Annotated in this window: 47 protein-coding genes, 1 tRNA gene, 1 CRISPR repeat array and 1 riboswitch; of the genes, 29 read left to right on the forward strand and 19 right to left on the reverse strand. The window is 60.2% G+C overall.

What is annotated here, in order from left to right; translation table 11 throughout:
* Positions 1 to 198: 198 nt before the first annotated feature.
* A tRNA-Leu gene (locus tag WMO66_RS11435) sits at positions 199 to 285 on the reverse strand.
* A gap of 318 nt (positions 286 to 603) precedes the next feature.
* Between WMO66_RS11435 and cas3 the strand changes: the two genes are divergently transcribed.
* Genes cas3 through cas2 form a run of 7 tightly spaced genes read left to right on the forward strand, consistent with a single transcriptional unit; the run spans position 604 to position 8,321 of the window.
* The gene (gene cas3, locus WMO66_RS11440; RefSeq protein WP_349136550.1) at positions 604 to 2,967 is read left to right on the forward strand and encodes a CRISPR-associated helicase Cas3'; all 2,364 of its coding nucleotides are present in this window, start codon (positions 604 to 606) and stop codon (positions 2,965 to 2,967) included.
* A gap of 5 nt (positions 2,968 to 2,972) precedes the next feature.
* Entirely contained in the window at positions 2,973 to 3,707 is a 735-nt protein-coding gene (gene cas5c, locus WMO66_RS11445) for a type I-C CRISPR-associated protein Cas5c (protein ID WP_349136551.1), read from the forward strand.
* Positions 3,707 to 5,497, forward strand: coding sequence for a type I-C CRISPR-associated protein Cas8c/Csd1 (gene cas8c / locus WMO66_RS11450; protein WP_349136552.1), 1,791 nt, complete (start codon positions 3,707 to 3,709; stop codon positions 5,495 to 5,497). The genes cas5c and cas8c overlap by 1 nt, the downstream gene beginning before the upstream one ends.
* Positions 5,498 to 5,500: 3 nt before the next feature.
* The gene (cas7c, locus tag WMO66_RS11455; RefSeq protein WP_349136553.1) at positions 5,501 to 6,346 is read left to right on the forward strand and encodes a type I-C CRISPR-associated protein Cas7/Csd2; all 846 of its coding nucleotides are present in this window, start codon (positions 5,501 to 5,503) and stop codon (positions 6,344 to 6,346) included.
* Positions 6,336 to 6,998: a CRISPR-associated protein Cas4 gene (gene cas4 / locus WMO66_RS11460; RefSeq protein WP_349136554.1), complete on the forward strand. Its 663-nt coding sequence runs from the start codon at positions 6,336 to 6,338 to the stop codon at positions 6,996 to 6,998. The genes cas7c and cas4 overlap by 11 nt, the downstream gene beginning before the upstream one ends.
* Entirely contained in the window at positions 6,995 to 8,026 is a 1,032-nt protein-coding gene (gene cas1c / locus WMO66_RS11465; RefSeq protein WP_349136555.1) for a type I-C CRISPR-associated endonuclease Cas1c, read from the forward strand. Before cas4 ends, cas1c begins: the two co-directional genes overlap by 4 nt.
* A gap of 4 nt (positions 8,027 to 8,030) precedes the next feature.
* A complete protein-coding gene (cas2, locus tag WMO66_RS11470; protein ID WP_349136556.1) occupies positions 8,031 to 8,321 on the forward strand; it encodes a CRISPR-associated endonuclease Cas2 in 291 nt (96 codons plus the stop codon).
* 174 nt (positions 8,322 to 8,495) lie between these two features.
* Positions 8,496 to 10,520: a CRISPR direct-repeat array (repeat unit 33 nt; unit sequence GTCCCGCCCCGCAAGGGGCGGGTGGATTGAAAT).
* Positions 10,521 to 10,682: 162 nt separating this feature from the next.
* Here the strand turns inward: cas2 and WMO66_RS11475 are convergent.
* Complete coding sequence (locus WMO66_RS11475) at positions 10,683 to 10,877, reverse strand: alpha/beta-type small acid-soluble spore protein (RefSeq protein WP_349136557.1); 195 nt, start codon at positions 10,875 to 10,877, stop codon at positions 10,683 to 10,685.
* Between the two features lie 301 nt (positions 10,878 to 11,178).
* On the opposite strand from WMO66_RS11475, the gene WMO66_RS11480 reads away from it, so the two are divergent.
* From WMO66_RS11480 to rhaD, 4 genes are read left to right on the forward strand one after another with little or no spacing between them, the layout of a single operon-like run.
* Positions 11,179 to 13,743 carry a family 78 glycoside hydrolase catalytic domain gene (locus tag WMO66_RS11480; protein ID WP_349136558.1) on the forward strand — a complete coding sequence of 855 codons (2,565 nt, stop codon included), beginning with the start codon at positions 11,179 to 11,181 and terminating at the stop codon, positions 13,741 to 13,743.
* Positions 13,734 to 15,014: a rhamnulokinase gene (locus WMO66_RS11485; protein WP_349136559.1), complete on the forward strand. Its 1,281-nt coding sequence runs from the start codon at positions 13,734 to 13,736 to the stop codon at positions 15,012 to 15,014. Before WMO66_RS11480 ends, WMO66_RS11485 begins: the two co-directional genes overlap by 10 nt.
* Positions 15,011 to 16,261, forward strand: a complete 1,251-nt coding sequence (locus WMO66_RS11490; RefSeq protein WP_349136560.1) for an L-rhamnose isomerase — start codon at positions 15,011 to 15,013, stop codon at positions 16,259 to 16,261. The genes WMO66_RS11485 and WMO66_RS11490 overlap by 4 nt, the downstream gene beginning before the upstream one ends.
* Positions 16,258 to 17,067 carry a rhamnulose-1-phosphate aldolase gene (gene rhaD, locus WMO66_RS11495; protein ID WP_349136561.1) on the forward strand — a complete coding sequence of 270 codons (810 nt, stop codon included), beginning with the start codon at positions 16,258 to 16,260 and terminating at the stop codon, positions 17,065 to 17,067. Before WMO66_RS11490 ends, rhaD begins: the two co-directional genes overlap by 4 nt.
* Before the next feature lie 530 nt (positions 17,068 to 17,597).
* Here the strand turns inward: rhaD and WMO66_RS11500 are convergent.
* From WMO66_RS11500 to WMO66_RS11515, 4 genes are all read right to left on the reverse strand, one after another.
* Positions 17,598 to 17,975: a DUF4304 domain-containing protein gene (locus WMO66_RS11500; RefSeq protein ID WP_349136562.1), complete on the reverse strand. Its 378-nt coding sequence runs from the start codon at positions 17,973 to 17,975 to the stop codon at positions 17,598 to 17,600.
* Between the two features lie 16 nt (positions 17,976 to 17,991).
* Positions 17,992 to 18,741 carry a polymorphic toxin-type HINT domain-containing protein gene (locus tag WMO66_RS11505; protein WP_349136563.1) on the reverse strand — a complete coding sequence of 250 codons (750 nt, stop codon included), beginning with the start codon at positions 18,739 to 18,741 and terminating at the stop codon, positions 17,992 to 17,994.
* A gap of 44 nt (positions 18,742 to 18,785) precedes the next feature.
* Complete coding sequence (locus WMO66_RS11510) at positions 18,786 to 19,022, reverse strand: hypothetical protein (RefSeq protein WP_349136564.1); 237 nt, start codon at positions 19,020 to 19,022, stop codon at positions 18,786 to 18,788.
* A gap of 782 nt (positions 19,023 to 19,804) precedes the next feature.
* Entirely contained in the window at positions 19,805 to 20,881 is a 1,077-nt protein-coding gene (locus WMO66_RS11515; RefSeq protein ID WP_349136565.1) for an RHS repeat-associated core domain-containing protein, read from the reverse strand.
* A gap of 20 nt (positions 20,882 to 20,901) precedes the next feature.
* On the opposite strand from WMO66_RS11515, the gene WMO66_RS11520 reads away from it, so the two are divergent.
* The 6 genes from WMO66_RS11520 to rnc are packed head-to-tail and all read left to right on the forward strand — an operon-like array spanning position 20,902 to position 28,316.
* Positions 20,902 to 21,648: a TrmH family RNA methyltransferase gene (locus WMO66_RS11520; RefSeq protein ID WP_349136566.1), complete on the forward strand. Its 747-nt coding sequence runs from the start codon at positions 20,902 to 20,904 to the stop codon at positions 21,646 to 21,648.
* A 30-nt stretch (positions 21,649 to 21,678) separates the two neighbouring features.
* Complete coding sequence (gene dprA / locus WMO66_RS11525) at positions 21,679 to 22,944, forward strand: DNA-processing protein DprA (protein ID WP_349136567.1); 1,266 nt, start codon at positions 21,679 to 21,681, stop codon at positions 22,942 to 22,944.
* Between the two features lie 22 nt (positions 22,945 to 22,966).
* Complete coding sequence (topA, locus tag WMO66_RS11530) at positions 22,967 to 25,300, forward strand: type I DNA topoisomerase (protein ID WP_349136568.1); 2,334 nt, start codon at positions 22,967 to 22,969, stop codon at positions 25,298 to 25,300.
* On the forward strand, positions 25,297 to 26,595 hold the full coding sequence (gene trmFO / locus WMO66_RS11535) for a methylenetetrahydrofolate--tRNA-(uracil(54)-C(5))-methyltransferase (FADH(2)-oxidizing) TrmFO (RefSeq protein WP_349136569.1): 1,299 nt from the start codon (positions 25,297 to 25,299) through the stop codon (positions 26,593 to 26,595). The genes topA and trmFO overlap by 4 nt, the downstream gene beginning before the upstream one ends.
* Before the next feature lie 10 nt (positions 26,596 to 26,605).
* Complete coding sequence (gene plsX, locus WMO66_RS11540; RefSeq protein WP_349136570.1) at positions 26,606 to 27,643, forward strand: phosphate acyltransferase PlsX; 1,038 nt, start codon at positions 26,606 to 26,608, stop codon at positions 27,641 to 27,643.
* The gene (gene rnc, locus WMO66_RS11545; protein WP_349136571.1) at positions 27,633 to 28,316 is read left to right on the forward strand and encodes a ribonuclease III; all 684 of its coding nucleotides are present in this window, start codon (positions 27,633 to 27,635) and stop codon (positions 28,314 to 28,316) included. The genes plsX and rnc overlap by 11 nt, the downstream gene beginning before the upstream one ends.
* Before the next feature lie 44 nt (positions 28,317 to 28,360).
* On the opposite strand, the gene WMO66_RS11550 is transcribed toward rnc, so the two are convergent.
* The 8 genes from WMO66_RS11550 to glnA form a co-directional block, all read right to left on the reverse strand.
* Positions 28,361 to 29,242 (reverse strand): ABC transporter permease, encoded by an 882-nt coding sequence (locus WMO66_RS11550; protein WP_349136572.1) that lies wholly within the window; start codon positions 29,240 to 29,242, stop codon positions 28,361 to 28,363.
* Positions 29,239 to 30,234, reverse strand: coding sequence for an ABC transporter permease (locus WMO66_RS11555; protein WP_349136574.1), 996 nt, complete (start codon positions 30,232 to 30,234; stop codon positions 29,239 to 29,241). The genes WMO66_RS11550 and WMO66_RS11555 overlap by 4 nt, the downstream gene beginning before the upstream one ends.
* The gene (locus tag WMO66_RS11560) at positions 30,231 to 31,130 is read right to left on the reverse strand and encodes an ATP-binding cassette domain-containing protein (protein WP_349136575.1); all 900 of its coding nucleotides are present in this window, start codon (positions 31,128 to 31,130) and stop codon (positions 30,231 to 30,233) included. Before WMO66_RS11560 ends, WMO66_RS11555 begins: the two co-directional genes overlap by 4 nt.
* Positions 31,123 to 32,136: an ABC transporter ATP-binding protein gene (locus tag WMO66_RS11565; protein ID WP_349136576.1), complete on the reverse strand. Its 1,014-nt coding sequence runs from the start codon at positions 32,134 to 32,136 to the stop codon at positions 31,123 to 31,125. Before WMO66_RS11565 ends, WMO66_RS11560 begins: the two co-directional genes overlap by 8 nt.
* Positions 32,137 to 32,205: 69 nt before the next feature.
* Positions 32,206 to 33,750 (reverse strand): ABC transporter substrate-binding protein, encoded by a 1,545-nt coding sequence (locus WMO66_RS11570; RefSeq protein WP_349136577.1) that lies wholly within the window; start codon positions 33,748 to 33,750, stop codon positions 32,206 to 32,208.
* Between the two features lie 197 nt (positions 33,751 to 33,947).
* The gene (locus WMO66_RS11575) at positions 33,948 to 35,192 is read right to left on the reverse strand and encodes an MFS transporter (RefSeq protein WP_349136578.1); all 1,245 of its coding nucleotides are present in this window, start codon (positions 35,190 to 35,192) and stop codon (positions 33,948 to 33,950) included.
* A 106-nt stretch (positions 35,193 to 35,298) separates the two neighbouring features.
* A complete protein-coding gene (locus WMO66_RS11580; protein WP_349136579.1) occupies positions 35,299 to 36,414 on the reverse strand; it encodes a helix-turn-helix domain-containing protein in 1,116 nt (371 codons plus the stop codon).
* Positions 36,415 to 36,648: 234 nt separating this feature from the next.
* A complete protein-coding gene (gene glnA / locus WMO66_RS11585) occupies positions 36,649 to 38,076 on the reverse strand; it encodes a type I glutamate--ammonia ligase (RefSeq protein WP_349136580.1) in 1,428 nt (475 codons plus the stop codon).
* Between the two features lie 486 nt (positions 38,077 to 38,562).
* Between glnA and cysE the strand changes: the two genes are divergently transcribed.
* The 5 genes from cysE to tsaD are packed head-to-tail and all read left to right on the forward strand — an operon-like array spanning position 38,563 to position 44,672.
* Entirely contained in the window at positions 38,563 to 39,189 is a 627-nt protein-coding gene (cysE, locus tag WMO66_RS11590; RefSeq protein ID WP_349136581.1) for a serine O-acetyltransferase, read from the forward strand.
* Positions 39,176 to 40,585, forward strand: coding sequence for a cysteine--tRNA ligase (cysS, locus tag WMO66_RS11595; protein WP_349136582.1), 1,410 nt, complete (start codon positions 39,176 to 39,178; stop codon positions 40,583 to 40,585). The genes cysE and cysS overlap by 14 nt, the downstream gene beginning before the upstream one ends.
* Positions 40,586 to 40,601: 16 nt before the next feature.
* Entirely contained in the window at positions 40,602 to 43,220 is a 2,619-nt protein-coding gene (polA, locus tag WMO66_RS11600) for a DNA polymerase I (protein ID WP_349136583.1), read from the forward strand.
* On the forward strand, positions 43,217 to 43,675 hold the full coding sequence (rimI, locus tag WMO66_RS11605) for a ribosomal protein S18-alanine N-acetyltransferase (RefSeq protein WP_349136584.1): 459 nt from the start codon (positions 43,217 to 43,219) through the stop codon (positions 43,673 to 43,675). The genes polA and rimI overlap by 4 nt, the downstream gene beginning before the upstream one ends.
* Positions 43,656 to 44,672 carry a tRNA (adenosine(37)-N6)-threonylcarbamoyltransferase complex transferase subunit TsaD gene (gene tsaD, locus WMO66_RS11610; RefSeq protein WP_349136585.1) on the forward strand — a complete coding sequence of 339 codons (1,017 nt, stop codon included), beginning with the start codon at positions 43,656 to 43,658 and terminating at the stop codon, positions 44,670 to 44,672. The genes rimI and tsaD overlap by 20 nt, the downstream gene beginning before the upstream one ends.
* A 313-nt stretch (positions 44,673 to 44,985) precedes the next feature.
* On the opposite strand, the gene WMO66_RS11615 is transcribed toward tsaD, so the two are convergent.
* The 3 genes from WMO66_RS11615 to WMO66_RS11625 are packed head-to-tail and all read right to left on the reverse strand — an operon-like array spanning position 44,986 to position 47,320.
* A complete protein-coding gene (locus WMO66_RS11615) occupies positions 44,986 to 45,546 on the reverse strand; it encodes a DUF5662 family protein (protein WP_349136586.1) in 561 nt (186 codons plus the stop codon).
* Between the two features lie 15 nt (positions 45,547 to 45,561).
* The gene (locus WMO66_RS11620) at positions 45,562 to 45,912 is read right to left on the reverse strand and encodes a sigma-70 family RNA polymerase sigma factor (RefSeq protein ID WP_349136587.1); all 351 of its coding nucleotides are present in this window, start codon (positions 45,910 to 45,912) and stop codon (positions 45,562 to 45,564) included.
* A 7-nt stretch (positions 45,913 to 45,919) separates the two neighbouring features.
* A complete protein-coding gene (locus tag WMO66_RS11625; protein ID WP_435387800.1) occupies positions 45,920 to 47,320 on the reverse strand; it encodes a recombinase family protein in 1,401 nt (466 codons plus the stop codon).
* A 237-nt stretch (positions 47,321 to 47,557) separates the two neighbouring features.
* A riboswitch (glycine riboswitch) is annotated at positions 47,558 to 47,641 on the forward strand.
* A 388-nt stretch (positions 47,642 to 48,029) separates the two neighbouring features.
* On the opposite strand from WMO66_RS11625, the gene gcvT reads away from it, so the two are divergent.
* The 7 genes from gcvT (at position 48,030) to WMO66_RS11660 (ending at position 56,443) form a co-directional block, all read left to right on the forward strand.
* Positions 48,030 to 50,678 carry a glycine cleavage system aminomethyltransferase GcvT gene (gene gcvT / locus WMO66_RS11630; protein ID WP_349136589.1) on the forward strand — a complete coding sequence of 883 codons (2,649 nt, stop codon included), beginning with the start codon at positions 48,030 to 48,032 and terminating at the stop codon, positions 50,676 to 50,678.
* 81 nt (positions 50,679 to 50,759) lie between these two features.
* Entirely contained in the window at positions 50,760 to 51,137 is a 378-nt protein-coding gene (gcvH, locus tag WMO66_RS11635) for a glycine cleavage system protein GcvH (protein WP_349136590.1), read from the forward strand.
* A gap of 1 nt (position 51,138) precedes the next feature.
* Positions 51,139 to 52,458: an aminomethyl-transferring glycine dehydrogenase subunit GcvPA gene (gene gcvPA, locus WMO66_RS11640; RefSeq protein ID WP_349136591.1), complete on the forward strand. Its 1,320-nt coding sequence runs from the start codon at positions 51,139 to 51,141 to the stop codon at positions 52,456 to 52,458.
* On the forward strand, positions 52,455 to 53,858 hold the full coding sequence (gcvPB, locus tag WMO66_RS11645) for an aminomethyl-transferring glycine dehydrogenase subunit GcvPB (protein ID WP_349136592.1): 1,404 nt from the start codon (positions 52,455 to 52,457) through the stop codon (positions 53,856 to 53,858). The genes gcvPA and gcvPB overlap by 4 nt, the downstream gene beginning before the upstream one ends.
* On the forward strand, positions 53,855 to 54,841 hold the full coding sequence (gene lplA / locus WMO66_RS11650) for a lipoate--protein ligase (RefSeq protein WP_349136593.1): 987 nt from the start codon (positions 53,855 to 53,857) through the stop codon (positions 54,839 to 54,841). The genes gcvPB and lplA overlap by 4 nt, the downstream gene beginning before the upstream one ends.
* 11 nt (positions 54,842 to 54,852) lie before the next feature.
* Complete coding sequence (lpdA, locus tag WMO66_RS11655; protein WP_349136594.1) at positions 54,853 to 56,223, forward strand: dihydrolipoyl dehydrogenase; 1,371 nt, start codon at positions 54,853 to 54,855, stop codon at positions 56,221 to 56,223.
* A 40-nt stretch (positions 56,224 to 56,263) separates the two neighbouring features.
* A complete protein-coding gene (locus WMO66_RS11660; protein ID WP_349136595.1) occupies positions 56,264 to 56,443 on the forward strand; it encodes a hypothetical protein in 180 nt (59 codons plus the stop codon).
* A gap of 97 nt (positions 56,444 to 56,540) precedes the next feature.
* Here WMO66_RS11660 and WMO66_RS11665 read toward each other — a convergent pair whose 3' ends face one another.
* A complete protein-coding gene (locus WMO66_RS11665) occupies positions 56,541 to 57,011 on the reverse strand; it encodes a sigma-70 family RNA polymerase sigma factor (RefSeq protein WP_435387801.1) in 471 nt (156 codons plus the stop codon).
* A gap of 107 nt (positions 57,012 to 57,118) precedes the next feature.
* Positions 57,119 to 57,460: a 50S ribosomal protein L19 gene (gene rplS / locus WMO66_RS11670; protein ID WP_349136596.1), complete on the reverse strand. Its 342-nt coding sequence runs from the start codon at positions 57,458 to 57,460 to the stop codon at positions 57,119 to 57,121.
* Positions 57,461 to 57,671 lie beyond the last annotated feature (211 nt).

A 57,671-nucleotide genomic window follows, 5' to 3' on the forward strand; every position in this document is an offset into this window, starting at 1 on the left:
GCAGCGTGCGTCAGCACGATGCGAGTGTGCGTAGCACACGGGATTCCTGATTAAATGTTTTAATCAGGAATCAGTATGAAATGCCATAACCCGTAAATAGCCAAAGCCCGCTGCAGGGTTCCCTGCAGCGGGTTCATTTTTGGCAGCTAGAAAAAGGCGCGCCGCTGATACCTCGGTATCCGACCGGCGTGCCTTTTTTGGTGCCGCTGACCGGGGTCGAACCGGTACGCTTTTTAGGGCGAGGGATTTTAAGTCCCTTGTGTCTGCCTATTCCACCACAGCGGCATATCTGCATTCTGAAACAAAGATATTTTATCATTTTGAGCCGCTCCCGTCAAGCCCCGCGTGCCGCCGGGGGAAAATTACGCGAAACAGCGGCAGAGGCTGGTGGGACTTCGTCAAACTGCCGAACAAATGTACAGAAAAACGTCATATGATTGTTGAATTATGCCGAAATATGAGATATAATGAAGGAAAGATTAGTGGGCTTTGCGGATATTTGAAAAAAGAGAGAAAAATGTTGAATTTTTTGGGCAGAGTCCAATTTATTGGACAGCGGATGATGTATGATGAGAGCAGATAAGCGAAAGGCAGGTGAGGGGCATGGAATTCTATGCGCACAAGCGCGAGATGCCGGACGGAGCGATCGTCACGCAGACGGTGCGGGAGCATTTGGTAGGAACGGCGCAGCGGGCCGCGCAGTGCCTGCGGCAGGTCGGCCTGGAGCATGCGGGCTATCTGGCAGGGCTGCTCCACGATTTAGGTAAATACACAGAGGCTTTCCAGCAGTATCTGGACGAGGGAGACAGCACGAAGCGCGGCAGCGTGATCCACACGTTTCAGGGCTGCCGTTACCTGATGGAGCAATACCATCGCGGGGACATCCAAACCATTTCCTGTGCAGAGCTGCTTGCCTTTGCAGTCGGTGCGCACCACGGATTATTCGACTGCGTGGACCAAATGCGGCGCATCGGCCTGCAATATCGCGCCGAAAAGCAGGACATCTCCTATGAGGAAGCGGTCGCTGCCTTCCGGCAGGAAATACCGACTGAGGAGATCGAAACACTTTTTGCAGCGGCTTCGGAGGAGATCAACGAAGTCATTGGTCGCATGGACAGGACCTATGATAACGATCGCGAGTACGCTTTTGAAACAGGCCTGCTCGCAAGGCTGCTCCTGTCCGCAGTGATCGAGGGAGACCGCTGCGACACGGCGGCCTTCCAGATCGATGCACATCCGCGAGTTTGGCCGGAGGATATGGCTCCAATCTGGAAAGATCGATTGGAATATCTGGAAGAAAAGCTGCAGGGATTCCCATGCGGCACGCCGGTGGAAAAAGCCCGGCATGCGATCTCAGATCAGTGCCGTGTGTTCGCCGAAAACAAGCCGGGGATCTATCGGCTGAATGTCCCGACGGGCGGCGGCAAGACGCTCAGCTCCCTGCGGTATGCGCTGGCGCATGCAATGTATTTCCGGAAAAGCCGGTTGATCTTCACTTCTCCGCTGCTGTCGATCCTGGAACAGAATGCAGCCGTCATCCATCAGTATGTCGGCGACGACAGCCTGATCCTGGAGCATCATTCCAACGTTGTGCAGACAGAGCCTGCGCAGGGCGAGCTGGACGAGCGGGAGCTTCTGGTGCAAAGCTGGAATGCGCCGATCATCATCACGACACTGGTCCAACTGCTGAACACACTGTTCGATGGAAGAACGACGGCGATCCGTCGCTTTCAGGCTCTCTGCAGCAGTGTGATCGTTATTGATGAGGTGCAGACCGTGCCCGTCAAGATGCTGACCCTGTTTAACCTTGCGATCCGGTTTCTGAGCGAGCAGTGCGGCGCAACGATCGTGCTGTGCTCAGCAACGCAGCCAGAGCTGAAGGACGCTGCCCACCCGCTGCCGGTACAGCCGCAGGAGATCGTGCCGTGGGATGCAGAACTCTGGGCAGCCTTCCGCCGGACGGAGCTGCACGGCTTGCCGGACCGTCGTCTGGAGGAGCTCCCGGAGCTGATCCGTGAGAAAATGGAGGAGACCGAAAGCCTGCTTGTCGTGTGCAACAAGAAAAACGAGGCGGCCTATCTGCTGGAAGAGACGCGCTCGCCGGACTATCGCAGCTTCCACCTGTCGGCCGGAATGTGTATGCAGCACCGTCGGGTGGTGCTGGTGTCCCTGCAGAAAGCGCTTGCGCAGCGCGAAAGGGTCCTTTGCGTTGCCACGCAGGTGATCGAGGCGGGTGTAGACATCTCCTTCGATGCCGTTCTGCGCCTGACGGCTGGTATGGACAGCATCGTGCAGGCGGCCGGACGGTGCAATCGCGGCGGCGCATCGAGTGCGCCGCGCCCGGTGTATGCCGTGAACTGCGCCGATGAAACGCTGGGGCATCTGCGGGATATCCAACGGGGCAAGACCGCAACGCTTGAATTGCTGGAGGCGTTCCGCACGGAACCGGAGCGCTTTGCAGGCGACCTGTTTTCCGCTGACGCGATCCGCTATTACTATCGAGCTTTGTATCGCGACATGGCGGAGGAAGCGCAGGACTATCCGGTTGACCAGCTGGGAACGACACTCTTTGACCTGATGGGGAGCAATGAAAAATATGCCGATGAGGACTGTACCGATGTCGAGGGCTTCGTCCTGTGGCAGGCACTGAAAACCGCAGGGCAGGAATTCTCCGTATTTGACGAGAACACGACGGATGTGATCGTCCCGTATGGCAGGGGAAAGCAGCTCATCACAGAACTGTGCTCCGAACGGTGCAGAGTGGACCCGGCATATCGTGCCGCGCTGCTGAAAGAGGCAAACGGCTTCACGGTGAGCCTGTATTCCCATCAGAAAAAACGGCTGGAACAGGAAAACGCGCTGTTTCCCGCCTGCGGCGGCTGTGTCTGGGTTCTGGCGGACGGCTTTTATGATGATACGGTCGGACTCATTCGCGACCAGAAAAAACAGGGATTTATGGAGGTGTAAGCAGCTTGAAAAACACAAGGTACGACAACATCGTGGAGTTTCAGGTAACGGGGGACTATGCCCTGTTCTCGGACCCCATCCTGCGTGTCGGCGGAGAAAAGTGCAGCTATCAGGTGCCGACCTATGAGGCGCTCAAGGGCATCCTGCAGTCTGTCTATTGGAAGCCGACGATCATCTGGGTCATCGATGCCGTGCGCGTGATGCATCCTATCCAGATGGAGACAAAGGGAATCCGCCCGATCAAGTATTCGGGAGGAAATGATCTCAGCTACTATACTTATCTGAAAGACTGCTGCTATCAGGTCCGCGCCCATTTTGAATGGAACGAGAACCGGCCGGAGCTGGCGGCGGACCGCAATGAGAACAAGCACCATGAGATCGCAAAGAAGATGATCCGCAAAGGAGGACGCCGGGACATCTTCTTGGGAACGCGGGAATGTCAGGGCTATGTGGAGCCGTGCGTCTTCGGCGAGGGGACGGGCGCTTATGATGAAACGCCGGAGCTTGCCTTTGGCCTGATGTACCATGGCATCACTTATGCCGATGAGGCCTATTCCGAGGAGACCAGCGGGAAAATGACCGTCCGCTTCTGGAATCCGGTGATGAAGCGCGGCGTGATCACGTTCCTGCCGCCGGAGCAGTGCCCGCAGTATAAAACGATCGGTCCAATGAATATCAAGCCCTTCGGGGAGAAACTGAACAATTTCTCCGGCCTGCAGGAATTTGAGGAGGGAACATAATGGGACTGCTGCAGCGAGCTATCGAGACGTATGATGCCAATACTGCCCTGATCGGCGTGTACCGGGACGGGCATGAGCCGCTTGCGCCGATCGGCCACATTCTGACAAGCGCAAACATTGAGATCACATTGAATGCACAGGGAGAGTTCCTTTCTGCGCGAAAGGTTAATAATAAGGAGGAACCCAAAATTCTGATCCCGGTGACGGAGGAATCCAGCGGCCGCACCAGTGGACTTGCGGCGCATCCCCTCTGTGATCAGCTGAAGTATGTTGCCAACACGAACAAAGAGGCACACGAGCTTTATCTTACTGCACTGCGAAAATGGGAAAGATCTGCATATGCGCATCCGTTTCTCACCGCGATTTCCACGTATGTTAGGAACGGCTCGGTTCTTAAGGACCTTACGAAATGCGGTGTCCTTGCTTTGGAAAAAGGCGGAGGCTATGATGAAAAACAGATGATCTGCTGGCGCGTATTGGGCATTCCCACAGAGGAACCTGCCTGCTGGAAGAACCGGAATCTCTTCTCTGCGTTCGAATCCTATTATTGCAGCCAGCTGGCAACGCGGGATATGGCTTTGTGTATGCTGGAAGGAAAAACAGAACCCATAGCTTTGCAGCATCCCAAGGGCATCATCCCGGTGAATGGGAATGCAAAGCTGATCTCGGCCAATGATTCAAGTGGCTTTACCTATCGGGGACGCTTTTTGGATGATGGCCAGGCAGCTACGGTCGGCTATATCGCTTCGCAGAAAGCGCACAATGCGCTGCGCTGGCTGGCGTCCGAACAGGGGGTTCGGGAGTTTTCCGGAAAACGGATATTCCTCTGCTGGAACCCTGCCGGAAAAACGCTCCCAAGACCGATGCGGCGGATGCGGGACGCAGATGCTGCGCCGCTCCGGAAGCCGAGCGATTATCAAGAACAGTTAAAAAGTACGCTGCTGAGCTTCCGAAAGGATCACCAGCTGCAGGACACGGACTGCGCCGTTCTGGTAAGCTTTGATGCTGCGACGACCGGCCGCCTTGCGGTAACCTATTACAACGAGATCACGCTCAAGACCTTTCTGGAGCGGATACACGATTGGGATGCGCATTGCTGCTGGTTAGCAGGGAATTACGGAATACAGGCTCCTAATTTGCTTCAACTCGTGGATTGTGCTTTTGGTACCCAGCGAAATAACTTTTTGGAAACAGACGATCGCATCCAGCGTCAGCACCTGCAGCGACTGCTGAACTGCAAAATGAACGGTGGGATCTTCCCACTGGATATTCTGAAAGCATTGACGCAGCGGGCGTCTTCCCCGCTGGCCTATGATGTTTTGAACTGGAGAAAAATCGTGCATGCAGCCTGTGCTGTTCTCCAGAAATATCGGTATGACACAAAACAGGGAGGTAATGAAATGGCTTGGGAACTGGACACAAATAACCGCAGCTTCCAATATGGCAGGCTGCTGGCTGTGATGGAACGTGCGGAGATGGACTACTACACAAAGACAAACGAAAACAGGCAGACAAATGCCATCAAATTTATGAGTGAGTTCCGAAGACGGCCGTTCACCGTGTTTGAGCGGGTCAACCGTCAGCTGGAGCGCGCGTATCTCGATCGCATCGATGCATGGCAGGTCAGACGCTATAAACAGCTTGTGGGGGAAATTATCAACATTCTGCGTGGATTCCCGGAGAACGAGCTGAACCGGCAGCTGGAGGATCTGTATCTCATGGGCTATGAGCTGCAGCGAAATGCCTTTTTCACCAAAAACGACACAACAAATCATACAGAGGAGGAATAAAACATGGCAGCACTGAAGAATAAGATCGATTTTGTGGCACTGATCTCGGTAACGAACGCAAACGGAAACGGAGACCCACTGAACGGCAACCGTCCCCGGACGGATTATAACGGCATGGGTGAGATCTCGGACGTGTGCATTAAGCGGAAGCTCCGGAACCGGATGCAGGACATGGGCAATGCGATTTTCGTACAGTCTGAGGACCGCTGCGACGACGGCTTCAAAAGCCTGAGTGATCGCGCGACGGCTGCGACCAAGGGGATCAAGGAGAAAGAGACCTATGCACAGACTGCGTGCGAAAAGTGGATGGATGTACGGAGCTTCGGACAGGTTTTCGCATTCAAGAGCAATGACAAGAGCGGTGTCTCCGTCGGCGTCCGCGGACCTGTTTCGATTCATCAGGCAGTCAGCATCTCTCCGGTCGAGATCGAAGAGATGCAGATCACCAAGAGCGTCAACGGCGAAACGGGCGAGAAGCGCTCGTCGGATACCATGGGTACGAAGCATTTTGTCAGATTTGGATTCTATGAGATCAAGGGCGCGATCAACGTGCAGTTGGCGGAAAAGACCGGCTTCTCGCAGGAGGATGCAGCTGTTGTGAAGGAATGCCTCCGCACGCTCTTCGCGAACGATGCCTCCGCCGCGCGGCCGGAGGGCTCCATGGAGGTCGTAAAGCTCTTCTGGTGGGAACATAACTGCAAGGAGGGACAGTATTCGTCCGCAAAGGTGCATCGAAGCGTCCATGTCACGCCCAAGAATCCGGAAGGGATCCCGACATGTGTGGACGACTATGAGATCACGCTCGATGAGCTGCCCGGCCTTGTTCCGGAGATCATAGATGGCGTATAACGAGGACGAGTATCTCCAGCTTTCCGGGATCCAGCATTTCCGGTTCTGCCGCAGACAGTGGGCTTTGATCCATATCGAAAATCTGTGGGCGGAGAATGTCAGGACCGTGGACGGGGAGCTTATGCACGAACGGGCGCACGACTCCGGCCTGCGGGAAAAGCGCGCCGGCGTGATCGTGACGCGCGATCTGGCGATCTCGTCTCCGACGCTGGGCGCCTCCGGGGCATGCGATGTCGTGGAGTTCCGAAAGTCGGCTGACGGGATCCCGCTTCCGGGTGAGGAGGGCCGCTTCCGGCCCTATCCGGTCGAGTACAAGCACGGCTCGCCGCGGGAAGACCTGGCCAATGAGCTGCAGCTCTGCGGGCAGGCGATGTGTCTGGAAGAAATGCTTTGCTGCGATATCCAAAAGGGCGCGCTGTATTTCGGCGAAATGCGGCACCGGATCGAGGTAGAGTTCACGCCGGAGCTGCGCCGGGAGGTGGTGGATACCATGAAGGAAATGCACAGCCTCTACCGGCGCGGCCATACGCCGAAGGTGAAGCCGACGAAGTCCTGCAATGCCTGTTCCCTGAAAGACCTGTGCCTGCCGAGAATGTCGCGCTGCGGTTCCGTGAAAAGCTACCTGCAGAGGCATATGGAGGAAGTGCCATGAGACGATTGCTCAACACTCTGTTTGTCACCTCGGAGGATGCCTATCTGACACTCGACGGCGAAAATATCGTTGTCCGCCGGGAAAAGGAGGAGGCAGGGCGGTTTCCTCTGCACAATCTGGAAGAGATCGTCAGCTTCTCCTATGCCGGGGCTTCGCCCGCTCTGATGGGGGCCTGTACCAAACGCAATATCGGCCTGAGCTTCTGCACGCCGAGCGGCAGATTTCTGGCGCGGACGGCGGGCGTGGAAACCGGGAATGTGCTGCTGCGCAGAGAGCAGTACCGGATAGCGGATGATCCGGCCGCCAGCTGCCAGATCGCAAAGCTCATGATCTGGGGTAAGCTGTATAACGGCCGGTGGAGCATTGAGCGGACCAAGCGCGACCATAAGCTGCGCATCGATGCGGAGCGGTTCGAAAATGCCTCTGCAGCGATCCGCGATATCCTGCCGCAGGTCATGGAGGCGGGTTCACTCGATTCTCTGCGTGGTCTGGAGGGCGCGGCTGCGTCGGTTTACTTTGAGGTATTCGACGATATGATCCTGCGCAGCAAGGAGACGTTCTATTATCGCGGCCGAAACCGGCGGCCGCCGCTGGACAATGTCAATGCAATGCTCTCCTTTTCCTACAGTCTGCTGGCCGGAAGCTGCGCTTCCGCGCTGGAGAGCGTCGGTCTGGATGCCTATGTCGGCTTTCTGCACCGGGATCGTCCCGGCAGAACATCGCTTGCGCTGGACCTTATGGAGGAGCTGCGGCCGTGCATGGCGGACCGGTTCGTGCTGACGCTCATCAACAATCAGGTCATGCGGGCGGAGGATTTTGAAACGGCAGAGAACGGCGCAGTGCTTATGACGGATATGGGCCGCCGAAAAATCCTGAAAAGCTGGCAGGAGCGCAAGCAGGAGACGATAACGCATCCCTATCTGGGAGAAAAGCTCCCGTGGGGACTGGTTCCCTACATGCAGGCCCTGCTGCTGGCGCGGTATCTGCGCCGCGATCTGGATGCCTATCCGCCGTTTCTCTGGAAGTGAGCCTATGCTGGTTCTGATCTCTTATGATGTGAACACACAGGATGCGGCAGGAAGGAGGCGGCTCCGCCTGATTGCAAAGCAATGCGTGAACTATGGGCAGCGCGTCCAGAATTCCGTGTTCGAGTGCATATTGGATGCTGCGCAGTGCAGGCAGCTTCAGCATAAGCTCTGTTCCCTGATGGACAAGGAGAAGGACAGCCTGCGGTTTTATTATCTGGGCAATCGCTATGAAGCCAAGGTGGAACACTTCGGCATCAATGCCGGCTATCAGCCGGAGGGGGTCCTGATGGTATAAGCGTGCGAACGGGGAGCGAGCAGCGATTCTTCGGAAGGTTCGCACCGAAATTTGTGCACGTTTGGCAGAAAAAATGGCCGCATCAAAGCCAGAAAACCGCTCAATACGGCCAGGGTAAATGCACTTTTTGTGCAATATGCGATGTTTTGCACAGTTTTTTTGTGCAAGATCGCTGTCCCGCCCCGCAAGGGGCGGGTGGATTGAAATCGCCGATTTTTCCCGATAATTCAACATTTTCACGTCCCGCCCCGCAAGGGGCGGGTGGATTGAAATGCGGGGGGGGCGGGCGGCCGCCGTCTCTCGCATGTCCCGCCCCGCAAGGGGCGGGTGGATTGAAATAAGTATTTCGTCACGTTGACTTTTGACAGTACAAGTCCCGCCCCGCAAGGGGCGGGTGGATTGAAATAGGCGTCCTATAATAGCCGGGCTCATAATACCGGTCCCGCCCCGCAAGGGGCGGGTGGATTGAAATAATTCCGGCGGCGTTGATTATGTGGACAGCGGGTCCCGCCCCGCAAGGGGCGGGTGGATTGAAATCTATGGCTTTGTCTGTTATGACGTTTGTGCTTGGGTCCCGCCCCGCAAGGGGCGGGTGGATTGAAATTAGTAAGCAATGTAGTTTTGCCGGAACCTTTTTTGGTCCCGCCCCGCAAGGGGCGGGTGGATTGAAATTTGTAAAGGATGATAGAAGAATGGAGGGTAATACGTCCCGCCCCGCAAGGGGCGGGTGGATTGAAATGATGCTGCTGTTGATTATGTGGATAGCGGCACTGGTCCCGCCCCGCAAGGGGCGGGTGGATTGAAATGGCTGCCTCAAAACGTTGGCACGCACAGTGCGCGTCCCGCCCCGCAAGGGGCGGGTGGATTGAAATGGGTGCTTACAGCCCGCCACGCGCACCGTCCCGGTCCCGCCCCGCAAGGGGCGGGTGGATTGAAATACAGAACAGCAACAAAATCAGCGTTTTGTTGCGGTCCCGCCCCGCAAGGGGCGGGTGGATTGAAATCCCGGCCGGTTGTGCTATCATACTTGTGCGAGGCGTCCCGCCCCGCAAGGGGCGGGTGGATTGAAATGACGCTCCACCGCTTGGACATCCTGTCGATTATGGTCCCGCCCCGCAAGGGGCGGGTGGATTGAAATTGGTCCCAGATAGCAGTCGCGACAGTGGTAAGGGGTCCCGCCCCGCAAGGGGCGGGTGGATTGAAATCCGTGCTCGGTTTTTTGTCCGGGTAGATAATGGGTCCCGCCCCGCAAGGGGCGGGTGGATTGAAATCTGTTCGTCGGCGGCGCAATCGGCATTTTCGGCGTCCCGCCCCGCAAGGGGCGGGTGGATTGAAATGACTCTGTGCATTTACAGGGGGACGTATGATGAGTCCCGCCCCGCAAGGGGCGGGTGGATTGAAATCGTTTGCCGCAGAACGTGGGCACGCACAGTGCGCGTCCCGCCCCGCAAGGGGCGGGTGGATTGAAATGTGTAAAGGATGATAGAAGAAATGGAGGGTAATAGTCCCGCCCCGCAAGGGGCGGGTGGATTGAAATTGGTTCCGGCTGCGGAATCTCCGAAGGGTACTGGTCCCGCCCCGCAAGGGGCGGGTGGATTGAAATTTGGCCCTCTGCTCGGCCACGGCCGCCCGCAGCGTCCCGCCCCGCAAGGGGCGGGTGGATTGAAATTGCGCCTGTGCGTACCCGTTTTTGCACCAGACAGTCCCGCCCCGCAAGGGGCGGGTGGATTGAAATGGTCGCCTCGATATGTGTATCTGATGGTGTGAAGTCCCGCCCCGCAAGGGGCGGGTGGATTGAAATGGTTACCGCAAAACGTTGGCACGCACAGTGCGCGGTCCTGCCCCGCAAGGGGCGGGTGGATTGAAATGTGATAGCGCTGCATCAGCAGCTCGTCCGCCATGTCCCGCCCCGCAAGGGGCGGGTGGATTGAAATTGCCTTACTCGGTTATAATCAAGGTGGCCGGGGTGTCCCGCCCCGCAAGGGGCGGGTGGATTGAAATTGTATTTAATCTGCCATCTCAAAATCTGCGCCCGTCCCGCCCCGCAAGGGGCGGGTGGATTGAAATAAGCTGATCGAAAAGATTTACATGGACTGCGAGGTCCCGCCCCGCAAGGGGCGGGTGGATTGAAATCGACGCTATGCTTAGTCAGTTCCGATATTTCTTGTCCCGCCCCGCAAGGGGCGGGTGGATTGAAATTGGGCCAGTTCGGCCTCCCAGTCCCGCAGGACTGTCCCGCCCCGCGTGGGGCGGGATCACTATCTTTTGGCAGGTTTTTTCCTGCAATGTACGGCACAGAATATCGGAGACGGCGCATTATGAGATTTGGACCGCGGCAGGGATCTGCCGCGGTCCGGAGTCTTACTTCATGCTGCGCTCGTAGGCCTCGATCATTTTCTTGACCATCTGGCCGCCGACGGAGCCGGCCTCACGGGAGGTCAGGTGACCGTTGTAGCCCTGCTTCAGGTTGACGCCGACTTCGTTGGCGGCTTCCATCTTGAACTTGTCCATGGCCTCGCGAGCTTCCGGGATATTGATCTGGTTCGTATTTTTCATTGCGTACATCTCCTTGAAATGTGATTTTGGGTACCGCAGTCATAGCATTGCCCGAAAAAGATCGAATATGCCGGAAGTCTGTCAGGGAATTTCCGGCCGTTCTTCTGAAAATTGGGCGGCGGAAAATGCTGTCAAAAGCAATTGACAAATTCCGGACGGCTCTCTATAATGAATTAAAGTGATGAACAAAGACGCGGCTTGCGCAGCGTTTGCCGCGGCGGGCTGATACTCTGTTTCAGAGCACAAGGATACCGGCAAGACCGGCAGCGATTTCTGCTCGCTGAAAACAGGAGAGTGAATCATGAAAGCAGTACGATTAAAAACGGAATATCTGCAGGACCCTTTGGGCATTGATATTCCGCATCCGCGGCTGTTCTGGACTTGTGAGGACGGGATCACGCAGAGCGCATTCCAGATCCTTGCAGCGACGGATGGCCGTACGGTATGGGACAGCGGGAAGGTGCCCTCCGGCTCCATGCACGCGGATTATCCAAACGCGCTTGCTTCCCGGCAGCGCGTCAGCTGGCGCGTGCGGCTCTGGGATGAGAACGACGATCCCGGCGCGTGGTCGAGCGAGGCCTTTTTCGAAATGGGGCTTCTGAATGCTTCGGACTGGAGCGCCCTGTGGATCGCGGGGGACTATCCCGTCCGTAAAAAGCAGCGCTACCCGGTGGATTGCTTCCGCAAGGTGTTTTCCGCGGGACAGGTTCAAAAGGCCCGGCTGTATCTTACGGCTTGCGGCCTGTATGAGGCGCGGCTCAACGGCCGGCGCGTCGGGGACGCGCTGCTGACGCCCGGCTCCACGGACTACCGCAAGCGCATCCAGTATCAGGTCTACGATGTGACGGACCTGCTGCGGGGCGGCGAAAACGCCATGACCGTCGAGCTGGCGGACGGCTGGTACCGCGGCTCCAACGGCGGCGCAGGGCAGACGAACACCTTCGGCACGCAGACAAAGCTGCTGGCGCAGCTGGAGCTGACGCTGGCGGACGGAACGACGCAGACCGTCTGCAGCGACGGGAGCTGGGCGTGGAGCAATGACGGCCCCATCCGCTTTGCCGACCTCAAGGACGGCGAGATCGTGGATGCAAATCGCGAGCCGTCCTATTCCGGCAGTGTCCGCGTCGTGGAGGAGCATGCGCCGCTGACGGCATCCGACAACGTACCGGTCCTCGAGCGCGAGCGCTTTGCCCCGGTCGAACGGATCACAACGCCGTCCGGCAAGACTGTCCTCAAATATGCGCAGAATCTTTCGGGCTATGTGTCCTTCCGTGTGACGGCACACAAGGGCCAGCGAGTCCACATCACGATGGGCGAAACGCTCGATGACAGCGGCGAACTGACGCTCCGGAACATCCAGTGCATTACCAAAGGAAGACCCTCACCGCTGCAGGAGCTGGATTACACCTGCAGGGAGGGCGTGAACGAATACACGCCGAAATTCTATTACGGCGGCTTCCAGTATGCGCAGGTCGACACGGACGTCGAATTCCGGACAGAGGACTTTACGGCTGTTGCTGTGTACAGCGCCTTTGAGGAAACTTCAAAATTCGAGTGCTCCAATCGCCTGATCAACCAATTTTACCACAACACTCTGTGGTCCCTGAAGAGCAACTCCACCGACGTGCCGACGGACTGCCCGACGCGTGAGCGCATGGGCTGGACGGGCGACAGTCAGGTCTTCTTCAACACGGCGTCCTATCTCACGGACTATGCGGCCTTTGCCCGCAAGCATGTGCGCGACATTTTTGACCGCCAGTGGCGCAGCGGCCGCCTGCCGCAGATCGCGCCGTTTGCAAACGAGTCGCCGAGCATCAACAAAATGAACGGCTCCGTCGGCTGGGCGTGCGCAGGTGTCTATATCCCGTACTATTTCTATCAGAAATACGGCGACGACCGCCTGCTGCGTGCGTATTACGACAACATGCTGCGCTATGCGGACTTTATGATCCGCCGCGCGGGGAAATGGGGCGGGATCTTCGCCAAGCCCATGCATCTTTCCCACAAAAATCGAAAGTATGCTGTTAACTGCGGCAAGTCCTACGGCGAGTGGGCCGAGCCGAATGACGTCATGGCCTTCCACGGGATCGACTTTTTCATTCCGCACCCGGAGGAATCCACGGCCTATACATATTTTACGCTCAAGCGTGTGCTGGAGATCGCCTCGATCCTCGGCAAGCCGGAAACGCCGCAGCTGGCGCGCATCCGGGAATACAGCGAGGGCGCGAAACGCGCCTATCAGGAACTCGTTACGAAGGACGGCTACTCGCTGGATACCGACCGGCAGGCCAAGCTCGTCCGGCCCTTGTATATGGGGCTGCTGACGCCGGAGCAGGAGGCCTTTGCCAGAAAGCGCCTCATTGCCGCGCTGGACCACTATGGCTGGCGTCTCGGGACCGGCTTCCTCTCCACGCCGATGATCCTGGACGTTCTGGCGGGGCTGGATATCAGCTATGCCTACCGTCTGCTGGAAAACGAGGAAATGCCCGGCTGGCTCTTTATGCCGAAGTCCGGCGCAACGACGATCTGGGAGGCCTGGGAGGGCAACCAGAAGGACAAATGGATCGCCTCGCTGAACCACTATTCCAAAGGCGCGGTCTGCGAGTGGCTGATGAACACGATGTGCGGCATCCGGATCACCGGAGAAAACCATGTTACAATTGCACCGAAGCCCGGCGGGGACATCACCTTCGCACGGGCTAGTTATTGGAGCATTTGTGGAAACGTTACGACAAGCTGGGAGCGGACGGAGAACGGCTATCGGCTGACCGTTGGCATCCCTGCGAACACAACGGCGGAGATCCTCCTGCCGGACGGAACGGGCCGGACCGTCGGAGCCGGACAGCATCGGTATGAATGGAAATGAAACGATATTATCTTGCCATCGACATCGGCGCGTCCTCCGGGCGGCACATTGTGGGCTGGCGGGAGGACGGCGAAATCAAAGCAAAAGAGGTCTACCGCTTCCCCAACGGCGTACAGGAGCAGAACGGCCATCTCGTCTGGGACGTGGATGCGCTGCTTTCCCATGTGAAGGCGGGCATCGCGGCGGCGAAGACCGAGTTCCCGGAGATCGTCAGCCTGTCTGTCGATACCTGGGCCGTGGACTATGTGCTGCTGCGCGGCGAGGAAGAAGTCCGTCCCGTCTATGCCTACCGCGACAGCCGCACGGAGGCGGCCATTCCCAAGGTTCACGAAATTCTGCCGTTTGCGGAGCTGTACGCCAAAACCGGCTGCCAGTTCCAGCCGTTCAACAGCATCTACCAGCTCTATGCCGATCAGCTGGCGGGGCGGCTGGAGGGCGTGACGGACTTTCTCATGATCCCCGAATACCTCCTCTGGAAGCTCTGCGGCGTGAAGTCCAGGGAGTACACCAACGCCACTACCACCGGCATGGTAAACGCCGAAACGGGCAAATTTGACCCGGAGATTATTTCTGCGCTCGGTCTGCCGCCCATCTTCCCCAAACTCCAAAAGCCGGGGACGGTGCTGGGCGAGTATGAGGGGATAAAGTGCGTCCTCTGTGCCACCCACGACACAGCCTCAGCGGTGGAGGGTATCCCCATGGAGGAAAACGCGCCCTATATTTCCAGCGGCACATGGTCGCTCTTGGGCGTCAAAACGCCGAAGCCCATTACAAATACCGCCAGCCGTGCCGCCAATTACTCCAACGAGGGCGGCGTGGGCTATAACCGCTATCAGAAGAACATCATGGGCATGTGGCTGGTCAACGAGCTGCAAAAGGAGCTTTGCAGCGGGCTGGGCTTTGCGGAGATCGTGAACGCCGCAAAGGAGAGCCGCTGCGATGCCCTCATCGACGCCAACGCCCCGGAATTTCTGGCTCCCAAGAGTATGAAGGCCGCCTTTGATGTGGCGACCGGCGGAAAGCTCATCAGCATCGGCGACTATTTCCGCTGTGCCTATCGCAGCCTTGCGGAGAGCTATGCCAAAGCTCTTGCAGAACTGGAAGCCAACACAGGAAAGCAATACGACAGGCTCTACATCGTGGGCGGCGGCGCGAAAAATGAGTTTCTCAACCATCTCACCGCCAAGGCCACGGGCAAGCAGGTCATCGCTCTGCCCATCGAGGCCACGGCTCTCGGCAATCTGAAAATTCAAATGGAGGCAGACCTATGAGCTATACGGAAGCAAAAGAAAAATACGCCGCCCTCGGTGTGGATACCGAAGCGGCGCTTACAAAGCTGAAAACCGTGCCGCTGTCTCTGCACTGCTGGCAGGGGGACGATGTACGCGGTTTCGACACCGACCCCACCAAGCCCCTTACCGGCGGCATCCAGACCACCGGCAGCTATCCCGGCCGCGCGAGGACCCCGCAGGAGCCGATGGCGGATATCGAGGAGGTGCTGAAGCTGTGCCCCGGCACGAAGAAGCTGAATCTCCACGCCAGCTATGCTATTTTTGCCGAGGGCGAGTGGGTCGACCGCGATAAGCTGGAGCCGAAGCATTTTGCACCGTGGGTGGACTTCTGCAAAAAGCACGGCCTCGGCGCGGACTTCAACCCGACGTTCTTCTCCCACCCTAAGTGTGATCCGCTGACGCTCAGTTCCCCCAACGAGGAAACCCGCCGCTTCTGGATCGAGCACGGCAGGGCCTGCGTGCGCATCTCGCAGTATCTGGCGGAGGCGCTGGGGCAGGTCTGTACCATGAACATCTGGACGGGCGACGGCTTCAAGGACATTCCCACTGACCGCCTCGGGCCGCGCATGCGCTATAAGGAATCCATCGACGAAATTCTCTCGGAGCCATTTGACTTTACCAAGGTCAAGCCCTGCGTGGAGAGCAAGGTGTTCGGCATCGGCGTGGAGAGCTACACCGTGGGCAGTGCAGAGTTCGCCCTGAGCTACGCCGCCATGAACAGGGATAAGTGCATCCCCCTGATGGACAACGGCCACTATCACCCCACCGAGGTGGTCAGCGACAAAATCCCGGCACTGCTGACCTTCTTCCCGGAGATCGCCCTGCACATCACCCGCCCGGTGCGCTGGGACAGCGATCATGTGGTGCTGTTCGATGATGAAACGAAGGAGCTCTGCAAGGAGATCGTCCGCTGCGGCGGCTTGGACGGCCGGGTGTATCTGGCGCTGGATTACTTCGATGCCTCTGTCAACCGCATCGCCGCGTGGGTCACGGGCTTCCGCAATGTGCAGAAGGCCCTGCTGAACGCCCTGCTGACGCCGGATATGACGGCTGAACAGAACGCGGGTAATTTTACCGATCTGCTCGTTCGGCAGGAGGAACTGAAGACCATGCCCTTCGGCGAGGTCTGGGCAGAGTATTGCCGCCGCTGCGGCGTGCCGGAGGACGGCGCGTGGCTGCCGCTGGTGTGGGCGTATGAAAAGAACATTCTGGAGGCGAGAGCATGAAAAATATTCTGACAGCCCCGTGGATGGTGGAGATGATCCGCACCGTGACGAATATGTACGACCACGGCTGGGACGAGCGCAACGGCGGAAATGTGAGCCTGCTGCTGGAGGAATCGCAGGTCAACGATTATGTGGACGGCGCGGTTCTGCGGGAGATTCCCACGGGCTTTTCCTGTCCAGAGCTGGACGGCAAGTACTTCCTCGTCACCGGCACGGGCAAGTATTTCAAGAATGTCCAGTATGCGCCGGAGATCAATCTCGGCCTCGTGCGTCTGACGGACGGCGGCGAGACGGCGCAGCTTCTGTGGGGCTTTGCGGACGGCGGGAAATTCACGTCCGAATTTCCGGCACACATGATGAGCCATGCCGCACGGCTGAAAATCGACCTGCAGAACCGCGTGGTCATGCACTGCCATCCGGCAAACCTGCTTGCCATGACCTATGTCCACATGCTCGATGAAAAGCAGTTTACCCGCACGCTCTGGCAGATGTGCACGGAGTGCATCGTCGTCTTTCCGGACGGCGTGAATGTGCTGCCGTGGATGCTCTGCGGCACGAACGAGATCGGTGAGGCCACCGCTGAGAAGATGCGCACCGCCCGGCTTGTTGTCTGGGCGCAGCATGGCATCTACGGCGCGGGAAAAGACCTCGACGAGACGTTCGGCCTCATCGAGACCGCCGAAAAGGCGGCAGAGATTTACATGAAGATCGCCCATCTGCCACTGGTAAATACCATTACCGATGACCAGATGCACCAGTTAGAGGCCCACTTCGGCGTGAAGGCAAGAGAGGGCTATCTGTCTTAATTTCAAATTCAAAGATGTGTAACAGAACAGGAAAATGCGCCACCTAAAAGGAAAATCAATGCCCCCCTCAAATTGAGAACTGCCCCCTCCGAACCGAAGTTGCACCCCTTTACACGGTTTCTATCAAAATTAGAGTCATTTGCCATAAGTCCACCGTAATTTTGATAGAATTACGGTGGACTTTTTCTATGCCCAAAAACCGTTTGAAATCAGGCATTTCGGCTGTTTCAGCGCATAAGTGAACCCCGCTGCAGAGCAATTCTGCGGCGGGGTTTTGTGCGTTTTACGGTTTTTGTGGTGACTTTGGCCAAAGTAAGCGTTAAATTTATGGGTATTCGTTGAATTTTAGGGTGTTCGTTAAATCATTGCCTTTTTCGCTAAAATGTACCCCATAAAGTGGACACTCTAATTGTGCGAAACCCAAGGGCTGGGGAATTAAAAAGTTTGAATACCAAACTATAGACAATTTCCTCGCTGCCCACGAAAATGTGCGTCAACTTGGTCGTCTCGTTGATATAGGTTTCAACGGCTCAAAACCAATACTGATTTGCGACTTTCGTTGCATGATGATCTTGTAGGAATTTTTCAAGCTCAGCCAAACAATTAATGTCTCGAAAAGTATTAGAAACGCATTTCAAAGCTTCACTTGGTAATACATTTCTCTCCCCTGAATTGCCTTCACAGCGGTGACAAGAAAGCCAGTGTAAAAGTGTCGGGGTAGTACAATTTTCTTTGTGCTCCGCAACACCAATTTCGAAGTAGTAGTCATTTCTATCCCACTGTGATCCTTGCACGTTAATACAGTAAATTATATCATTATTTCTTTTATACCAGTATTGGCCAACCTTTCGAAATCCCTCTTTCTTAAGCGGACTCCGTATTGCCTCTATAAATTCATTCTTTGTCATAATTAACACCTCATCGTTAATCGTAAAGGACAAGCACACCAGCCCAATCTTCTGCTCCGAGAATATTTAAATACCTATCCAACTGGGCCAACCCTCGACGAACAGCGCGAGGATTATTAGGCTTCAGTTCATATACAATACGATTTACATAGTCTATCCCATCAACACGTGCACCGTTTCCGATGACCTTCTCTTTTATAACGCCAGAGCCATAATCCCACTCTTTGTGCATTTGACGGCCTCGCCTTGCAGCCGCTGTTTCGCCTCCACATTTGTTATGCACCAGCACCCCATTATCGGATACATAATAGGTATGATAGTCCTCGACTTGGAAATTATAAACTTTGACCGGGCTTTCGAGCAGCTCGTGCTGGATTTTTTCGACGACGACATACTCACCGTTGACAAGGACGAGAATGTCGCCCGCGCGGAGGTGCGCTGCATCCGTCCAGCCCTTGACCGGACAATAGAACGGGTGCGTCGGCGTGGCAACAATTTCCTTGTCGCCCACGAAAATGTGCGTCAGCTCGGTCGTCTCGTTGATATAGGTTTCGACGACCGGCTTGAGCGCAACGTCTCCGGTTTCTTCATCCCACGCCCAAACAAGATCTCCCGCTTTGATTTTCTCAATTGCAACATACCCTGTTGCTGTAGCAACCAGCGTTCCGGCGACAAAGCATGAGCCATATCTTAGATGGTTCGCATAGCCGCTCAGGCCGCCTTGTATTGCACCGGTGATTGCGCCGGTAAGAGCGCCGTCTCCCATGCCCTCCAGTGCAGCCTGCCCGGCGCCTTTCCAGCTTCCGGTTATTATTTAGATAATAATTCTGCTTTAATAAAGTGGGTTGAGAGTAACAAAATCAGCATCACCACCGCCCAAATCCAAGTGCGCTCGAATCCATTAGAAATACCAAACGAAGACAGTAATTGTTTATATTTGACAGGCCCAATGATTTCATATACAACACCAAGCACCCCGCAGAGCAGCGTACCGCAAAACGACAAAATGTGCACGATTTGGACACCTGTTTTGATTACGTCTTTCATTTGAGTTGATATCCCCTTGATTTTGCTCTTTCCACTTTTTATTCGGTAGCTGACAGCACACTTGCCACCAAGTGAGGAAGTTCCAAAAGATTTTGAGCTATTAGTTGTGAATGCAAGCAAAGCATGGCTGCAAGGCATTATACCGCACACTGCATCTTTTGTAAAATGATAAGGCAGCGATTGTGTCGCAGATGCCTTGCAGCCGGCCAATGTTAAATAAATATTGTTTAATTTTCTGCTAGGCAGATAGGAAAGAGTTGGAGTCAATAATACCTAGGGCAGCCATTTTTGAAAGAAACTCTTGCTTTTTAACAGGATATACATTTGGAGCATCTTTCATTATTGACTCCTCATAAAAGTTAATAAATGTAAATGAATACGGATGGAATACAATGCAGTACATAAGAGGCGAAATATGCTTCGGTTTTTTAAACCTGCGTGGAGAAAGTATTACGGTGCCCTTATACTGTAGGCGCAGGCCCAGCTGATTTTGATATGATTCGTAATATATTGACATGGAATCCCAGGGATAAAATTTGATTTTGTGAAATAATGAGATAGTTACACCGCTTGGACCTATTGCAATTTTACGAAAAACAGCAATATACCACCTTATGCAGAAGATGGATCCTATAATCCAAACAAGCAGCCCCATGCAGACTGCGCTGGTTAGGCCATTGTTCTCAGAAACAAAAAGTCCCCCGATGAGTGATAACAGTATATAGGAAAATATAATAAAAACTATATTCCCTTTGTCGGATTTTATTATCATGTATTCACCGTCAGTACAAGCACATGGTATACCCTGTACGTTTGTTTCCGCGTTTTTGCGTGTTACGAGAACGAGTCGTACTGGTTGTTTGTGTGCCTGATGCTTTCCTTTCTCCAGCCTTCACAGATACGGCCTTGTTTGTTGTTGCAGCTATGCAATTATACCCTGTTCCGAATACTAAGTCTGCACTTGCAGTTGCTGCAATGCGTAAAGCAGACTCAGTCCCGAGATTTGCCAAATTTCCAATGCTTGCCGTGGTTGCAGTAGCGGATACTGCGAAGCATAGCGCAGCCTCACCAGCAGTAGCTCCATTTTTAACCGCCGTATATGCAGAGTATGCGCCCGAAATTCCACCTGCAATAAAAGGCCCAGCGCCCGGAATTGCATTTACTGCTCCTATTGCAGCCGATACAAGTGCATCGGTAAGAGTATATTCTTGGCCTGTTGCTTTGGCTGCAATATATGTTGTAGCAACATTAACAGCTGCACTTACCACAGCGCTGACCAGTGTTAATAGGCCAAACTCCCCGGTATGATCGGCTTGAATAACTGGGCTATTATTGCAATATGCAAACATATTATAGCCAATAATTCCTTGGCCTGTGCTGGAGTAGCTGTCGGCGTTGATGAACCGATGTGTTACCGGGTCGTAATATCTGCTTTGGAGGTAATAGAACCCTGTCTCGGTGTCGTAGTAGTACCCACGGTAGCGCAGAGGGTTGATTTCTGCCTTGGAGCCGGAGCTTGAAAGGATTTTGCCCCATGCGTCATAGGCATAGGAAGCCACAGACGTGCCGCCGCCATCGACCAACTTGACCACATCGCCTTGCAGGTTCAAGACATAATAGGTGGTAAAGCTGCTGCCGTTGTTGGTGGAATAATTCAGGGCGAACGGCAGCCCCTGATTATCATAGATGAAATCCATAATCGTTGCGCTGCTGCCGCTGCCGATCGTCTCCCGGAATATCGTATCTGTAAGCATTATAGCATATTTCGCATTTTGACGCAACTGGCCGCACGATGCGGCGGGAAAACATGCATTGATTTCCGAAAAGTGATGTGCTATACTATTTAATATAGAAATCAAACCAGAGGAGGGTCTCCCGAATGGAGCGTATCACAAGCAGTCACAATCCGCTCGTGCAGCACATGCGGAAGCTGCAGACCTCGCGCGCCTATCGCGAGAGCTGCGGCGAATTCGTGGCGGACGGCTGGAAGCTTCTGGAGGAGGCGCTCAAGTGGTATCCCGAGGTGACGGCCGTTCTGACGAGCGAGCCGGAGCGCTGCCCGGCACTCCCATCGTCGGCACGTCTGGTCGAGGTCCCTGCGTCATTGATGCAGAGCGTTTCGAGTATGCGCACGCCGCAGGGCGTTTTATTCTCCCTGCGCCTGCCGCAGGAGGGCGCGCTCCGGGTGCAGCCCGGCATGCTCCTGCTCGACCGCATCCAGGACCCCGGAAACCTCGGCACGATCCTGCGCACGGCCGACGCCTTCGACCTGCCGGTCCTGCTGACGAACGGCTGCGCCGATCCGTTTTCCGAAAAGACGGTGCGCGCCTCCATGGGCGCGGTGTTCCGCCGTCCGCCGCAGAGCGCACCGATGGAGGACGTGCTCAGAGCCTGTCATGCCGCTGGGATCCCCATTGCGGCGACGGCGCTGTCCGACACGGCGTGCGATCTGCGCGAGGTCGATCTGATGCGCCATCTTGTCGTCATCGGCAGCGAGGGGCAGGGCATTTGCCCGGAGCTGCTCGCCGCCTCGGACCGGCAGATCATCATTCCCATGCAGCCGCGCTGCGAGTCGCTCAATGCGGCCGTCGCGGCGGCGATCGTGCTGTGGCAGATGCGGCCGTAGCGCGGGAGAACACGGAAGGAGGGCGCGCAGATGCAGAAGCACTGGGTTTGGCTTGCAACGCGAAGCGGCATCGGGGTCCGGGGCCGCGCGGAGCTGCTGCGCCGGTTCGGCACGGCAGAGCGCATTTATGCCATGGACCGGGACGCGCTGCAGGCAGAGGAAGGCCTGCGGCGGAGCTGGCTCGAGCCGCTGCTCGACAAAACGCTGGACGGCGCGGAGCGCATTCTGGCGCAGTGCGACCGTTTTGACATCCGCCTTCTGACCTATGCGGAGCCTGCCTATCCCGAGCGGCTGCGCAACATTGCAGACCCGCCTGCGCTTTTGTATTATCAGGGCCGTCTGCCGGATTTTGACCACGAGGCCGCGATCGCCGTTGTCGGCTCACGCCGGTGCAGCGCTTATGGCCTGCTGCACGCCAAGCAGTTCTCCCGCCTGATCGCCGCAAGCGGCGGGCTTGTGATGTCCGGCGGTGCGCGCGGCATCGATACCATGGCGCTGCAGAGCGCGATGGACCTGCCGGAGCCGGTCGTCTGTGTGCTGGCCTGCGGGCTCGACATCGCCTATCCGCCGGAAAACGGCCAGCTGTTCGCGCAGATCGCGTCGAGAGGCTGCCTCCTGAGCGAATACCCGCCGGGGACGAGCCCGATGCGCGGCAATTTCCCGGTGCGCAACCGTATTCTGAGCGGCCTTTCCGTTGGCGTTCTCGTGGTCGAGGCCTCGGCGCAGAGCGGTGCGCTCATCACGGCGCGGCTGGCGCTGGAGCAGGGCAGGGACGTATTTGCCATTCCCGGCAATCTCGGCGTCGCCTCGTGCGAGGGGACGAATCGCCTGCTGCGCGAGGGTGCGCTCATGCCCGAAAACGGCTGGGAGCTGCTGCAGGAATACACGCACCTGTTTCCGGGCAAGCTGGCGGACGGTCGCCGCCGCGAGGTGATGGAGCAGCGCTTTGGGTCGCATTACGCAGCGGCCGTCCCTGCGCAGCCCCTGCCGGAGAGACCGGCAAAACCGGCCCGCCCGGCAGCGCCTTCACCGGAAAAGTCCCCAGCCCTCGACAAAAAAGACATTGACAATCCGCCTGCAAGGCCTTATAGTGACAGAAAGAAAGCACCGCCCGCCCTGTCCGGCGACGAAGCGGCGGTCTATGCCGCCCTGACGCCGGAGCCGATCCTTGCGGATCTTCTCACGGAGCATACGGGCCTTCCGCCGCAGCGCCTGCTTGCGGCCATGACCATGCTCCAGATCAAGGGGCTGGCCAAAAAGCTTCCCGGCAACCGCTATCAGCGCGCCGGAGGATAATGGATATATGGAGGTTCCCTTCATGACAAAGGGATCGAATCTGGTGATCGTCGAGTCACCGTCTAAAGCAAAGACCATTGGAAAATATCTCGGCCCGGATTATCGCGTCGAGGCCTGTATGGGCCACCTGCGCGACCTGCCCAAGAGCAAGATGGGCGTCGATCTGGAGCACGATTTTGAACCGGACTATCAGCCACTGGCCAGCAAGGCCGCGATCATCTCTGAGCTGCGCAGCGCATCCAAGGCTGCAAAGCACATCTATCTTGCAACTGACCCTGACCGCGAGGGAGAGGCGATCTCATGGCATCTGAAGGAGCTGCTGGAGCTGCCGGACGACAAGACGGAGCGCGTGACGTTCAACGAGATCACGAAAAACGTCGTAACGCGCAGCATTCAGGAGCCGCGCAGCATCGATTATAATCTGGTGGACGCCCAGCAGGCCCGCCGGATCCTTGACCGTATCGTCGGCTACCAGCTCAGCCCGCTGCTGTGGAAGAAGATCCGCCGCGGCCTGTCCGCCGGGCGCGTGCAGTCTGTTGCCACGCGTCTTGTCGTGGAGCGCGAGCAGGAGATCGAGGCCTTCGTGCCGAAGGAATACTGGACGATCGACGTGCTGCTGCGCTGCCTGAACAAGCCGGGCAGCTTCACGGCGCACTATTACGGCGAGGAAAAGAAGCGCGAGCTGCACAGCGAGGCCGAGGCCGACGAGGTCCTGCGCGACATCGCCGGGCAGGAATTCACCATTGCGGGCATCAAGCGCACGGAAAAGCGCCGCTCGCCGACGCCGCCGTTCATCACCTCCACGCTGCAGCAGGAGGCCTCCCGCAAGCTCAATATGACGCCGCGCCGCACGATGGCCGTTGCGCAGCAGCTCTATGAGGGCGTCGACATCAGCGGCGAGGGCACCGTCGGCCTCATCACCTATATGCGTACCGACTCCCTGCGCCTGTCCGAGGAGGCGCTGGCCGCCGCGCGTGATTTTATCACCGATCGCTATGGCCCGGCCTACTATCCCGGCCAGCCCCGCCATTTCCGCAAGAAGGAGGGCGCGCAGGACGCGCATGAGGCCATTCGCCCCAGCAACGTCCGGCTCGACCCCGAGAGCATTCAGGCAGACCTGACGCGTGAGCAGTACCGGCTGTACAAGCTGATCTGGAGCCGCTTTGTCGCCTGCCAGATGTCCGACGCGCGCTATGACGCCGTGCAGATCGACGCACGCTGTGCGGGCCATGCCTTCCGCGCCAGCGACCAGATCCTGAAATTCTCCGGCTTTACCGCCGTGTATGAAGAGGGCCGCGACGACGAGGCCGAGGAGCGCTCCTCCTCGCTGCCCGATCTCGACGGCTCCGAGCGCCTGACTGCCGACAAGCAGGAAAAGGCCCAGCATTTCACCCAGCCGCCCGCGCGCTACACCGAGGCGACGCTTGTCAAGGCGATGGAGGAGCGCGGCGTGGGCCGCCCGTCGACCTATGCGTCGATCGTCGCGACGATCCAGGACCGCGAGTACGTCATCAAGAAGGACAAGCGCCTCTGGCCGACACCGCTCGGCCGCGTTGTGACCGAGCTGATGATCGAGCGCTTCCGCGACATCATCGATGTCGAGTTCACGGCGAATATGGAGCACCAGCTCGATGAGGTCGAGGCCGGAAAGGTCGGCTGGAAGACCGTCCTGCGCGATTTCTATCAGGATTTCCACCGCGAGATGGAGGATGCCGAGAAAGCTCTCGACGGTGTGCGCATCAAGGTGCCAGATGAAGAGACCGATGAGGTCTGCGAGCTGTGCGGGCGCAAAATGGTCATCAAGAGCGGCCGCTTTGGCCGGTTTTTGGCTTGCCCCGGCTTCCCGGAGTGCAAGAATACCAAGCCGCTCGTTGAGCGTATGCCGGGCCGCTGCCCGCGCTGCGGCAGTGGGATGCTCAAGCGCAAGTCAAAAAAGGGCTATGTCTACTACGCCTGCGAGCGCGGCGCGGAGTGCGGCTTTATGACGTGGGACGTGCCCACGGCGCAGGATTGCCCGAGCTGCGGGCAGACGATGTTCAAGAAATCCGGCCGCGGCCAGATGAAGCCGTTCTGCATCAACGAAAAGTGCCCGGACTTCCTGCCGGAGGACAAGCGCGGTTATAAGCGCCGCATGCCGAAGGCCACGACGGACACCGTTGAGAATGCCGAGGAGATTGCCCCGGCCGCGGAGGAAGCGGAAAAGAAGCCTGCCAAAACGGCCAAAACGACGAAGACCGGGAAGACGGCCAAGGCCGCCAAGGCCGCCAAGGCCGCAAAAACTGCGAAGACCACGAAAAAAGCGGCGGAGAAAAAGCCTGCCGCACGCAAAAAGACAAAAACGGAGAGCGAAGCATGACCGAAGTACGCGTGATCGGCGCGGGACTTGCGGGCAGTGAGGCCGCATGGCAGCTTGCCGAGCGCGGCTTTGCCGTCCGCCTGTCCGAGATGAAGCCGGTAAAAATGACCCCTGCGCACCACTGCGCAGATTTTGCGGAGCTTGTCTGCTCCAACTCCCTGCGCGGCGACCGGCTGGAAAATGCCGTCGGCCTGCTCAAGGAGGAGCTGCGGCGGCTCGGGAGCCTCATCCTGCAGTGCGCCGACGCCACACGCGTCGAGGCGGGCGGCTGCCTTGCCGTCGACCGCTACGGCTTTTCCGGTATGGTGACAGAGCGCATCCGCAGCCACCCGAATATCACGGTCATCTCCGAGGAGGTGACCGAGGTCCCGGCGGGGCCGGTCATCATCGCGACGGGCCCCCTGACGTCCGACGCCATGAGCGAGGCCATCGGCCGCTATTTCGGCCAGACGGATTATCTGCATTTCTTTGACGCGGCTGCGCCGCTCGTCACGCTGGAGTCCATCGATATGACGAAGGCGTGGTACGCCTCCCGCTATGACCGCGGGAGCGCGGATTACATCAACTGCGCCATGACGCGCGAGGAATATCAGGCCTTCGTCCGGGAGCTGGCCGCCGCCGAGGAAGCGGAGGTGCACGGCTTTGAGGACAAAAACGTCTTTGAGGGCTGCATGCCGGTCGAGGTCATGGCCCGCCGTGGCGAGGACACGCTGCGCTACGGCCCCCTGAAGCCCGTCGGCCTGCGGGACCCGGCAACGGGCCGCGAGCCCTATGCTGTCGTTCAGCTCCGGCGCGACAATGCGGCTGGAAACATCTACAATCTCGTCGGGTTCCAGACGCACCTGCGCTTCCCGGAGCAGAAGCGCGTGTTCTCCATGATCCCGGCGCTGCACGATGCGGAATTCGTCCGCTACGGCGTGATGCACCGCAACACGTTTCTGAATTCACCGAAGCTGCTCGACGCGTGCTACGCAGACCGGCGCGACCCCATGGTCGCCTTTGCCGGGCAGATGACGGGCGTGGAGGGCTATGTCGAATCGTGCGCCTCCGGCTATCTTGCCGCCGTCAGCATGGCGGCGCGGCTGGAGGAAAGGCCCGTGCCGGACTTCGGCACCGTGACGGCCATCGGCGCGCTGGCGCACTATGTCAGCGACAGCACCGTGGCATCGTTCCAGCCGATGAATGTGAATTTCGGCATCATCGCCCCGCTCGAGCAGCGGGTGCGTGGAAAAGCAAACAAGAATCTGGCCATTGCCAACCGGTCGCTTGCGCACCTGGAGGCCATGGAGAAATGAGGGAACAGGCATGAAAATCATTCTGGATGCAATGGGAGGCGACAATGCCCCGGATGCCGTGGTGCGCGGCGCACTGGAGGCGGCCAAGGAGTTCGGCGTGCAGATCGTTCTGGTCGGCCGCGGCGCGGATATCCTTGCCAGCATGAAGGCACAGGGCTGGGATACGCTCCCGGACGGCGTGGAGCTTGCCAATGCCGAGGATGTGGTGGACATGCACTGCGATCCCGCCGCGGTCGTGAAGCAGCATCCGAACTCTTCGCTCGTGCTGGGCGCAAGAATGCTGGCGCAGGGCGGCGGTGATGCGTTCATCTCGGCCGGCAATACCGGCGCGCTGCTCACGGCGGCTACGCTGCTCGTCAAGCGCATCCGCGGTATCCGCCGCGCGGCGTTCTCGCCGGTCCTTCCGACGAAGGACGGCCACGCCATTCTCATCGATGCGGGCGCGAATGCCGAGTGCACGCCGGAATTCCTGCTGCAGTTCGGCTGCATGGGCTCGTTCTACGCGCAGAAGGCGCTCGGCATCGAGTCGCCGCGCGTGGGCCTTCTGAACAACGGCGCGGAAGATACGAAGGGCGACCCGCTCCACCGCGAGGCCCATCAGCTTCTGAAGCGCGCCGCGGAGCAGGGGACCATCCACTTCGTCGGCAATGTCGAGGCGCGCGATGTGCCGTTCGGCGCGGCGGATGTTATCGTGGCGGACGGCTTCTCCGGCAACGTCCTGCTCAAGACCATGGAGGGCACGGCCATGTTCATGTCCGACATGATGAAGCAGATGTTCTACCGCAATCCGCTGACGATGCTCGGCGCGCTGCTGTGTAAAAAGGGCATCAACGGCATCCGCAAGACCATGGACTACCGCGAAACGGGCGGGTCCATCGTCATCGGCATCAGCCGCCCGGTCATCAAGGCGCACGGCTCGTCCGACGACGCCGCCATCCGCGGCGCGATCCGGCAGGCCATCCGCGCGGTCGAGAGCGGCTTCTGCGAGGAAATTCGTGCCAATATCGGGCAGATGATCCTGCCCAGGGAGGAAGAACATGCTGAATAAGCTGGAAAAGGCGTTGGGCTACAAGTTCCGCGATCCGGAGCTTCTGCGCATGGCGCTGACCCACACCTCCTGTGCAAACGAGATCTATCAGGACCCACTGCGCAGCTATGAGCGGCTGGAATTCCTTGGGGATTCCATTGTCGGCTTCGTGACGGCGGAGTATCTGTACCGGACTTTTCCCAAAAAGCTCGAAGGCGATCTGACGCGCATCCGCGCGGAGCTCGTCTGCGAAAAGAGCCTTGCCGCCGTGGCGGAGCGTCTCTCGCTCGGCGAGCATCTGCTGCTCGGAAACGGCGAGGATCAAAGCGGCGGCCGCCGCCGCCCGAGCATCCTCTGCGATGTTATGGAGGCCGTTGTGGCTGCCAGCTATCTGGACGGCGGCTTTGCCGTGGCCAGCGACATCGTGACGCGGCTCATCCTGCCGCAGCTCGCCGAGGCGGAAAAGACCCACGATTATAAGACGGAGCTGCAGGAGCTCGTGCAGCGCAAAAAATCGCAGCAGCTGAGCTATGAGCTCATCTCGGAGACTGGCCCGGACCACTGCAAGGAATTTAACGTTCATGTCCTGCTCAACGGCAGGGAGGTCGGTACCGGCTCCGGCACGAGCAAAAAGCGCGCCGAGCAGGCAGCGGCGGCGCAGGCCATTGTGCGGCTCTTCCCGGAACAGAAATAAAACGATTGGGACCACCGGCGGCAGCCGATGGTCCCAATTCTGTTTTATAGCGTGCGTTCGCGGGTCGAGCGGCGCATGGCGTTGGCCAGCTCCGTGATGCACAGCAGCGTTGCCACAAGGAACACACCGGGGATGACGATGATCCACCATGCGTCCGTGAGCAGAGCCTTTTCGGACAGGGAAAGCATGCTGCCCCACGAGACGACCTCGATCGGCAGGCCGATGCCGAGGAAGCTTAGCGTCGATTCCGCCGTGATGGCGCTGCGGATGTTCATAACGACCATGAACGAGATGGACGAGAAGAAATTCGGCGCAAGGTGCTGCCGCAGGACGTGGAAGAAGCCGCCGCCCATGCAGCGCGAGGCCAGCACATATTCGCTGCTGCGCAGCCTGCGCACCTCCGTGCGAACGACCTTGGCGATGCTGGCCCAGCTCGTCAGCCCGATGACGAGCGAGAGCGTGAGCACATTTGCCGTGCCCAGAATGGCCTGCAGCAGCACGACGAGCAGCAGGTTCGGCACGCTCAGCAGAATTTCCGTCAGCCGCATCAGGAGACGGTCCAGCCAGTCCGGCGCGCAGCCGCTGACCGTGCCGAACAGAATGGCGATGGCTGTGGACAGCAGCGTGGATAGAACGCCGATGGTCAGCGAAATGCGCCCGCCGTACCAGATCATGGAGAAAATATCGCGGCCCATCGGGTCCGTCCCGAAGAGAAATTCCCGCGACGGCGCTTCATTGCAGTGCGCAAGGTCGAGATAGGTCGGATCGTGCGTCAGGAGCACCTCGCAGAACAGGCAGCCGAGCACGATGAGCGTCAGAACGGCGGCTGAAAAAATCGGCTTGCCGCGGTACCACGGCGCGCGGCGTACCGGTGCTGCGGGCGACTGCGGCCGGACGCCGACCAGACGAAAGCGGTCGTCTGTCATTTTGAAGTCACCTCCCGTTCCGTCGGGCGAAGGCGCGGGTCGAGGCGCGCGTTCATGGCCTGCGCCAGCAGACTGCATGCGATGACGACCGCGCCGGAGAGCAGGCACAGCACCATCAGCAGGTTGTAGTCCTTGTAGCGCGCGCTCTCATAGGACAGCGTGCCGAGACCGGGATAGGAGAACACGGCCTCCACGATATAGGTCCCGCCCATCACATGCGGCACGGAGATGGCCATGAGGCTGAGATAGGACGGAAGCACATTGCGCAGGCACTGCCGCAGCACGATGTGCGCCCGGCCAATCCCCTCGCTGCGCGCCAGCAGCACATAGTCTGCGCGCAGCTCTTCCACCAGCCGGTTGCGCACGAGGTAGGCATAGTACCACAGGTGGCTCAGCACGACGACGGACATCGGCAGGATCAGGTGCACGATCCGGTCGCCGACATCGTCCGCGTGGCCGACGCTGTAGGCCCCGGAGCTCGGCAGCCAGCGCAGCGTGACGGAAAACAGCAGGATCAGCATCAGTGACAGCCAGAATTCCGGGATGCAGCTCGTCACCGTGCCAAGCTTGCAGAGGATGCGGTCGAGCGGCCGGTCCTCCTTCCATGCGCACAGCGCGCCGAGCAGCAGAGCCAGCACGAACAGCAGCACGAAGCCGAGCCCGCCGAGCAGCAGGGTGTTGCCAATGCGGTCACCGATCAGCTCCAGCACGTCCATCTTGTATTTATAGGAGATGCCGAAATCGCCGTGCAGCGCGCGGCTGAACCAGCGTGCGTACTGCGTGGGCAGGGGATCATTCAGGCCGAGCTTGTCCTCAGCCCATTCGCGCTCGGCGGGGGACATTTTTTCCACGCGGTCGCCGTAGTAGGAGACAAGCGGGTCGCCCGGAGCGAGGCGGGAGATATAGAACGTCAGAACGGAGAGCAGCAGCACGCTCAGCACGAAAATGCCGAGGCGCGGCAGCAGCCGCAGGAAAAACCGGCGGACCTTCATACGGCGCCCCCTCCTTCCAGCAGAACGTAATGCTCCGGCGCGACCTCCGTCCATGTGCCGCCGTCCGGCAGCGGCCCCTCAAAGACGAGCGGCCTGCGGGCGCGCTCGAGGCGCGGGTCCGGGATGGGGATGGACGAGAGCAGCGCGCGCGTATAGGGGTGCTGCGGCGCGGCGAACAGCGATGCCGTCGGGGCCAGCTCCACGAGCCTTCCCTGATACAGCACGCCGACGCGGTCACAGAGGAATTCCACGACAGCCAGATCGTGGGCAATAAACAGGAAGGAGAACCCGTGCTCCTCCTGCAGATGGCGGAACAGATTGATGATCTGTGCCTGAATGGAGACGTCCAGCGAGGCGACCGGCTCATCCGCAACGAGCAGCTCCGGCTCCATGGACAGGGCGCGCGCAATGGCGACGCGCTGGCGCTGCCCGCCGGAAAGCTCACCGGGGTATTTGTCCAGATAGCCCGCGTCCAGACCAACATAGCGCATCTGGAATTCCGCCTCGGCGCGGTAGCTGCCGCGCGGCGGGCGGACATGCTGGATGCGCATCGGCTCTGCAATGATATCGCACACGCGCATGCGCCCGTTCAGGCTCGAGCCGGAGTCCTGAAAGATGATCTGCCGCTCTGCCTGCAGCGTGCGGCGGTTCGCGCGGAAGGCGCGGCGGTCACAGATGTCGATGCCGCGATAGAGGATCTGCCCGCTCTGCGGCCGCAGCAGATTCATCACGCAGCGCGCGATGGTCGATTTGCCGGAGCCGGATTCGCCGACGAGACCGAGAACCTCGCCGCGCCGGAGCGTGAACGAGACGTGATCCACAGCGCGGAGCACGGCCCTTCGCCCGAGCGGGAAGGCGTGCGTCAGACCGCGCACCTCGAGAAGCGGCTCAGCCATGGCGCTCGCCTCCGATCGGCGGCGTGATGTGCGGGGCCCGGGGGTCGAGCAGCCACGTCGCGGCAAAATGGGTGTCGGAAATGCGGAACATCGGCGGCTCCTCCTCATAGTCGATGGCAAGGGCATATTCATTGCGGCAGGCGAAGGCATCGCCCTTCGGCGGGTCGATCAGCGTGGGCGGCATGCCGGGAATGGTATGCAGCCGCGGCTTCCCGCGGGACAGCGCCGGGAGCGACTGCAGCAGGCCCCAGGTGTAGGGGTGGCGCGGATCATAGAAAATATCCTCCGCCGTGCCGAGCTCCACGATCTTCCCGGCGTACATGACGGCCACACGATCCGCCACGCGCGCCACAGCGCCGAGGTCGTGCGTGACGAAAACCGTTGCCGTGCCGAGCTTCTGCTGAATTTCGCGCAGAAGATCGAGAATTTGGGCCTGAATGGTCACATCCAGCGCGGTCGTCGGCTCGTCGGCAAACAGGATCGACGGGTCGCCCGCCAGCGCAATGGCCAGCACGACGCGCTGGCGCATGCCGCCGGAAAAGTGGTGCGGATACAGGCCACGCCGCTCCTCCGGCCGGTCGATGCCGACAAGGCGCATCAGCTCGAGCACGCGCTGCTCCAGAGCCGCGCCGCGCAGGCGGGGCGCATGAACATGGACAGCGGCCGCCAGCTGCGCGCCGACGGTCATGCTGGGGTTCAGCGCAGTCATCGGGTCCTGAAATACCATGGAAAACAATGAGCCGCGAAGCTTCTGCAGCTCGCGTTCCCGCAGCCGCGTGATATCACGGCCATTTACCGCGATCGTGCCGCTCTTGCGCCGCGCGCTCGGCGGCAGCAGGTGCAGGATGCTCTTACACAGCACGCTTTTGCCGCAGCCGGATTCGCCCACGATGGCGAGGACCTCACCCGCGCGCAGCGAAAAGCTGACGTCGCGCACGGCCTGGACCTCTCCCGCCGGGGTGAAAAAGCTGACGGACAGATTTTTTACTTCCAGTAGCTCTGCCATAGGATCACCTGTTAAAACGTACATGCGGGAGGCCCGGTTCTGCGAGCCTCCCGATGCTTTTTTCCGTTGTTATTTCTCGATCGTCCATTCCTGAACATTCCAGAAAATGCCGACGCCGTGGTGGCCGAGTACGGTATCCGCCGCGATGCCCTGCAGACCGTCGACAGCGACATAGTTCGCGTCGATGTAGCAGATGAAGGCATAGGCGGGATCGGCGGCCAGAGCCTCCTGGAACTTGGCGTAATACTGGCGGCGCTGCTCCGGGTCGGAGGTCTCGCGGGCCAGCTTCAGGTAGCTGTCCACGGCGGCATTGGAGTAGCCGGAGTAGTTTGCGCCCTTGTCCGTGCCGAACACCTTATAGGTGTGGTCGTCGGCGTCGAATGGGCTGCCCCAGCCGATGAGGCAGGCCATCTGTCCGCCCCAGTCCATCTGCGCGGGAATGTCGACCGTGCAGTTGATGCCGATATCGCGCAGCTGCTGTGCGGCAGCCTGTGCAATGTCGATGCGGTCCTGCTCACCGGCCATGACGCTGATGACAAAACCGATCTCCTTGCCGTTTCGCTCGTAGAAGCCGTTTTCGCCCATCGTGCAGCCTGCGTCCTCCAGAATGGTCTTTGCCTTTTCCGGGTCATAGTCGTAGTGCTCTACATTGGAGTCGTTATAAATGTTGCGCTGCAGGGGACCGTAGGCGGCCATGCCCTGCCCGAGCAGGACAGAGTCGATGATGGCCTGCCGGTCGATGCCGTAGCAGATGGCGGGAATGAGGTCACGGTTCTCCGTCCAGTAGTCGTTCCAGAAGTTGAAGAGAATGCCGCGGTAGTCTGCCGTCGTCATGTCATAGCAGGTATAGCCCTCCTTGTCCGTAAAGTCTTTTGCGTTTTTCGGATCGAGCAGGGCCAGATCGATCTCGCCGGACTTCAGCTGCAGAGCCTGCGCATTGTCATCCGTGACGATCTTGAAGATGATGCGGTCGATCTTCGGCGCACCGAGGTAATAATCCTCGTTTTTGACCAACACGATGGACTGCCCGGCGTCCCAGCTCTCCAGCTTATACGGGCCGGTGCCGACCGGATGGCGGAAGAAGTCCGACTCCTGCATGTCCTTGCCCTGCAGCAGGTGCTGCGGCAGAATGGCCATGGTCATATAGTCAAGAAAGGCCACGTTCGGTGCGGACAGGCGGAACACGACGGTCTTGTCGTCGGGAACGGTGATCTCCTCCACATCCTCAAAGTTCGGCGCGTTTTCCGAGCCGTTTTCGGGGTCCATGATGGCTTCGATCGTGAACTTTACGTCCTCGGCCGTGAACGGCTCGCCGTCATGCCACTTCACGCCGTCGCGCAGGTGGAAGGTGTAGGTGCAGGCGCTCTCATCGTATTCCCACGATTCAGCCAGACCGGAAACGACCTCGTTGCTGCCGTTGTGGGCGGTCAGACCGCTGAAGAGCAGCACGTTGATCTCGCCGTGCTCATCCATGGCGGGGTTGATGCGGGTGTAGTCGCCGCTGCCGTAGACGAGCGTCGTGCCTTCGTCTTCGGTCACTGCCGGGGTTTTGCTGCATGCGGCCAGCGCCAGAACGGCGCTCAGCACCAGCAGCAGTGCAAGAATTCGTTTCATTGGGGGTGGTCCTCCTGTCATTTCGGGCCCTTTCGCCCGTTCTCGTGATGCATTTTAGCATACGAAATTCGGTTCCGGAAGCTCCCCCGGGGGATATTCGATGCAAAAAGATCGAAAAAAGTTGTGCCGGCTTTGCCTCATGAAAAAGTGGCCATAGCCGCTTTGCCCTATGTTCGGAAACAAAACCGGACTGGCATCTACTGAATCTGGTCCACACCGGGACGGTCCGCCAGCACCTGGCGCACCTGACGCCGCCGCAGAAATACCGTCAGCCAGCACACCGCCATGGTGATCAGACCGCAGACGGTCATGCAGAGGCGGTAATCCAGCACCTCTCCCAGTGCGCCGATGGCCAGAGAGAGCGCCGCTCCCGCCGCTGTGCAGAGCATGGACTCATAGGCATTGAGCCGGGCACGCAGCCGGTCGGGGATATAGCGCTGGACTGCCGCCTGACGGATGGTGGCGCTTTGAATGCCCAGAAAGCCGCAGATCGCCCGATTCACCAGCATCAGGGGATATGGCAGCCACAGCAGGCAGGTGTCCATCAACTCATAGGTCTGATATACACCGAACAGAAAGCCAAAGCGCTTTTTCTCCGGGAGAGAGTAGCGGTAGCGGATGGCTCCGCCGATGGTGCGCCCGGCAAATTCCGCAACGGAGAAAAAGGAATACATGGCGGTAGTGAAGCCCGGCGCCGTGCGGAAAAAGGCGATGAGCAAGGGAGAATAGCCCGAGGCCATGCCGTTGGTAACGGACATGTACGCATAGAGCCCGTGCAGGCCGTGCTCCTGCCGCAGATAGGCGGCTGCTTCTCGGACATCCCGCCACCATGTTTTCAGAGACAGCAGCGGCTCCTGATCCCGGCGGCTTTCCTGCACGCGAATGCGACTTTCCAGGAAGGCCGCCAGCACCGAAAGCGCGGCCTGTATCAGCAGCAGCCGTCCCACGCCCAGCTTATCGTACAGCACCGCCGCCAGCGGCATCATCAGAACCTTCAAAATGGGATAGAGCATGGCTGAGACGGTGTAGGCCCGCTCTTCCTGCCCCTTCGGCAACAGCAGGGGATAAAAGCTGTTGTAGGCCAGCTCGTCGAAGGCCCCAAGGCACGACACGAGCAGGGAAAAGGCCAGATAAGCAATATAGGAAAAGGAACTGTGCAACAGAAACAGTCCTGCCCCGGCGTAGCACACGCCGTTGAGCAGGTCGCCCCACACCAGAAAAGGCTTACGCGGCAGACGATCCATCATGGGAGCGACGACCAGCGGCAGCAGCACCATCGGGATCAGCTGGATGGCGACCACCAGCGCCGCTGCCAGCGTGCTGCCGGTTTCGTCAAAGACCAGAAACGATAGGGCAAACTGACTGATGATGCCGCCTGCTGCGCCCAGTGCTGTGGCGGCAGTAATGCGGGTAAAGTCCCGCGTCCAGAGTGTTTGTTTCATAGTGTTCACCTCGCGGCTATAATTATCGCACAGCTCCTTACAAAAAGAAAGCATGTCATCATGGGAAAATTATTCCCAGAATGACACGCTTAGATTGGCAAAAACACTATATTATAGGAAACTCCTCCAGCAGGCGGCAAGCTTGGCGGTACTGGCGGTTCGCCTTGTACCATGCCAGCACCCACTGCAGGTGGAACCGGGTGAAGCCCATGGGGTATGTCTCCTGCAGCTGCCGGAAGCAATCCAACAGCTGAGCGCCGTAGGCGCTGTCGTGAAGGTAATCCGCATGCTCCAGCCGATAGCGTACCAGCGCCAGCATCTGCCGCTCTGTCTCGCCGGCGGCCAGAGGCTCCGCCTGTTGGACGGCTGCCAATGCCTGCTCCCGGTGCCCTAACTGTTCATGGCAGATGGCGAGCTTGTGCAGGTCCAGAAAGCTGGGATGCGGGAGGCTGGAAAAGTAGGGCAGGGCTTTTTCCGGCTGGCCGAGCTGCAGCTGCGTGGCAGCGGTATTGTAGCGGAGGGATGCCAGACTGTCCGTGTCGCCAAGAGCCTCTGCCAGATGCTCCGCTACAGAAAAATGGGTCATCATTTCCTCCATGCGGCCCAGATCTGAGTAGCAGTTTCCTGTAAGAATACGGCAGGAAAGCATCATATGGGGATAACCTGCGTCTGCCGCCGAGCGGTAGGCGTCTCGCAGCACCTCGATGGCGGTTGTATACTCCCCCTTTGTGTAGAGGGCTTTCCCGTGGAGCGAGGACAGCAGCGGCAGCGGTTCCAGCCGCGCGGCCTCGTCCCACCGCCCCTGCAGAGCACGCTGCAGAGCCAGCTGCCGGGTGGAGAGAAACGGCTCCCATTCCTCCGACAGGGGCTGCATTGTATCTGTGTAAAAGGCAGCCAGCAACAGGATGTCCGCCGCCAGCGGACTGCAGGCAAGTCTCTCCTGCTGGGGCAGTACCAGCTGCTCATAGCAAAGGAAAAAGCCGGGACTGCCGGAAAGCAGGGCGTTCCAGCAGGGCTTCAGATCCTCCGGCTCCGGTATCCAGACAAGGCCCAGACGACGAAGCAGAAGCTCCGTCACCTCCGGAGAGGGCTCTGCCTTGCCCTGCTCGATCTTGGACAGGTAAGAGGGAGTACAGATGCCCAGGCACAGGCCGTCCTGACTCCAGTCCCGCCGGAGACGGGCCTGGCGAATCAGCAGCCCGGCGATCTTGGCGCCCCTCATCCGATGAGACCCCGCAGAATGCATGCAGTCGAATGGAGGGCAAAGAGTCTGTGGCCGATGTTGGCAGCAGGCCCCGCCTGCTGGATTGTTTCTTTGTTCATTTTGCTTCCTCCGAAAATCAAATTGCGGATCGTCTCGACCGGAACACCGCTTAGCCCCTCCCGCGTCATACTTCTGGGCTTCTGCACGCGTAGCCCCGTACTCCGGAAGGAATACGGGGCCAATACGGTCCGCTCAGAGATCGAAATAGCGGTCGAACTCCGCTGGGTGCGGGATGCGGCTGATCTCCTGCGCGTCGGCGCGGAGCGTTTTGACGAGCGTCTCGAGCAGCGGCATCGGGAACACGCCGCCGCGCGTGAGATAGTCGTGATCCGCTTCCAGCGCGTCGAGCGCTTCGTCGAGGCTGGCGGGCAGGTGGCCGAGGCGCTTGCGCTCGTCTGCCGGGAGGTCGAAGAGATTGAAGTCAAACGGCCCCCAGCCACGTCCTGCCGGATCGATCTCGTGCTCAATACCGTCGAGGCCTGCCATCAGAATGGCAGCGTAGGCAAAGTACGGGTTGCACATCGCGTCCGGGTTGCGGAGCTCGAAGCGCTTCTTGTCCGGCGATTTAACATAGGCCGGGATGCGCACGACGGCGCTGCGGTTCGCCATGGCATAGCCGATGGTGACAGGGGCCTCGAAGCCGGGGATGAGGCGCTTGTAGGAATTCGTGCTGGGGTTCGTGATGGCGCAGAGGCTGCGGGCGTGCGTCAGCAGGCCGCCGATGAAGTGCATGGCCGTGCGGCTGAGCTGGCCATAGCCGTTCGGATCGTAGAACACGGGCTGACCGTTCTTGCGCAGGAGCATGTGTACGTGCATGCCGTTGCCGGCCTCGCCGTAGATGGGCTTCGGCATCAGTGTGGCCGTCATGCCGTTCGCGGCGGCCGTATTGCGGATGACGTATTTCGCGGCCATCGTGGCGTCTGCCAGACGGGTCATCTCGCCCAGCTCGACCTCGATCTCCAGCTGGCCGGAGCCGCCGACCTCGTGGTGGTGATACTTGACGTCCACGCCCCACTTGGCAAGCTCCAGACAGATCTGGTTGCGCAGGTCAAACGTGCGGTCGCCGGGCAGATCGGCGTGGTAGCCATCATGCGGGCCGGTGTGAAAGCCGTTGTTCGGGAATTCCCCGGCGGACCAGACGGACTCGCTGCACTGCAGGCGGTAGCCGACGGCATCCGGGCGCAGGGTGCGCGTCATGCCGTCAAAGACATGGAATTCATACTCTGGTCCGATGATCATCTCGTCCGCGACGCCGAGAGCCTGCATGTGGGCGATGGCGCTCTTGGCGACATTGCGCGGATACTGGTCGAACGGGCGGTTTGCCGGATGGTCGATGACCATGACATCGCCGATCATCGTGAGCGTCGGCGCCTTGACGAACGGGTCGACGACCGCCGTCGTGATGTCCGGCAGGAAGACCATGTCACTGCGCTCAACCTGGGCATAGCCGTAGTTCGAGCCGTCGAAGCCGATGCCGTGCGTCATGATGTCCTCGTTGAAGCGGGCTGCGGGGATGGACAGGTGCTTCCACCTGCCGCGAAGGTCGATCATCTTGAAATCGAGAAATGCGATGCCGTTCTGGCGGATAAAATCCTGGATCTGCTGTACATTCTGAAACATGAAGGTTCCTCCTGCTCACATAGTTTCCGCGGGGATGTTCCGAACTCGGAAAGACTGCGATTGGTAAAAATGACGGAGATTCTGGATTTGCGCTCGCTTGCATTATAGTAAATTCACGAAAGAAAAGCAAGCCCATTCCGGGCTCTGCAGAAAATTTTGTATATCGCTATGAATATACACGGACGAATGTCCGCGGGCGGTGTAATTTCCGGAAAAACCTTGACACCGCAGGCCCTTGATGGTAATATAATAGCAATGAAATAGGCGTTATGACCGGGAAGAGTAGCCGGGCCGTCTGCCGCAGAGAGCGTCCGCCATTGGCTGAGAGCGGGCGCGGCGGACTCCGTGTGAAGCGTGCGCCCGCGAGCGCCGGGGAGACCCCGTTGGCCGCGTCAAGGCCGGAGCAAGAAATCAGAGTGGAACCGCGAGCACTGCCCGCCTCTGGAGCGATCCGAGGCTGGCAGTTTTTTGTTTGGAGGCGAAAGAATGCGGTTAAAAGAAACCATAGAGGCATACCGCCGCAATGATCCCGCAGCGCGCAGCGGCTGGGAGGTCTTCTGGTTATATAACGGCCTGCACGCCACGATGTATTACCGCGTGGCGCACTGGCTCTATGAACACCGGCTGCGATTCCTTGGCCGTTGGGTCTCGCAGTTTGCGCGGCGGCGGACGGGCATTGAGATCCACCCGGCCGCCAAGATCGGCAGACGGCTCGTCATCGACCACGGCACCGGCATCGTCATCGGCGCGACAACGGAGATCGGCGACGACTGCCTGCTCTATCAGAACGTTACGCTCGGCGGCACGGGCATGACGAACGGCAAGCGCCACCCGACGCTCGGCAACAACGTCATGGTCGGCAGCGGCGCGAAGGTGCTCGGTCCGTTCAAGGTCGGCGACAACGCCCGCATTGCAGCAAATTCCGTTGTGCTGCACGAGGTGCCGCCGGATTCCACCGTCGTCGGCGTGCCCGGCCGCGTCGTCCGGCGCAACGGCGAAAAGCTCGACCATATCCACACGCCGGACCCTGTCCGGCTGGAGCTGGACGCCCTGTATGCACGTATCGAAAAATTAGAGGAAAAATTGAAGGAGGATCAAGATGTATCTCTATAATTCCCTGAGCCATAAGAAGGAGCTCTTTACCCCCATCGATCCGAAGCTCGTCAAAATGTATACCTGCGGCCCGACGGTCTATCACTTTGCCCACATCGGCAACCTGCGCAGCTATATTATGGAGGACGTGCTCGAGAAGAGTCTGCGCTACATGGGCTATCCCGTCAAGCGCGTTATGAACATCACGGACGTCGGCCATCTGGCCTCGGACGCCGATACCGGCGAGGACAAGATGCTCAAGGGCGCGCGCCGCGAGCACAAGACCGTCATGGAGATCGCAAAGTTCTATACTGATGCGTTCTTCGCTGACTGCGCCAAGCTGAACATCAAGCGGCCGGACGTCGTGGAGCCCGCCACGCACTGCATCCCGGAATACATTCATATGATCCAGACGCTGCTGGACAAGGGCTATGCCTATCTTGCAGGAGGCAATGTCTATTTTGACACGTCCAAGCTGGAAAAGTATTATGTTTTCAACGACCATAAGGAAGAGGACCTTGCCGTCGGCGTGCGCGAGGGCGTCGAGGAGGATTCCAACAAGCGCAATCAGAATGACTTCGTTCTCTGGTTCACGAAGTCCAAGTTCGAGGATCAGGCCCTGAAGTGGGACTCCCCGTGGGGTGTCGGCTATCCCGGCTGGCATATCGAGTGCTCCTGCATCAGCATCAAGCACCTCGGTGAATATCTGGATATCCACTGCGGCGGCATCGACAATGCCTTCCCGCATCACACGAACGAGATCGCCCAGTCCGAGGCCTACCTCGGCCACAAGTGGTGCAATTACTGGTTCCATGTCCATCACCTGAACACGGAGTCCGGCAAGATGTCCAAGTCGAAGGGCGAGTTCCTCACGGTGTCCCTGCTGGAGGAGAAGGGCTACGATCCCATTGTCTACCGCCTGTTCTGCCTGCAGAGCCATTATCGCCGCAACCTCGTGTTCTCTTGGGAGAACCTCGACAACGCGGCACAGACCTACGAAAAGCTCATCGCCCGCATCGCGGCCCTGCGCCCGGAGGACGGCGCGGTCGACGCGGAGGCCTTCGAGGCGCTGAAGGAGCGCTTCCTCGGTGCGCTGAACGCCGACCTCAACACGTCGCTCGCCGTGACGGCCGTCTATGATGTGCTGAAGGCAAAGACGAATGATGCCACGAAGCTCGCAGCCCTTGCCAGCTTTGACGAGGTGCTCGGCCTGAACCTGCTCTCCGCGGCAGAGAAGGCACGCAGCGCCCGGCCGGAGGAGGAGCACGACCCGGAGATCGACGCGCTCGTCGCCGCCCGTACCGAAGCAAAGCGCGCGAAGAACTGGCCGGAGGCCGACCGCATCCGCGATGAGCTGAAGGCGCGCGGCATCGAGGTCATCGATACGCCGCAGGGCGCAAAGTGGAAGCGCATCTGATCGAAGGAGATACCATATGAAGCTGATGATCCTGGACGGGAACAGCGTCATCAACCGCGCGTTTTACGGCGTGCGGCCGCTGACAACCCGTGACGGACTTTATACCAATGCGATCTACGGCTTTCTGAATATTCTGGAAAAGGAGCGCAGCGAGGAGCAGCCGGACGCGCTGTGCGTGGCCTTTGACCTGCACGCGCCGACGTTCCGCCATCTGCGTTATGACGGCTACAAGGCTACGCGCCACCCCATGCCGGAGGAGCTTGCCATGCAGATGCCGGTCATGAAGCAGGTGCTCGCCGCGATGAGCATCCCGGTCTATGCCTGCGAGGGCTGGGAGGCGGACGATGTGCTCGGCACGGTCGGCCGTCTGTGCGAGGAGGCCGGGTGGGACTGCGTTATCCTGACGGGAGACCGCGACAGCCTGCAGCTCGTCGACGAGCACGTCTCCGTGCGCCTGGTGCACACGCAGGGCGGGCAGACGCGGACGGAGCGCTATACGCCGGACGTCTTCCGCGCGGAATACGGGCTGGAGCCGAAGCGCCTCATCGATCTGAAGGCTCTTATGGGCGACAGCTCGGACAATATCCCGGGTGTAGCGGGCGTCGGGCCGAAGACGGCAAACGACCTGCTGAAGCGCTTCGGTACGCTCGACGGCGTCTATGCCAACCTTTCCCGGGAAAACATGAAGGGAAAGCTGTTTGATAAGCTCGAAAACGGCCGCGAGTCGGCCTACCTTTCCTATGAGCTGGCGACGATCCGCTGCGATGCGCCCATCGACTTCACGCCGGAGAACAATCTCATCCGGCCGCCGAAGCGCCGGGCGCTGTATGACCTGTTCACCACGCTGGAATTCCAGCGCCTCATCGACCGCCACGGCCTGCGCAGCGCTGCGTTGGAGCAGGACGAGCCGGAGGGTGCGGAGCAGGCACAGCCCGTGACAGGCTCCTGCACGCTTCTGGACGTGCAGACCCCGGAGCAGGCGCAGCCGCTGTTATCAGGCGTGACGCTCAGCATTGCTGCCGCGGACGATCTCTCTATGCTCGTGGCCGCGCCGCACATGGACGGCCCGGACCAGACGGCCTATGTGCTGCGCCGCGAAACGCTCGGAACGGACTATGTGCCGCTGCTGCAGCGCCTGTTTGCGGCGGACGTGCCGAAGACCGTGCACGACAGCAAGCCGCTGCTGCGTGCGCTGCTGGCTCTCGGCGTGGAGCCTGCGGGGATCGTGTTCGACACGGCCGTGGCGGCCTATCTGCTCGATGCGACGCGCGGGGCCTACGCCCTGCCGCAGCTGGCGCAGGACTATCTGCACATCCCGCCTGCGGACGAGGCCTCGCTCCCGCAGGAAAGCGTCCTTGCCATCCGGACGGCCTGCATCGACGGCCTGACGGAGGAGCTCGGCAAGCGCCTGCGCGAGCAGGGCATGCAGCCGCTGTTCGAGAACATCGAGCTGCCGCTGTGCCCGGTGCTGGCGCAGATGGAGCACGACGGCATCCTCGTCGACGCGCAGGCCCTGCATGACTTCGGCGAGATGCTCTCCGAGCGCATCGATGCCTGCGAGAGCCTGATCTTCGGCTATGCCGGAGAGACGTTTAACCTCAATTCCACGCGCCAGCTCGGCGTATTCCTGTTTGAAACGCTCGGCCTGCCGCCCGTCAAGAAGACAAAGAGCGGCTATTCCACAAATGCCGAGGTGCTGGAAAAGCTCCGCGACCGGCATCCTGCCGTGCAGGCCATCATGGACTACCGCATGCTCACAAAGCTGAAGTCAACCTATGCCGACGGCCTGCAGAAGGTCATCGGGCCGGACGGCCGCATCCGCACGACGTTTCAGAACACGGTCACGGCGACGGGCCGCCTGTCCTCCACGGACCCGAACCTGCAGAACATCCCCGTGCGCACAGAGCTCGGCAGCGAAATTCGCCGCATGTTCGTCCCGCGCCCCGGCTGGGTGTTGGTCGACGCGGACTACAGCCAGATCGAGCTGCGCGTGCTGGCGCATATCGCGGACGATACGCGCATGCAGGAGGCGTTCCGCTCCGGTGAGGACTTCCATGCCGTGACGGCCTCGCAGGTGTTCGGCGTGCCGCTGGAATCCGTCACGCCGCTCATGCGCCGCCATGCCAAGGCCGTGAACTTCGGCATCGTCTACGGCATCTCGGAGTTCTCCCTGGCGCAGGACATCGGCGTGTCCCGTGCGGAGGCCAAGGCCTATATCGACAGCTATCTCGAAAAATACAGCGGCGTGCGCGCCTATATGCACGATATCAAGGAGACGGCGCGCGAAAAGGGCTATGTGGAGACGATCTTCGGCCGCCGCCGCGCCATTCCGGAGATCAAAAGCTCGAATTTCAACGTCCGCTCCGGTGCGGAGCGCATCGCGCTCAACACGCCCGTGCAGGGCAGCGCGGCGGACATCATCAAGCTGGCCATGGTGCGCGTGTTCCATGCGCTCGAGGGGCTGCAGGCCAGGCTGCTGCTGCAGGTGCATGATGAGCTGATCGTCGAGTGCCCGCAGGAAGAGGCGCAGCAGGTCATGCAGATCGTCACGAATGAGATGGAGCACGCCGCTGCGCTGCGGGTCCCGCTCGTGGCCGAGGCCAAGCAGGGAGAAAGCTGGTACGCCGCCAAATGATCGAAATTCAGGAAATGACCGCCGCCGACGTGGCGGACATCGCCGCGCTGGAGCGTCTGTGCTTCTCCGCGCCTTGGAGCGAAAACTCCATTGCGGAGGAGTTGGAAACCGGCTTCAGCCTCTGGCTCGTCGCGCGGCTGGACGGCGCATTTGCGGGCTATGTCGGCGCGCAGCTCGTGCCGCCGGAGGCCGATATGATGAATCTGGCCGTCGTGCCGGAGCTGCGCCGCCGCGGTACGGCACAGGCGCTTCTGCAGGCGCTGCAGGAAAGGCTGGCTGCGCGCGGCATCGGCTCTCTGACGCTGGAGGTCCGTGCCTCCAATCTCCCGGCCCAGCGGCTCTATACCGCAGCGGGCTTTGCCTGCATCGGGCGCAGGCCCAATTACTATCTCGCGCCCCGAGAGGACGCGCTGATCCTCAGAAAGGAGCTCGATCATGCGGATCCTTGCCATTGAGTCCTCCTGCGACGAGACCGCCGTCGCCATTGTGGAGGACGGAAGACGCATCCTGACGGACTGCATCGCCTCGCAGGTGGCGCTGCACCGTGAATACGGCGGCGTTGTGCCGGAGATCGCCTCGCGCAAGCATATTGAGGCCATCTACGGTCTTGCCGAGCAGGCGCTGGAGAACACCGGCCTGACGCGCGGCGAGCTGGACGCCGTCGCCGTGACGTATGCGCCCGGCCTTATCGGCGCGCTGCTCGTCGGCGTGAATTTTGCCAAGGCGGCTGCACTGGCGCTCGATGTGCCGCTCATTCCGGTCCACCACATCAAGGGCCATATCGCGGCCAACTATCTGGCCTACCCGGACCTGGAGCCGCCGTTTCTGTGCCTTGTCGTCTCCGGCGGGCACACCATGTTCGTCGATGTCGAGGACTATACGAAGCTGCGCATTCTCGGCGGCACGCGCGACGACGCGGCCGGGGAGTGCTTCGACAAGGTCGCGCGGCTGCTCGGCATGCCATACCCCGGCGGTGCGGCCCTTGACCGCGCGGCGCAGGGCGGAGACCCGTCGCGCTATCCCATGCCCCGGCCGCACCTGAGCGGCAATCCGCTAGACCTGTCGTTCTCCGGCCTGAAGACTTCGGCCGTGAATCTCATCCATAACGCCGGGCAGAAGGGCGAGCAGATCGTCATCCCGGACCTCTGCGCCGCCTTCTCGGAGGCTGTGTGTGGCATGCTCGTGCCGCGCGCCATGCTGGCGCTGGAACAGACGGGGCGGAAAACGCTGGCCGTGGCGGGCGGCGTGGCCGCCAACAGCCGCATCCGCGCTGCGCTGCAGCGGGAGACGGCCGCCCGCGGCGTGCGCCTTTGCATGCCGCCGCTGTCGCTGTGCGGTGACAACGGAGCGATGATCGGCGCGCAGGCGTATTATGAGTATCTCGCTGGCAACATCGCCGACCAGACGCTCAACGCCTATGCCACGCGCTCCATGGAGGGCGAGGCCTTATAAGGTCCAAAAAATCAATGCAGGATGTCGATCGGCATCCTGCATTTTAATTTCCTGTTACCTGTCTGTAAATTTTTGTCACAAACGGGGTTATGTCAACTCCGGAACATGGCACTGCTGTGCAGAGGCGTTTTTGCAGGGCTGTGCACAACTGCCCGAAATCCCCGCGAAAGCCCGCTAAATCAGGGGTCCTGCTGTGCACAACCTTGTGCAGAATGTGAATAACTCCTGTGGATGGCAGTTTTGCCCTTCATTATTGTCAACTTCCGACCGGATCGGCCTGCGGGCAGAAAAGGAAATGATTCCTGCATTTTTGTCACTGCGCAGGAACGGCAAACGGCTTCCCGGCCAGCACGACCTCGCGCAGGAAGCGGAACGTCTCCTTTTCGCCGCGGTCGCGCAGCATGGTCAGCACATAGAGAAGCTCGCGGCGCGTGTCCGGGTGCATCATCGAGCCGTCGCGGACCTCCTCGGCGTGGACGAGATAGTTGAGGGCATCGGCGTCCGTGTAGGCGCTGCCGTGGTAAATTTTACAGGCGGCGATGCGGTCCATGACCATCTCCACAAAGAATTTTCGCGGCATCGGCACGGCGCGGTAGACCTTCGTCTTCGGGTCGATGTCCGTCCAGTATTCGTAGTGGTGGCGGTTGCGGCCCTTGTGGTGCATCCATGCGGCGGAGTAGCCGTAGAGCTCGCGCTCATAGGAGTTCGGGCTGCGCGTGCCCTGATAGTATTTTGCGCCGGTCCAGAACTCTGTGGGGGAGTATTTGGACAGGTCGTGCGTCAGGCCGCGCCAATACAGCCCGACGCGGAAGCAGTGACTGCACACCTTCCAGCGGTGGCGCGTGATGGTACAGAAATGTTTCCATGGATGCATTTGTGATCGTTCCCTTCAGGTTTCTTTTGTCAGTGCGTCCTCCAGCTTCTGCAGGGCGCGTTTTTCGATGCGGCTGACGTAGCTGCGGCTGATGCCGCACTGCACGGCGATCTCCCGCTGTGTCAGCGGCTTGCGGTTGCCCAGCCCGTAGCGCAGCAGAATGATGCGCTGCTCGCGCGGGGTCAGGCAGGTGTTCACGGCGGCGTGGAGCCTGCCGTAGATCTCTTTTTCGGACAGCTGCTCGAACAGATCCTCCTCCGAGCAGATCACGTCCATCAGCGACAGCGCGTTGCCATCCCGCCCGGTCTCGATGCATTCCGAGAGCGAAACGTCTGACGCGCTCTTCCGCTGCCCGCGGAAGTACATGAGGATCTCATTTGCAATCCACCCGGCGGAGCGTCACGCACAGCGTTTCGCCGTCCCAGCGGAGCTGCTCCGTCAGGGCCTCAAGGACGCGCTGCGTCCGGCGGATGGTGTCCAGGCAATCGCGGAGCACGAGGGGGACACGGTCCGGCGGCGCAGGGGAGGATTCAGGCAGGCCGCGCCGCAGCCCCCAGAGTGCGGCCGCCAGCGCGGCATGGTCCTCCGGCAGGGCGCAGAGCATGGCGCGCACGGCGGCGTCTGCTGCAGTGCCAGGAACGTTCGGGCAGCTGCATTGTTCCCGTCCGCCGGTCGATTTCGCACGGCAGACATAGGAAAAGCGCTCGCCGTCTGCCGCGCGGCGGTACTTGGCATACATCGGTCTGCCGCAGCGGCACTGCAGCAGACCGGCTAACAGGGCGGGCGTCTCGTGCTCCGTACGCGGCGTGCGGCAGTCCGTCCGCCGGAGCCGCTCCTGCACGGCGGCCCACTGTGAGCCGGGGATGAGCCCGGGGTGCTGCCCAACCGCAACGATCCAGGCCTCCGGCGGCAGGGCGACGGCGGTGCGGCCGCGGGACTGATCCGTGCGGTGATAGGCAAGGACGCCGTGCCGCCCGTCAAATTCCTCCTGCGCGGCGGAAAGCTCCGTGCCTGCTGCCCGGAGCCAGGCAAGCATATCCGCATCCGCCCGCGCATAGACCGGGTTGTGCAGGATATCGCGCACGGCGTGGCGCGTGAACGCGTTGCCGTTTTTTGTGGTAAGACCGTGCTCCTGCAGTCCCTTTACAACGGCTGTCAGAGAGCCGAGGCGTGCGAACAGGCTGTACATGGCCTTGACGGTCTCCGCCTCCTCCGGAACGAGCCGCAAGCGGCAGGCACGCTTTGTGCGCCCGTCGACGGTGACGGCCTGCACGGCCTCCGAGGAAAAGCCGGTCGGCGTGATGCCGCCGAGCCAGCGGCCGGTCTTGGCCAGCTCACGGAGGTTGTCGCGGATGCGCTCTGCGATGGTCTCGCGCTCAAGCTGCGAGAAGACGGACGCGATGTACATCATGGCGCGTCCCATGGGCGTGGACGTGTCAAACTGCTCCCGGATGGAGACAAACGCCACGTTCAGCTGTGCAAGCCGCTCAATGAGGGCGGTGAAGTCCCCGATACTGCGGCTGATCCGGTCGAGCCGGTAGACGATGAGCATACGGAAGCGCCCGGCCTCGGCCGCGCGCATCATCCGCCGGAAGGCGGGGCGGTTCAGGTCCCCGCCGGAGAAGCCGTCATCTTCAAAAATTTCCGGCTCCGGCGCGTCCGGCTCGTGCGCGCGGAGATACTGGCGGCATAGCTCGATCTGGTTGCCCACGCTTTCACCCTTGCCGGTGAAGCGGGATTTTCGGGAGTAGATCGCAATGCCTTGTTCGTGCAATGGCAGCACCACCCTGCTATGTGATGTGCTCTCCTTCATGATAGCATAAGGAGGCAGGAAAGTAAATGCCGCCCGGCTGGAATTTATGCCCGGCTGCGGCAGATACCTTTGTACAATGCAAACAAAATCAGGAAAAATTTCCGAATAATTGTTGACAAAACCGTGTAGAAAATGGTATTGTAAAAAGGGCGCGGGAAGGACCGCGCCGGGATAACACCGGAACTGAATAAGTGTCGGATGATTGGTCCGGGAGAGACCGCGCGCTGCGCGGCGCCGAAGGGGAATGCAGAAGCTCTCAGGCAAAAGGGTCGGGCGATGACGACACTCCGAAGAGTGCGGCGGCAGCCGCACGCCGAAGGTGCAACCTGCCGGAAACGGCGGGGAATCTCTCAGGTAATGGACGGAGGCACGAAGCCAAGGGGCCGTGTGTCTCAGACTGTCAAAAAAACTGCCAAGCCAAAAGCTTCGGAGGGAAGAAAAAGTGTGAAAGGAAACCGTCAGGGTGTCCTTTCGCGTTTGATCACCCGCCGCAGCGGCAGAATTGCAAAATATTACTACAAAATTTTATTTTGCAATTCTGAATGCAGCTTGGCGAAAAGACCCGAAGGGACTTTTTGACAAGCTGAGGCACGAAGCCATGGGGCTTTGTGTCTTTTTTCATATCCGGCGGCCGCAGAACGCGGCGAAATCATAAAGGAGGAACCCAGTAATGAGCGAACTCAAGCGCACCCAGCTCTATGACGTCCATGTAGCGGCAGGCGCCTCTATGGTGGATTTCGGCGGATGGGAGATGCCCATCCAGTACCCCAGTGGCATTGTGGCGGAGCACCTGTATACCCGCCATGCCTGCAGCCTCTTTGACGTCTCCCATATGGGCCGCGTGCTCGTCGAGGGCCCGGACCGCGTTGCCTTTCTGCAGCATGTGCTCAGCAGCAACGTCGAGAGTCTGGACCTCAACATGGCGCAGTACTGCATCATCCCCACCGAGAACGGCTCCGCCGTCGACGACGCCTATCTCTACCGCTTTGAAGAGGAACGGTTCCTGCTTGTCGTAAATGCGGCGAACACGGAAAAGGACCTTGCGCACCTGCGCGAGGCAATGAAGAACTATAACTGTACCATGACGGAGATCACGAAGGACTGGGCGGCCATTGCCGTGCAGGGCCCGAAGTGCAAAGACATCCTCATGACGCTCTCCGGCGGCGTGCAGCTCACCGAGCCGATGAAGAACGCGCTCGGCACCGTCACGCTCGAGGGCCGTCTGGTCCGCGTGGCCAAGACGGGCTACACGGGCGAGCCGCTCGGCTTTGAGGTCTACTGCCGCAGTGAGGACGCCGCCTGGCTGTGGAACCGCCTTGTGGAGCTCGGCGCAAAGCCCGCCGGTCTCGGCGCGCGCGACACGCTCCGCCTCGAGGCTGCTCTGCCGCTGTACGGCCATGAGATGGGCCTTGATCCCGCCGGAAACGAGATGCCGATCTTCGCCGTGCCGCTGGCCAAGTTTGCCGTCAGCTTTGCGCCCCAGAAGGGCGACTTTATCGGCCGCAAGCCGCTCGAGCAGCAGTTTGCCGCCTTCAAGCGCATCATGAACCGCGACTTCAGCGATCTGTCTGTGCTGCCGCGCCGCATCCAGCCCATCACGCTGCTCGACCGCGGCGTCATGCGCGCCGGTATGCCCGTCTACCGCGGTGAGAAGCAGGTCGGCTGGGTGACGAGCGGCACGATGGTTCCGTATTACGTCGCCGAGGGCGAGGGCCTGCAGACCGTCATCACCGACGAGACGGCCAAGCGCGCCATCGGCCTGTGCTACATCGACAGCGACATCCTCACGGATGACACCGTGGAGGTCGATATCCGCGGCAAGCGGCTCAAGGCCGTCATTCCCGCGAACCACATGAGCGTCAGCGCGCCGCCGTTCGCGCGTCCGCTGCTGTATCGCCCGGAGGAGAAGGATCCCGTCGGCTCTCTCGAGAACCTGCCCGGCAAGGCCTTCGAGCTGCTGAAGAAGGCCGAGGAGAACCACCTGTGGCGCCAGAAACAGTGCATCAACCTCATTCCGTCCGAGAATACGCCGAGCCACGCCGTGCAGATGCTCAGCGCCAGCGACCCCAGCTGCCGCTATGCCGAGCACAAGAAGGTCCTGTCGTTCTATGACAAGGATATCTTCTATTATCAGGGCACGAAGTTCATCGACGAGGTCGAGCGCCTGCTCGTCGAGCAGATGCGCCTGTACCTCGGCTGCGCGCAGGTCGAAACGCGCGTCGTCAGCGGCCAGATGAGCAATATGGCCACGTTCTCCGCCCTCATGGACTGGAAGAACCGCCTCGACCGCAAGCACACGCCGCAGCGCCTCGGCTATGTCATGAACAACCACATCATCAAGGGCGGCCACCTGTCGGCCCAGCCCATGGGCGCGCTGCGCGACTACGTTGCCGTCGATCCGAAGACGGAGCGCACGGCCGTCGTGAACTTCCCGGTATGCCGCGACAACATCTATAAGATCGACGTCGAGGGCACGAAGAAGCTCATCGACGAGTACCGCCCCGAGCTCATCATCTTCGGCAAGAGCATGGTCCTGCACCGCGAGCCGGTCGCAGAGATCCGCGCCTTTGTCGATGCGCAGAACATCCCCACGACGATCATGTACGATATGGCCCATGTGCTCGGCCTCATCGGCGACCATTTCCAGAACCCGTTTGCGGACGGCGCGGAGATCGTCACTGGCTCGACGCACAAGACGTTCTTCGGCCCGCAGCGCGGCGTCATCGGCGTGAATTATCAGCGCGAGGACCTCAAGTGGGGCCTGTGGGAGGCCATTGAGAGCCGCACGTTCCCGGGCAGTGTCTCGAACCACCACCTCGGCACGCAGCTCGGCATGCTGATGGCTGCCTATGAGATGAACCACTTCAAGGATGCCTATCAGAGCGCCATCATCGCCAATGCAAAGCACTTCGCCCGCGCGCTCAAGGCGCAGGGCCTCGATGTGCAGGGCGATCCCGCCATCGACTACACCGAAACGCATCAGGTCATCGTCTCCGTCGGCTACGGCACCGGTCCCGAGGTCGCCGAGCGGCTCGAGGAGAACAACGTCATCGTGAACTATCAGACCACGCCGGAGGAAGAGGGCTTCACCGCCAGCGGCGCGCTGCGCATGGGCGTCAGCGAGATGACGCGCTTCGGCTTCGGCCCGGCAGAGTTCGACGAGCTGGCCGCGCTGATGGCAGACTGCATCCTGCGCGGCAAGGATATCTCAGAGGATGTCGTTCGCCTGCGCAGCCGCTTCACGAAGATGCACTACTGCTTCAACGACGCGGAGTTCAACGCCGCGCTCGATCGCTTCGCCGGAGAGATCGGCTTCTGAAATCAACAAAGTCCGCCCCGCGGAAGCGGGGCGGAAAACCGACATGAAAAATACTGAAAAATTTATCTGGGAGGAACTACCATGAATTATCCTGTTGAGCTGCAGTACACGAAGTCCCACGAGTGGGTGAAGACCGAGGGCGACGTCACGGTCGTCGGCATTTCCGACTTCGCGCAGGATGCGCTGGGCGACGTCGTGTTTGTGAATCTGCCCGGCGTCGGTGACGAGGTCACGGCAGAAGAGGCCTTCGGCGATGTCGAGTCCGTCAAGGCCGTCAGCGATCTCGTCAGCCCGGTCACCGGCGTGGTGCTCGAGGTCAACGAGGAGCTGCTGGACCATCCCGAGCTGCTGAACAGCGATCCCTACGGCAACTGGCTCATCAAGGTCGAGCAGGTGACCGATACGGAAGAGCTGCTGGATGCCGCTGCCTACGAGGCCTTCTGCGCGCAGGAGGGCTGACATGGGCAGCTATGTTCCCAACACCCCCGAAGAGCGGCAGGAGATGCTGCGGGCCATCGGCCTGCACGACTTCCGCGAGCTCTACGGCGATGTGCCCGCGTCCATGTATCTGGACCGGCCGCTCGATCTGCCGTCCGGCATGAGCGAGCTGGAGGTGCGGCGGACCATGACGGAGCTGGCAGGGGAGAACCGTGTGTTTTCCACCATTCTCCGCGGCGCCGGAGCCTATGACCACTACATCCCCTCCATCGTGAAGTATATCCCGGCGAAGGAGGAGTTTCTGACAGCCTACACGCCCTATCAGGCGGAGCTGAGCCAGGGTATCCTCCAGTCCATCTTTGAATATCAGACCATGATCTGCGAGCTGACGGGCATGGATGTCTCCAATGCGTCCGTCTATGACGGCGCGACAGCCGCCGCCGAGGCAGCAGCCATGTGCCGCGACCGCAAGCGCCGCGTGACGCTGATCTCCGGCGCGGCCCATCCCGACGTTATCAACACCGTCCGTACCTACTGCTACGGCACGGGCGACGAGCTGCGCGTCATCCCCGTCAAGGACGGAAAGACCGATCCGGACGCCCTGCGCGAGCTTCTGACGGCCGGGGACGTCTCCGGCGTGTGCATCCAGCAGCCGAACTTCTTCGGCCAGCTTGAGGACGCCGAAGCGCTCGGCGAGATCATCCATGCAGCGGGCGCGCTGTATATCCTCAGCTGCAACCCCATTGCCCTCGGCATCCTGAAAACGCCGAAGGAGTGCGGCGCGGATATCGCAGTCGGCGAGGGACAGCCGCTCGGTATGCCCCTCGGCTGGGGCGGCCCGTATCTCGGCTTCATGGCCGCTACGTCGAAGCACATGCGCAAGCTGCCGGGCCGTATCGTCGGCCAGACGGTCGATTCGCGCGGCGAGCGCTGTTTTGTCCTGTCGCTGCAGGCGCGCGAGCAGCACATCCGCCGCGAGAAGGCCAGCAGCAACATCTGCTCGAACGAGGCGCTGTGCGCGCTGACGGCGGGCGTTTATCTCTCCGCCATGGGCCCCGAGGGCCTTGCCGAGGCTGCGCGCCAGAGCATGGCCAAGGCGCACTATCTCGCCCGCGGCCTTGCGGCCATCGAGGGCGTGACGCTGCGCTATTCCGGTGAATTCTTCCATGAGTTTGTCACGGATCTGCCGAAGCAGGACGAGATCCTTGCTGCGCTGGAGCAGGCCGATATCCTCGGCGGTCTTCCGCTGGAGGGCGGCATCCTGTGGTGCGCCACGGAGAAGGTCCCGCGCGAAGCGCTGGACCGCACCATCGCCATCGTGAAGGAGGTGCTGAGCAAATGAAGCTGATCTTTGAGCGAAGCGTTCCCGGCCGCCGCTGCAGCATCCTCCCGGCGTGTGACGTCGAGGAGACACCGCTGCCGGAGTCTCTGCGCCGCGCGGAGGCTCCCGTTCTGCCGGAGCTGAGCGAGCAGGACCTCAGCCGCCACTATACGGAGCTGAACCACCACGTCCACGGCGTGAACTGCGGCTTCTATCCGCTCGGCTCCTGCACCATGAAGTATAATCCCCGCATCAACGAGGAAATGGCTGCGCTGCCCGGCTTTACGGGTATCCATCCGCTGGCTCCCGCCCACACGGTGCAGGGCTGCCGCCGCGTGCTGGAGCTGGCACAGCAGTATCTGTGCGAGATCACGGGCATGGACGGCATGACATTCCAGCCCGCAGCCGGTGCGCACGGCGAATTCACGGGCGTCCTGCTCATCAAGCAGTATCACGATGCCCGCGGCGATAAGAAGCGCACGAAGATCATCGTTCCGGATTCCGCGCATGGCACGAACCCGGCTACAGCTGCCATGTGCGGCTATCAGGTCGTGAATATCCCGTCCGCGCCGAACGGCTGCGTCGATCTCGAGGCGCTCAAGGCCGTGCTCGGCGACGACACCGCCGGACTGATGCTGACGAACCCGAACACCGTCGGCATTTTTGACGAAAACATTCTGGAGATCACGCGTCTTGTCCACGAGGCGGGCGGCCTGTGCTACTATGACGGCGCGAATCTGAACGCCGTCATGGGCGTCGTGCGCCCCGGCGACATGGGCTTTGACTGCATCCATCTGAATCTGCACAAGACGTTCTCCACGCCGCACGGCGGCGGCGGCCCCGGCGCGGGCGCGGTCGGCTGCAAGGACTTCCTGAAGCCCTATCTGCCGCATTCCGCCACGCTGGACGGCGTGGGTCACATCCAGGTGCGCGCCTTTGCGGGCAACTTCCTCGTCGTGGTGCGTGCACTGGCCTATCTGCTCACGCTCGGCCGCGAGGGCGTTCCCGAGGCGGCACAGAATGCCGTTCTGAACGCAAACTATCTCATGCGCCGCATGGCGGGCACGTTCCGCCCGGCGTTTGACCGCATCTGCATGCATGAATTCGTTCTCGATCTGAGCGAGTTCAAGAAGGAGACCGGCGTCTCTGCGCTGGACGTCGCCAAGACGCTCATCGACTATGGCATGCATCCGCCCACAATGTACTTCCCGCTCATCGTGCATGAGGCCCTCATGCTCGAGCCGACGGAGACCGAGAGTCGGGAAACGCTCGACGAGGCGGCGGAAATTTTCCGCAAGCTCTATGAGCTTGGCCACAAGGACCCGGAATACATGCACGCTGCGCCGCATCATGCGCAGATCGGCCGTCCGGATGAGGTGCAGGCTGCCCGCAATCCCATCCTGAGGTGGACGCGCGCATGATCCGGAAGCTGCTGTACCTCTGCACGGACAACACCGATCCGTATCATAACCTCGCGCTGGAGCAATACCTGACCGATACGGTCCCGGCGGATATCTGCATCCTCTATCTGTGGCAGAACCGCCATACCGTGGTCATCGGCCGGAATCAGAATGCCTGGCAGGAGTGCCGCACGGCGCTTCTGGAGCAGGACGGCGGGAAGCTCTCCCGCCGCCTCTCCGGCGGCGGCGCTGTGTATCACGATATGGGAAATCTGAATTTCACGTTCAGCCTGCCCACGGCGGAGTACGATCTGCACCGGCAGCAGCGTGTGATCGTCGAGGCCTGCCGCTCCCTCGGCATCGAGGCGAGCTTCTCCGGGCGCAACGACATTCTGGCCGCCGGGCGGAAATTCTCCGGCAATTCGTTCTATCACCACAACGGCTGCTCGTTCCACAACGGGACGCTGCTCGTCTCGGTCGACATGGCCAACCTCGGCAAATACCTGACGCCGTCGCAGCGCAAGCTGCAGAGCAAGGGCGTCGCGTCCGTGCCGTCGCGCGTTGTGAACCTGTCCGAGCTGCATCCGGGTCTGCGCATTTCGCAGATGCAGCAGGCCATGGCGCAGGCGTTTGCGGATGTCTACGGTCTGCCGGTCACCACGATCACGGAATCGCAGCTCGATGCCGCGGAGATCGAGGCCCGCCGCATGCGCTTTGCCTCCTATGACTGGATCTACGGCAGAGCGCAGCCGTTCCCGTTCTCCTGCGGAGCGCGCTACCCCTGGGGCGAGATCACGCTGGAGCTGCAGGTCGAGGAGGGCGTCTGCCGCGATGCGGCCGTCTACACTGATTCGATGGACGCGGAGTTTGCCGCGCCGCTGGCGGAGGCCCTGCGCGGCTGCCGCTTCCGCGTGGCGGACCTGTGCGGCCGCGTGCGCGAGGTGGCCGCCTGCTGTCAGATCGCGGACGACCTGTGCGCCCTGCTCGGCGAGCAGGAAATTTGAAAGGAGTGCCTATGGCAGACTATCAACTCATCGTCATCGGCGCGGGCCCCGGCGGCTATACCGCCGCACTGCGCGCCGCGAAGCTTGGCCTGCATACGGCTGTTATTGAGGACCGCGAGTGCGGCGGCACCTGCCTGAACCGCGGCTGTGTGCCGACGAAGGCTCTGCTGCACGCCTCGCAGGTCTGGAGCGATGCGCACCACTGCGCGGGCGTCTGCGCAGATGGCGCGAGCCTCGACCTTCCGGCGCTGTACCGCCACAAGGACGAAATTTCGCAGACGCTCAGCAGCGGCATCGAGGGCCTGTTCCGCAGCGCGAAGGTCACGCTCCTGCGCGGCCGCGCCCGCATCACAGCTCCCGGCTGCGTCGAGATCACCGGGCAGGATGCCGGGACCGTCACGGCGGAGCATATCCTCATCGCCACCGGCTCCGTTCCGGCCCGCCCGCCCATTCCCGGCCTGGAGCTTGCCATGACCTCGGACGAGCTGCTTAAGGGAACGGACCGCCTCTACCGCTCCATCGTCATCATGGGCGGCGGCGTCATCGGCGTGGAATTTGCCACGTTCTACAGCGACCTCGGCTGCGAGGTTACCGTGATCGAGGGCCTTGACCGCCTGCTGCCCGGCATGGACCGCGAGCTCGGTCAGAACCTTGCACAGCTGCTCAAGAAGCAGGGCGTGCGCGTGTTTGCCAACTCCATGGTCCAGCGCGTCGAGCAGGGCAAGGACGGTCTGACCGTCCACTTTACCACCCGCGGCAAGGAGGACTTCGTCACGGGCGAGGCCGTGCTCTCGGCCTTCGGCCGCAGCCCGAACTGGAAGGGCCTGTTCGCAGACGGCCTCCAGCCGGAGACGGACGGCCGCCGCATCCATACGGATGAAAACGGGCAGACGAGCATTCCCGGCATCTATGCCATCGGCGATGTTTCGTCGCCGGTGCAGCTGGCCCACGTCGCGGCGGCGCAGGGAACGGCTTGCGTGGAGCGGCTTGCGGGCCGCACGCCGAGCGTCCGGCTGGACCTCGTCCCCGGCTGCGTCTATTGCCGCCCGGAGATCGCCTCCGTCGGCCTGACCGAGGCCGACGGCAAGGCGCGCGACATCCCGGTCAAGGTCGGCAAGTGCACGCTTTTTGCCAACGCCCGCACCATGATCGCAGGCACCGGCCGCAGCTTTATGAAGGTCGTCGCCCACGCGCAGACCGGCGTGCTGCTCGGCGCGCAGCTCATGTGCGAGCATGCGACCGATATGATCGGCCAGCTCAGTCAGGCCATTGCCAACGGCATGACGGCCCGCCAGCTGCTGGCAGCCATGCGCCCGCACCCGACGTTTGAAGAGGCGCTCGGCGAGGCGCTCGAGGAGCTCGTCGCGAAGCTGCCGGAATAAGCCCCGCCGCCCCGGCATAGGATGTCCGCGGGGGGATCGTATGGAAGGGGAACTTCGCATTCGCGTGCTCCGGCCGGACCAGCCGGAGGCGCTTCTGGCGCGCCGCGTGGCGCAGGTGCATGCCGCTCTGCTTGAGGAGCTGCTGCCAGAGCTGGCGCCGACGCCGGAGGAGCAGGCTGCGCTGCTGGATGCCATGCTTTCTGCGCTTTCTGAAACATAAGGCAGCACCGCACGATTTAGCGAGAGCATTCGGCGAGATGTTTTTCGTCGAGACAAGGTTTGAAAAGTGCAGATGTACTTTGTGTACCTCAAACTTTTCAAACCGATAGATCGGTGAAAAATATCCGGCGAAGGCCGAAGCTGCAATTGTGCTGTGCTGCCAAAACAAAAACGGGATCGCTGCTTGCGCAGCGGTCCCGTTTTGTGAGCCGGAAGGGGAAATGACGCCCCGGCGGATGTATTGCATTTTCAACACACCTTGCCGCATACGTTGCAAGGCGCGCGCCCTTTTTCGGGTCGAAAGTCGAGATGCCCTTGATGAGTCCAATGGTGCCGATGGAGATCAGGTCCTCCTGATCGGAGGTCTGCGTGTAGTATTTCTTCATGATGTGCGCTACGAGGCGGAGATTCCGCTCGATGAGCACATTGCGCGCCTCCAGATCGCCCTGTGCGGCGCGCTCGAGATACTCCCGCTCCTCCCGCGCCGTCAGCGGCTTCGGAAAGGAACCGCCGTTCGACAGGCGCAGGGAATACAGCATGCTGCTGATGATGAGCCATACGGCCAGCATAAGAAACCACCCCCTGCCACTGTATTCCCGAGCGGCAAGTCCATATACCGGCCGAAAGATACAAAAAACCTCTCCCGGAGACCCGGGAGAGGTTTTTGCGGATAAACTCAGACCTTCTCCTTGACCTTGGCGGCCTTGCCGAGGCGGTTGCGGAGGTAGTAGAGCTTCGCACGGCGGACCTTGCCGCGGCGAACGGTCTCGACCTTCACGATGCTCGGAGAATGAACGGGGAAAACCTTCTCGCAGCCGACGCCGTAGCTCAGGCGGCGGACGGTGATGGACTCCTCAATGCCGCCATGCTTGCGGGCAATGATCGTTCCCTCGAACACCTGCACTCTCTCACGAGCGCCTTCCTTGATTTTCACATGAACGCGAACGGTGTCGCCGACATTCATCTGCGGCAGTTCTTCCTTCATGTACTGGCTGGTCAGAGCCTTCATCAGATCCATAATGTTTGTCCTCCTCATTTATTAGGCGTTCGTGCAAGTGTTGACATCACCGCAGAGGACCGCCCATTCACAGACTTGATTAGTTTACCACAAAACCGTGCAGAATGCAAGCAAAACTTTCATTTTTTCTTCGGAAAACGAATGGGAACGCGGAATGTGATTTTTTTGTGAATTTCTGTCGGACTGGGTGCTTTTTCACGGGAGCTGTGCT

The organism is Faecousia intestinalis (assembly GCF_040096185.1).
Classification (GTDB): Bacteria; Bacillota; Clostridia; order Oscillospirales; family Oscillospiraceae; genus JAZOXB01.

Excerpts from the sequence above, each read along its gene's own strand:
- cas3 (WP_349136550.1), top strand. The coding sequence starts at position 604 with ATGGAATTCTATGCGCACAAGCGCGAGATGCCGGACGGAGCGATCGTC.
- cas8c (WP_349136552.1), top strand. The coding sequence starts at position 3,707 with ATGGGACTGCTGCAGCGAGCTATCGAGACGTATGATGCCAATACTGCC.
- cas7c (WP_349136553.1), top strand. The coding sequence starts at position 5,501 with ATGGCAGCACTGAAGAATAAGATCGATTTTGTGGCACTGATCTCGGTA.
- cas4 (WP_349136554.1), top strand. The coding sequence starts at position 6,336 with ATGGCGTATAACGAGGACGAGTATCTCCAGCTTTCCGGGATCCAGCAT.
- cas1c (WP_349136555.1), top strand. The coding sequence starts at position 6,995 with ATGAGACGATTGCTCAACACTCTGTTTGTCACCTCGGAGGATGCCTAT.
- cas2 (WP_349136556.1), top strand. The coding sequence starts at position 8,031 with ATGCTGGTTCTGATCTCTTATGATGTGAACACACAGGATGCGGCAGGA.
- WMO66_RS11475 (WP_349136557.1), bottom strand. The coding sequence starts at position 10,877 with ATGAAAAATACGAACCAGATCAATATCCCGGAAGCTCGCGAGGCCATG.
- WMO66_RS11480 (WP_349136558.1), top strand. The coding sequence starts at position 11,179 with ATGAAAGCAGTACGATTAAAAACGGAATATCTGCAGGACCCTTTGGGC.
- WMO66_RS11485 (WP_349136559.1), top strand. The coding sequence starts at position 13,734 with ATGGAAATGAAACGATATTATCTTGCCATCGACATCGGCGCGTCCTCC.
- WMO66_RS11490 (WP_349136560.1), top strand. The coding sequence starts at position 15,011 with ATGAGCTATACGGAAGCAAAAGAAAAATACGCCGCCCTCGGTGTGGAT.
- rhaD (WP_349136561.1), top strand. The coding sequence starts at position 16,258 with ATGAAAAATATTCTGACAGCCCCGTGGATGGTGGAGATGATCCGCACC.
- WMO66_RS11500 (WP_349136562.1), bottom strand. The coding sequence starts at position 17,975 with ATGACAAAGAATGAATTTATAGAGGCAATACGGAGTCCGCTTAAGAAA.
- WMO66_RS11505 (WP_349136563.1), bottom strand. The coding sequence starts at position 18,741 with ATGGGAGACGGCGCTCTTACCGGCGCAATCACCGGTGCAATACAAGGC.
- WMO66_RS11510 (WP_349136564.1), bottom strand. The coding sequence starts at position 19,022 with ATGAAAGACGTAATCAAAACAGGTGTCCAAATCGTGCACATTTTGTCG.
- WMO66_RS11520 (WP_349136566.1), top strand. The coding sequence starts at position 20,902 with ATGGAGCGTATCACAAGCAGTCACAATCCGCTCGTGCAGCACATGCGG.
- dprA (WP_349136567.1), top strand. The coding sequence starts at position 21,679 with ATGCAGAAGCACTGGGTTTGGCTTGCAACGCGAAGCGGCATCGGGGTC.
- topA (WP_349136568.1), top strand. The coding sequence starts at position 22,967 with ATGACAAAGGGATCGAATCTGGTGATCGTCGAGTCACCGTCTAAAGCA.
- trmFO (WP_349136569.1), top strand. The coding sequence starts at position 25,297 with ATGACCGAAGTACGCGTGATCGGCGCGGGACTTGCGGGCAGTGAGGCC.
- plsX (WP_349136570.1), top strand. The coding sequence starts at position 26,606 with ATGAAAATCATTCTGGATGCAATGGGAGGCGACAATGCCCCGGATGCC.
- rnc (WP_349136571.1), top strand. The coding sequence starts at position 27,633 with ATGCTGAATAAGCTGGAAAAGGCGTTGGGCTACAAGTTCCGCGATCCG.
- WMO66_RS11550 (WP_349136572.1), bottom strand. The coding sequence starts at position 29,242 with ATGACAGACGACCGCTTTCGTCTGGTCGGCGTCCGGCCGCAGTCGCCC.
- WMO66_RS11555 (WP_349136574.1), bottom strand. The coding sequence starts at position 30,234 with ATGAAGGTCCGCCGGTTTTTCCTGCGGCTGCTGCCGCGCCTCGGCATT.
- WMO66_RS11560 (WP_349136575.1), bottom strand. The coding sequence starts at position 31,130 with ATGGCTGAGCCGCTTCTCGAGGTGCGCGGTCTGACGCACGCCTTCCCG.
- WMO66_RS11565 (WP_349136576.1), bottom strand. The coding sequence starts at position 32,136 with ATGGCAGAGCTACTGGAAGTAAAAAATCTGTCCGTCAGCTTTTTCACC.
- WMO66_RS11570 (WP_349136577.1), bottom strand. The coding sequence starts at position 33,750 with ATGAAACGAATTCTTGCACTGCTGCTGGTGCTGAGCGCCGTTCTGGCG.
- WMO66_RS11575 (WP_349136578.1), bottom strand. The coding sequence starts at position 35,192 with ATGAAACAAACACTCTGGACGCGGGACTTTACCCGCATTACTGCCGCC.
- WMO66_RS11580 (WP_349136579.1), bottom strand. The coding sequence starts at position 36,414 with ATGAGGGGCGCCAAGATCGCCGGGCTGCTGATTCGCCAGGCCCGTCTC.
- glnA (WP_349136580.1), bottom strand. The coding sequence starts at position 38,076 with ATGTTTCAGAATGTACAGCAGATCCAGGATTTTATCCGCCAGAACGGC.
- cysE (WP_349136581.1), top strand. The coding sequence starts at position 38,563 with ATGCGGTTAAAAGAAACCATAGAGGCATACCGCCGCAATGATCCCGCA.
- cysS (WP_349136582.1), top strand. The coding sequence starts at position 39,176 with ATGTATCTCTATAATTCCCTGAGCCATAAGAAGGAGCTCTTTACCCCC.
- polA (WP_349136583.1), top strand. The coding sequence starts at position 40,602 with ATGAAGCTGATGATCCTGGACGGGAACAGCGTCATCAACCGCGCGTTT.
- rimI (WP_349136584.1), top strand. The coding sequence starts at position 43,217 with ATGATCGAAATTCAGGAAATGACCGCCGCCGACGTGGCGGACATCGCC.
- tsaD (WP_349136585.1), top strand. The coding sequence starts at position 43,656 with ATGCGGATCCTTGCCATTGAGTCCTCCTGCGACGAGACCGCCGTCGCC.
- WMO66_RS11615 (WP_349136586.1), bottom strand. The coding sequence starts at position 45,546 with ATGCATCCATGGAAACATTTCTGTACCATCACGCGCCACCGCTGGAAG.
- WMO66_RS11620 (WP_349136587.1), bottom strand. The coding sequence starts at position 45,912 with ATGTACTTCCGCGGGCAGCGGAAGAGCGCGTCAGACGTTTCGCTCTCG.
- gcvT (WP_349136589.1), top strand. The coding sequence starts at position 48,030 with ATGAGCGAACTCAAGCGCACCCAGCTCTATGACGTCCATGTAGCGGCA.
- gcvH (WP_349136590.1), top strand. The coding sequence starts at position 50,760 with ATGAATTATCCTGTTGAGCTGCAGTACACGAAGTCCCACGAGTGGGTG.
- gcvPA (WP_349136591.1), top strand. The coding sequence starts at position 51,139 with ATGGGCAGCTATGTTCCCAACACCCCCGAAGAGCGGCAGGAGATGCTG.
- gcvPB (WP_349136592.1), top strand. The coding sequence starts at position 52,455 with ATGAAGCTGATCTTTGAGCGAAGCGTTCCCGGCCGCCGCTGCAGCATC.
- lplA (WP_349136593.1), top strand. The coding sequence starts at position 53,855 with ATGATCCGGAAGCTGCTGTACCTCTGCACGGACAACACCGATCCGTAT.
- lpdA (WP_349136594.1), top strand. The coding sequence starts at position 54,853 with ATGGCAGACTATCAACTCATCGTCATCGGCGCGGGCCCCGGCGGCTAT.
- WMO66_RS11660 (WP_349136595.1), top strand. The coding sequence starts at position 56,264 with ATGGAAGGGGAACTTCGCATTCGCGTGCTCCGGCCGGACCAGCCGGAG.
- WMO66_RS11665 (WP_435387801.1), bottom strand. The coding sequence starts at position 57,011 with ATGCTGGCCGTATGGCTCATCATCAGCAGCATGCTGTATTCCCTGCGC.
- rplS (WP_349136596.1), bottom strand. The coding sequence starts at position 57,460 with ATGGATCTGATGAAGGCTCTGACCAGCCAGTACATGAAGGAAGAACTG.